Source organism: Planctomycetia bacterium (assembly GCA_021413845.1).
GTDB lineage: Bacteria > Planctomycetota > Planctomycetia > Pirellulales > PNKZ01 > PNKZ01.
Map to the genome: position 1 here is coordinate 1 of JAIOPP010000005.1, position 46299 is coordinate 46299.

A 46299-nucleotide genomic window follows, 5' to 3' on the forward strand; every position below is an offset into this window, starting at 1 on the left:
GCGGGGCGAGCGAACCCTCGGCCGTGCCGCTGCCGGATCTCGGCGACACCTATCTCGCTTTGTCGCGCCGCGAGTTCGTCGTACGCCGTCACGGCCTCTCGCACGCGCAATACGAATTGCTGACTTCGCTGGCGGCGGGCCGGTCGCTGGGCGCGGCCTTGGCTGCGCTCGCCGAGTCGAACTTGCTCGAACACGGCCGCGCCGACGGCATCTCCGCCGAACTCGTGGCCCGCTGGTTCACCGATTGGTCGCGGGCCGGATTCTTTCAAGGCTTATCGTCGTAGGCCTGCTGGCAATTCGCGCGGCGCGATGAAATAATGGCAGCCGCTCGTCGCACCACTTTGAGCTCTCTCTTCCGGAACCTGCCATGACTTCGCCTGCTTCGATTCCGCGTCGCGATCTACTGCTGCAATCCGCCGGAGCACTCGGCCTAGCCGCTTGGGGAGGAGTTGCCGTGACGGAACCATCGGCCCGCGCCGCGACCGCAGTCGAAAGCAAGCGACCGGCCGATGAGCCGTTCGGCTATTGCCTCAATACGAGCACGATCCGCGAGAAGAAGATCGGCATCGTCGCCGAATTGGAAATCGCCGCCAAGGTCGGCTACCACGCGGTCGAGCCGTGGATGAAGCAGTTGGAAGAATACGTGAGCGGCGGCGGCTCGCTGAAAGACCTCGGCAAGCGGATCGTCGACCTCGGGCTGACGATCGAAAGCGCGATCGGCTTCGCGCAGTGGATCGTCGACGACGATGCGGCCCGCGCCGCCGGCCTGGAAGCGGCGAAGCGCGATATGGCGATGCTCGTCGAGATCGGCGGCAAGCGTTTGGCCGCGCCGCCGGTCGGTGCGCAGAAGATCGCGAACATGAACTTGTTCGTCGTCGCCGAGCGTTATCGCAAGCTGCTCGAGCTCGGCGCGCAGATGGGAATCGTGCCGGAGCTGGAAGTGTGGGGCCACTCGCAAACGCTCGGCCGGCTCGGCGAAGCGGTGCTCGTAGCCATCGAAGCCGGGCACCCGCAAGCTTGCCTGCTGCCCGACATCTATCACATCTTCAAAGGCGGCAGCGAATTCACCGGCTTGAAGCTTCTCAGCGGTCAGGCAATCCACGTTTTCCACGTCAACGACTATCCCGCCTCTCCCTCGCGCGCCGAACAAACCGACGCCGACCGCGTGTATCCCGGCGACGGCGTGGCGCCGCTCAAGGAGATCTTCCGCACGCTGCATACGAACGGCTTCCGAGGTTATCTATCGCTGGAGTTGTTCAATCGGGAGTATTGGAAACAAGATCCGGAGCTCGTCGCGAAGACGGGCCTGGAAAAGACCCGCGCCGTAGTGCGAAGTGCGTTTGCATGAGTTTCGATTTCACTCTGTGGTCGGTCGGAATCCGCGGTTTGTGCGACGCGCTCGCCGCGCTCCGTCCGCAAGCGGAGGAGCTCGGCGTCGCGTCGCCGGAGCGCGAAGAGTGGCATCAACTCCTGCTGCATAAGCTCCGGCCGCAATCGTTCGGCACGCCGCCGCTGGTGGTCGCCGTGGTCGGCGGAACGAACATCGGCAAGTCGGCGATCTTCAATCAACTCGCCGGCGAAGACGCCAGTTCGGTGAGCCCGCTGGCGGCAGGCACGAAACATCCGGTCTGCTTGTGCCCGGCCGGCACTACCGACGACGGACTTCTGCGATCTCTTTTCGAGGAGTTCACGCTCAAGCCTTGGAGCGCCGCGGCCGATGCCCTAGCCTCGGCCGAAGAACACTTCTTATTCTGGCGTGCGAGCGCCGCGGTGCCGCAGAAACTCTTGTTGCTCGATACGCCCGATATCGATTCCGACGCGCAAGTGAATTGGCAACGGGCCGACGCCGTACGACAGACGGCCGATGTGCTGATCGCCGTGTTGACTCAGCAGAAATACAACGACGCGGCCGTGAAGAAATTCTTCACCCGCGCCGCCGAGGCCGATAAGGCGGTCATCATCGTCTTCAACCAAATCGATCTCGCGCTCGATCGCGACATCTGGCCGACCTGGGCCGAAGTCTTCTGCCGCGATACGGGCGTGAAGCCGGTGCGAATTTATGCCGTACCGTACGATCGCCGCGGCTCGCAAACCCGCGGCCTCACGTTCTACGACATCGGCGACGAAGGCCGCTCGCAGCTGCCCGCGCCGACCGATCTCGGCCGCGAACTCGCCGACCTGCGCTACGACGAGCTCAAAGCCCGGACGCTGCGCGGGGCTCTGAAGCGCGTGGTCGATCCTCGAATCGGCGTGGAGCGTTATCTCGCCGAAGTGCGCGAGACGAGCCGGCGTTTCGCGGCGGCGCGCGAGGCGTTGGCCGATGCCCATCGCGTGACGACGGCGTGGCCCGGCCTGCCGGCGAGCGTGCTGGTCGGCGAGATTCAACACTGGTGGGACGCGCGGCGCGGCGAATGGTCGCGCACCATTCACGGTTTCTATCGCAAGATCGGCAGCGCGGTCACGGCACCGGTGAAGCGGCTCTGGCGCGGGCCGAGCGATGCCGCTGGCGATCCGCTGGCCGAGTATCGTCGGCGCGAGCAGGCCGTGATTATCGAAGGGGTTTCGCGATTGCTCGACGAATTGGAGCGGTTGGCGAACGTCGGCAACGAGATTCTTCGTCCGCGGGTGACGAAGCTCCTCGGCGGCACGGCACGCGAAGAATACCTCCGTCGGATCAACGCAGCGTACGCGCAGCTGCCGGCCGTCGACGATGAGTTTCGCAATTGGGTGGGTCAAGAACTCGAAAAGTTCGAGCGCGATCATCCTCGGGCCGCGTCGTGGCTTCGTTCGTTCGACACGGCCGCGGCATTCGCGCGACCGGCGATCACGGTCTCGCTCGCCCTCACCGGCGTCTGGCTTCCGGCCGGCGATGTCCTTGGGCAGACGTTCGTACACGTCGCCGGGCAAACGGCCGGCGAGATTGCGACCACGGTCGTCGTCGCCGGAAGCGGCGAAGCGATGGTCGGCGCCGCCGGTACCGGCTTGAAGCATGCTGCGGGCCAGCTCTTCCGCCGGCTGCAAAGCGATCATGCCCGACGTCGCGCTCTGGCTCTCACCGCGATCTTCGAGCGCGAGTTGCTCGGCGAGCTCCTCGCGGAGTTGCAGCGCGGAGCCTCGGTCGGGAATGGAGCGGAGTGGCGAGCCGCGGCGGAAGCGGCGACGACGCTCCGCGCGTTGGCATCGTAGCTGCGATCGGATCAGGGTCCGCGAACCCGCAAGCTATGCCGCGGCACATCGGGCTACGGTCGCGTCGACCTGACTACGAGGTCTTCTCTTTGTGATATACCGCGCCGCTGACGAAGGTGACCGTCAGCAGTTCGTTGTGGTGGACCCAGGTCATTTGAATGGCCGGCGGGCCGCCCCCTTCGAGACGAAAGCCGGCGCGACGATTCGGCGCGCCGAGGAGCTTCACGACTTGCTTCTCGCTCATTCCGGTGTTGACTGCGGAGAAGCCGGCCACTTTCGGTTTCTTGCCCCAATTGCCCCAGAAGCTTGCATTGCATCCGCCGAACGAGGCGATTCCGATAGCACCCAAACAAGCGAGCATTTTGCGACGATTCATCGTGGTCTTCTCCGGAGATAAGCAGATCCGAACTTCTCGGACGTCTTATGTTTCCAGCGTAATTCGCGCCTCGAAGGTTGCTAGAAGCGAACCGCGCGTGAATCGTCGCACGAATCGCTACGACCGGAACGCCGGAGCCGTAAAAGTAGAAATACTCCGGGGAAAGCGGCGGGAAATAGGCTTCCTTATTGTGCGTGTTCCATTCCGCCTTCTGCATTTACCCGCTCCGTGGTAGAGTCTCGACGCGCCGGCTGCGGCGGCTTTCGAGTCGGCCGAGGAAGTGATTTTCCGTCGCACGTTCAAGGAGGAACGGTTCCGTGTCGTTGCTGTATCGCGTCGTATTCGCCGCCGCTTGCAAGAACACGCACCATCGACTCGTGCTCGATGCGCTGCGCCACGTGCGCGATCCGCGCGCCGACGTCTGGCGCGACCTGTTTCTCTTCTATTACGAAACGCTGCTCAAAGGGGCCAAGGCTCCCGACGACGAATTCAAAGACTTCGTCAACCATGTGCTGCACGTGCGCGACAACTATTGGGGCGGCGCCGTTAAGTCCGCTCAGCTGTGGTATAAGCTCGCGCTCGATGCCCTGCGCAATCAAGATTGGAAGGAAGCGGTCTACTCGGCCGGTGTGTTGAGCCACTACTTCACCGATCCGTTTATGCCGCTGCATACGGCCCAAAGCGAAAGCGAAGGGAAAGTGCATCGTCCGGCCGAATGGAGCGTAGCGCAGTCGTATGTCGAACTGCAAAACATTATCGAGCAAGATCTCGGCGGCTACCCCCACGTCGAAGTCCCCGCGACGACGACCTGGCTCGCCGACCTGATGCGTTACGGCGCGGAAGAAGCGACGAAGCACTACGAAACGATTCTCGAACACTACAACCTTTCCGCCGGCGTGAAAGACCCGCTCAAAGGGCTCGATCAAGAGCTCAAAGATCGGATCGCCGGACAGATCGCACTGGCCGCCGGCAGCTTCGCGAGCGTGCTCGATCGACTCTGGGCCGAAGCGAAAGTCGAGCCGCCGCAGAAGTCGCTCACCGTCGAAACCTTCGTCTCGACGGCGATCGTGCCGATCTTTTGGATCACGAAAAAGCTCACCGACGTTAAAGATAAAGCCGCCGTCATGGCGATCTACGACGAAGTGCAGCGAACCGGAAAAGTAGTGCAAACGCTGCCGGAAGACGAACGAGTCGTCCGTCGATTGCATGCCGAGCAAGTGCTTAAGAAGCCGATGAAGGAACTCGATGCCGAGAAGCCGAAGTCGACCGGCACGGAGTACGGCAAGGGAGCCTCACCCCGGACGCGCTCGAATCGAGCCCGCATCGTGAAGCTGCCGTCGTTGTTCGCGCTGCCGGCGATGCCGCGGATGCGCATGCCGACGGTTCGCGTCCCGTCGTTCGCTGCCATGAAGTCGGCTGCCGGCAAGATGCACATGCCGAAATTGAGCAAGCCGAGCATCGGTATGCCTTCCATGGCAGGTGCGACCTCCGGCGCGAAAGCGGCCTTGGCGAAGCTCGGCAAGTTGCCGAAATGGCGCAAAACCAAAACAGCGGAAGCCGAAGCCGGCGTGGCACCGGAAGCCGAAACGGCGAAGGTCAAGAAGCCGGCCGAATCGATCTTACGCAGAACGCCTCCGACGACCGATCTCGACGCCCCTCGTACGTCGACCCAAACTCCTTCGGCCACGATTCGCCGGACCGATCCGCCGGGCGAGACGCCGCCGAAGCCGAGCGACGCGCGCCGCGAAGGTACCGGCACGCAGCGTAAGTTTTATCTAGAGATCGGCTCGCGAATCGAAGACGCTCCGTCGATCGGGCCCAAGCTGGCGCGGCGTTTGGAAGCGATCGATATCCATACCGTGAGCGATTTGCTGGAATGCGATCCGCGCCAGACGGCCCCGCTCTTGAAGGCGTCGTTCATCGATGCCGCACTCGTCGCCCGCTGGCAAAAGGAAGCGGAGTTCGTTTGTCGCGTCCCTCGTTTGCGTGGTCACGACGCGCAGATTCTCGTCGGCTCCGGCGTCGACGATGTCGAAGACTTGCTCGGACGAAAAGCCGCGCCACTACTGGAAGAGATCGAAGAATTCCTCACCACGCAGGCGGGCGAAAAGATCTTGCGCGGCAACGCGCGACCGGACTTGGCCGAAGTCGAACAGTGGCTCGAACAAGCGCACGATGCCCGACCGTTGCTTACGGCGTAGCCCAGACAGTTGTGTAGCGCCGCAACTGTTGAAGCTACGCGGCTTCGCCGGTCGTCAAAGCTTGAGCGGCGGCTTCTAGGGCAATGATGGCGAGCCCGTTGCGATCGGCAAAGCGGCAGACCGCTTCTTGATCGATGACGATCGTCTTGCCGGCCTCGATCGCGAGGCAACTCGCCCCGGCACGCACCATTTGCTCGAGCGTGCCGATGCCGATCGTCGGCACGTCGAACCGCATGTCTTGCTGCGGCTTCGCCACCTTCACGACCGTGAACTTCCCGGCGCTACACAGCTCGCCGGCGCGAAGAATGCAGGCGTCGGTCCCTTCGATCGCTTCGATGGCGAGGGCGTTGCGTCCTTTCACGACGACGCTCTGGCCGATGTCGAGCCGGCCCATCTCCTTGGCGAGTTGCCAACCGAATTCGACGTCTTTGCGTTCGAGAGCCGTCGGCGGACGGCGCGAGAGTTGTCCGAATTTCACGAGTAGCTCCGGAGCGAAGTCGGTGGCGGGTGCGAAGTCGATTCCTACGCCGGCAAATTCCTTGACGATCGTGCCGAGCAGCGTGTCGTCGCGGCGATCGACCTGCGTGCGGATGAAGTTGTTATAAAACATCCGTATCGTGCGGAGGTCGGGCACGTAATGCAGCCACACCAACGGGCGATAAAGCCTTGTCTTGTGGATCTTGCCGGCCATCGTGGCTTGCACGATGCCGTGTTTTTGGAAATAGCGGATTGCTGCGCCGAAGCGCGCCACGCCGTTCCATTGGAAATGTTTGCAGAAGGGCCGGAGCGCTGCGGCATCGGCATGTTCCTTCACACCGAGACAGTAGACCTCGTAGCCTTGCGCGACGAGCGCCTCGGCCACGACGACCGGATAGCGCCCCCAGCCGGCGAAGAGGCCGATCCGTTTGCTTGGCATTATCGAAGAAGCGGAAGCGTGCGTCATGCTCAGGCCGCGGCTTGGTCGTCGGTACGCGGAGCCTGCACGGCCTGCGAGGCTAGTAACTGGGCGAGCGATTTTTCCAGCGCCTTGATCTGCTTGCGCATCTCGGGCAACTTTTGCACCGTCGCGAGGATGAGCATCTGATCGCGCTCGGGCGTCGCCGGAATTCCCAACATCACGGCTCCCGCGGCGACGTCGTTCATCACGCCCGACATCGCTCCGAGCACGGCCTTGTCGCCGATGTGGATATGATCGCGCAGGCCTGCTTGCCCGGCCATGACGACGTAATCGCCGGTCGACGTGCTGCCGGCGATGCCGACTTGCGAGCAGATCAGGTTATGCTTGCCGATCACGCAGTTGTGGCCGATCATCACTTGGTCGTCGAGCTTGGTCCCTTCGCCGATCCGCGTCGGGCCGTAGGTGCCCCGGTCGATCGTCATGTTCGCGCCGACTTCGACGTCGGACCCGAGCTCGACATGGCCGAGCTGCGAAGTAAGTTGATGCTTGCCGGCGACGAGCTTGTAGCCGAAGCCGTAAGCGCCGAGCACCGCGCCGGCGTGGATGATCGAGCGCGGGCCGACGATCGTGTTTTCATACAGCACGGCGTTCGGGAAGACGACCGTCCCTTCGCCGATCTTCGAGCCGGCCATGATCTGAGCGCCGCTATGAATCACGGCACCGGTTTCGATTTCCACCTCGGCACCGATGACCGCGCCGGGATGAATGTCGACGCCGGCCGCGACCCGCGCCGAAGGGCTGATCACGGCTTGCGGGCTGATGCCCACGGACGATGAGGCCCGTTGCGGACGAAACGCCGCAATAATTTTTGCGAACGCGCCATGCGCATCGGCGACTTCGATCGCGGCGACCGGCAGCGACGTGCCGCACGCTTCGATGACGGCCGGCGGCGCGAGGACGGCCGCGGCGCGCGAACCGGCCAGCTTCTTCAAGCGTTCGGGCTTATCGATCAGCGTGAGTTCCCCGGCCGCGGCGGTCATGATCGGCGAGGCGCCGGTGATCGGTTGATGCGGATCGCCGTGCACGATCCCGTCGACGAGGCGTGCGAGTTCTCCCAACGTATGGGCCATGGTGGAATCCTTTCCATCCCGGGGGCGGCGATAGTATGAGCGATGCGCGACCGAAAATGCGGGCGGACGGTGCGCAACATCGCAGGGGACGAAATCTATCCCTTCGGCGAAGTTGCGGCAAGATGAATGAACGCGCCAGAAATCCTTCGCCCGGCGAGAGAAGGTGGCCGAAGGCCGGATGAGGGGCGACCTGTCGAGCAGTCGCGACCTCGAATCAGCAGCGAAGCAGCCCCTCATCTGTCGGCTACTGCCGACATCTTCTCCCGCGGGGAGAAGGGTTTTAAGACATGCCGGCAGTGCTGAACTACGCAATCAATACCCCTCCGCTTCCTCGCGCGCTTCCGCGTCCGAATCGAGGTCGCCGGTGCGGATATTGCCTGCTTGATCCGCTTGCCAGTAGTTTCCTGTTTCTACATCGAGGCACGTTAGCCGGCCGTCGGGGAGGTAGATGCCGGTGTCGATGCAGATGGCGAAGCCGAGGTCGAGCGGCAGGCCCGAGGCTTGCACCGTGTGTCCGCAGACCATCGTCTTGCCGGAGAAGTGGGGCTGCGAACGGGGCGTGAGTTTCTGCCAGCGCAGCACTTCGGCCGGCTGCTGCGAAAGGCCGAGCGTCGGAATCACGCCCGCATGCACGAAGAAGAACTCGCCGGCTTCGAACCAATCGACGCAGGTGTGGTCGAGGAAGTTCCAATGCGCGCGGGGAACGTCGAGCAAGTCTCCTTCGCGATCCGGCTTCGTGCGATACGAGGCGAGCGTTTGCGTGCCGCCGTTGAGGAGCCAGTTGGGCAGCAGGCCGGGAGCGGCGCGCGAGTCCATCATCATCTGCTCGTGGTTGCCGCGCAGCGTGATGGCGCGGCGCGTCTTTTCGAGCTCCATCACGCGATCGATCGCGCCGCGCGAGTCGGGCCCGCGATCGACGTAGTCGCCGAGGAACACGAGCGAGTCTTCGGGCTTCGGAGCGACGGCCGCGAGCAGCGCATCGAGGGCCGTCACGTATCCGTGAATATCGCCGAAGGCCAAGATCCGCATTCCGCCAACCACCTTCAGAATGAAGCCCACACGCTCAACGAAACATCGCGACGCGCACCGATTCTCCCACCGGCCGCGGCGTTAGCGATCGAAGAACTTCTTGATCGTATGCACGGTCGCGGCGCGGCCGGCACGGCCGATCGAAGTCGTGAGCGGAATCAATTTCGGACAGACGGCGACGCAGTTCTGAGCGTTGCCGCAGACCTGAACCCCCCCTTCGTCGGTCAGGGCGTCGAGCCGTTCGCCGGCGTTCATCGCACCGGTCGGGTGGCCGTTGAAGAGCATCACTTGGCTGATGGCGTGCGCGCCGACGAAGTTCTTGTCGAACTCGGCCTTTTCGCGGGCGCGGAAGGCTTCCGTCGTTTCTCCTTCGCGCTGCTTCACTTCCACCTTCACGTATTGCGGACACGCTTCCAAGCAACAGCCGCAACTCATGCACTGGCTGAGCGGGTAGGCCTGCTCTTGGCCGGCGGGTGAGACGCGCGGCCCGGAGCCCATGTCGTAGTAGCCGTCGACCGGAATCCAAGCCTTTACTTTTTCCAAAGCGCGAAACAGCCGGCCGCGCGTCACGCAGAGATCGCGCAACACGGGAAACTTGCTCATCGGACGCAGCTCGATCTCTTCCGGATTGTCGACCAGCAGCTTATCGACCAACGCCGAACAGGCTTGCCGGGTCTGCCCGTTGACGAGCATCGTGCAAGCGCCGCAAACTTCTTCGAGGCAGTTGCAGTCCCAGGCGACGGGAGTCGTCTTCTCGCCGTCCGAGGTTTGCGCCTGCGCGGCGATGCGCTGCAGCACGCTGATGACGTTCATGTCGTTTTCGCGCACGACCGTGTGCCGCTCCCAATAGCTCGGCGCGTCGGGGGTGTCTTGGCGCAGAACCCGAACGGTGAACTTCGTCGGCGCGGCGTGGCCGTGATCGTGGTCCGAATGAGCGCTGGACGAATTATTCGACGCTGCGGCTTGAGTCATCGTGGGGCACTTTCCGTTAGTTTCGTCGCGAGGAGTCGTCTTCGCACGTACATGGTTCGGCATGGCAGGGGCCGACGCCGAAATCGAGTTTCCGGTTCGAGTTTCCGATTCGGGATGTTAGTGAGCGGCCTGGGGGGTCGCGGATCCGACGCCGCTTGAGCCGTTGGCGGTCGGGCCCGCGGCCTTCGCCGCTTCCTGTCGTTCCTTCCAGACTTGCTCGATCACTTCGGCGCCGACCAAGCCGTAGAGGCGCGGCTTCGGCTTGATGAGCGTCGTGTCGACCGCTTCGTAGGTAATCTTCGGCTCGCCGTCGGGTTGGAGTTCGGCGACCGTACTCTTGAGCCACTTCTCGGTGTTGAGATCAAACCGATCGATCCACTCGCCGGCCAACCGGCGGCGTTCGGCAGGCGAGGCCGTCGCGTCGATGCCCGGCGTCTCGAACTCCGGCTTGTAGTGCGCGCCGCGGCATTCGTCGCGCTGCAGCGCTCCCTTGAGGATCGTGCGGGCGATCGGAAACATGTCGACCAAGGCCTTCGTGAAGACGACGTTTTGGTTCGTCCAATTGCCGGAGTCGGAAAGAGAGCAACGAGCGGCCCGCTTCTGTAGTTCGCACACCGTCGAGTAGGCGGCGCGGAGTTCGGAATTGACTCGCACGACCGTCGCGGCCTTCGTCATCACGTTGCCGAGCTCTTGATGAATGAGGTACGGGTTCTCACCGCCGCTCGGTCGCTTCAGGAGTTTGTTGTGTGCTTCTTGGTGGCGTTTGCGTTCGCTCTCGTAGAGCGACGAAAGCTGATCTGCGGAAGAGCCCCCTTTGAGCGACTTCATCCACGATTGAATGCCCGGCGCCGTGATCAAGCCGCTGAAGATGCAACTTAAGAGGGAGTTGGCACCGAGACGATTCGCGCCGTGATACTGATAGTCGCACTCGCCGATCGCGTACAGGCCCGGGATGTTGGTGACTTGGTTCTTCGGCGAGCCGAGCTGCAAGCCGCCGGCCGCGGTGCGAGCATAGTCGACCCAGAGCCCGCCCATCGAGTAGTGGACGGCCGGGAAGATCTTCATCGGCACTTCGCGCGGGTCGACCCCTTGAAACTTTTCGTAGATCTCGAGGATGCCGCCGAGCTTATTGAGCGACGCCTTCGGCAAGTGCGTGAGGTCGAGATAAACGCAAAGCCGATCGGGCTCGACGCTCAAGCCGTCTTGCGTGCAGATGCTGAAAATCTCGCGCGTCGCGATGTCGCGCGGCACGAGGTTGCCGTACTTCGGATAGCGCTCTTCGAGGAAGTAGTAGCGCTCCGCTTCGGGAATCTGTTTCGGATTGCGCGGGTCTTGCGGCTTCCGCGGAACCCACACACGGCCCCCTTCTCCGCGGGCGCTTTCGCTCATGAGGCGAAGCTTATCGGCGCCGGGGATGGCCGTCGGGTGGACTTGGATGAACTCGCCGTTGCCGTACTTCGCGCCGGCGCCGAAACAGCGCGACACCGCACTGCCCGTACAGGCCATCGACATCGTCGAGCGACCGAAGATCAGGCCGCAACCACCGGTAGCCACGACGACCGCATCGGCCGGGAAAGACCGGATCTCCATCGAAACCATGTCTTGCGCGACGGCCCCGCGACAGGTGCCGTTTTCGTCGAGAATCGGGCCGAGGAAGTCCCAGAACTCATACTTCTTCACCGACCCGGCGACTTCCCAACGGCGCACTTGCTCGTCGAGCGCGTAGTGGAGTTGTTGCCCGGTCGTGGCGCCGGCGAACGACGTTCGTTTGAAAAGCGTGCCGCCGAAGCGACGATGATCGCGGTAACCTTCGGGCGTCCGGTTGAACGGCACGCCGAGCCGATCCATGAGGTTGATGATCTTCGGCCCCCAGTCGGTCATCTCTTTGACCGGGGGTTGATGTTGCAGGAAGTCGCCGCCGTAGACGGTGTCGAGCAAGTGCTCGTATTCGTTGTCCCCTTGCTGGCGCGTGAGATCGTTGACGCTGTTGATCCCGCCTTGCGCGCAGACGCTATGCGAGCGCTTCACCGGCGTGAGGCTCATCAGATCGACGCCGACCCCCTGCTCCGCCAATTGCATCGCCGCGGCCAATCCGGCCAGCCCACCACCGACGATCAAGACACGCTGCTCTGCCATAGCTGAAAGACCTTACGATTACGAACGAAACTGCGAACTGCGAATGGCGGACGGAACCGGAGCGGAATTCTTAGTGAGCGGGGAGCGCGGGCTTCTTCGCCCCATCGGCCGGCGGGCTCGACAACTCTTGGCGAACACGGAGCACTTCCGCCGCCCGCTGCTCGGCTTGCACCTTCTCGAAGGCCTGAGCCTTTTTGATGTCCGTCGTGGTGACGCCGACCAACGCCGACAGGCCGACGACGGTCATCACGACCCCCAGCGCGCCGCAAAGCCAATTCGCGCGATGTTGAGCTCGCGCCGAGGTCCACACACCCCACGTGATCCCCATCGTCCACAAGCCGTTGGCGAAGTGGAACACGCAAGAGACGACGCCGATGCCGTAGGCCAGCTTCTTCACCATCGTGCCGATCGCCAACGCCGCGGTCGACGAAGCGGCGTGGGGATCGAACTGGTGGCCGCCGAGCTTATCGGCAACGTGGTCGAGCCAATACTTATTGTGGAACCAGCCGTGCATGTGGAAGACGTGCCACATGATGAAGGCGAGCGCCAGCCAAGCCGTGACCCGTTGCAACCAGTAGCGAAGATTGCCGACGTAGTGGTAGCTGCTGAGGTTCGGGTCGCCGCTGCGAATGATGACGACGCCGACGATCGCATGGAACAACAGCGGCAAGAAGATGAACGTCCACTCGACGAGCGGCAGCGCCGGCCCGAGCGAGTGGATGAGATCGACGTTCTTTTGAAACATCTCCGGGCCGCCGAGCGTGCTGGCATTCGTCAGCAGATGGATGCACATATATGCGCCGACCGGCAGGAGCCCGGTGAGCGAGTGGAGTCGGCGGATCAGAAACTCATTTCGTCCGAAGATCGAACCGGCAGGGGCAACGGCGTTGGCTTCCACAGAGTTGATTCCTTCGACCCCCCAGAGCGGGGTCGCATTCGGGGCCGCTTCGCATGTCGAAGCGACCCGGTTCCAGCAGGAGAATGGGGCGAAGCTTCGGGCAAGAAGTGAAGCTCCTGCCGTAGTATAAAGAGCCCCCTGAGCGTGACAAGCGGCGAAGTCGAAAGCGGTTCGCGCGATTGTCTTTACGACATATCTTTGTGTTAATAATCGGGAGCTTGGCGCTGGGAATCGGTCTCAAGAGCAGACGCATTTCCTTTCGTGGCGTTCAAGGCGAATGCCTGCCGTTTCGGCACGTCTTTTCGCAAACGTAGCGAGCGCGGAAAATTCGGACGTCGCGGTTCGTCTTGTTCGCCGCGACCTAGAATGTTACAAGATGCCGCCTGTTAATAGGTTGCGAACGGGCCGGCAGCGCAGGCCGCCAGCGAGCGAGCAGGCGAAGCGGATTGCGGCACGAGCATTGCTATTGTTGATGGATGCCCGACCGCCGGCCGCCGTTTTGTCAAAACATTCCGGTTTTGCGGTTCGGGTCGCTTCTCTGGTGCGTTGAGTTTTTCCGTCTTTCGAGGTGAGCCGTGGTAGCCGATCTTCCGTCGCTGCTCATCACCGACGACGATTCCAACTTCCGCCAAACGCTGCAAGGCCTGTTCGAGCATCGAGGCTTCCGAACCTATACCGCCGGCGATGGCGAAGAGGCTTTGGAGATCGTACGCCACGAGACGGTGCATCTCGCTCTGTTCGACATGCACATGCCTCGGCTCACCGGCCTGGAAACGATCCGCCGGCTCAAAGAATTTCATATCCACTTCCCGTGCATCCTTCTGTCGGCCGAGGCCGACGACGAGCTCATCGCCGAGGCTCGCGAAGCGCAAGCCTTCGACGTACTCCGCAAACCGGTCTCGCGCGACCGTGTGCTGAACGTCGTGCAAATGGCAATGGAAGCCAGCTACGGCCGCGGCCTCTGGCCGCATGGGTTCGGATCGTAGTAGGCAGTGGTCGGTGGTCAGTGGCCGGTGGTCAGTTGAAAAAGCCCGACGCGTAACCGTCGCTCTAAAGCACCCTCGGGCCGTTCCCCCGCTTGCGATTTCGCGAACCCACAACACCGCGAACGCTCTCCAGCCGTCAAGCTTCATCATTCGTCATTGCACTGCCGGCACACTCGCTCACCGTCGCCGTCAACCGAGCTAGGCTAAAAACGCCGGTTTCACTAAACTACCGGCATCGTACCTAAAGTCGATGCTCGGCTCTTGCGGCTGCTAACGGATGGCACCGCGCCGAACGATCGAGGAATCGCGCGCATTTTCGAATGCGGCGCGCACGCTGGTTCGCAAGGAGGCGCTATGTCGCAACGGCCGTTCAAATTCGTTCACGCCGGCGACTTTCATTTAGAGTTGCCGGGCGAAGGTTCCGCCGACGTACCCGAGACGCTCGCAGACTTGCTGATCGAGTCCCCTTTTCGAGCGGCCGAGCAAGTCTTCGACACGGTCATCGCGGAAGAAGCCGACCTGCTGATCCTCTCGGGCAACTTGCTCGACGTCGATCTCACCGGTCCGCGCGGCATGTTGTTTCTGATTCAACAGTTCGAGCGGTTGCGCGAGCGCCGCATCAGCGTCTATTGGGCCGCCGGCGAAGTCGATGCGGCCGAACGACGAAGCACTTCGTTTCGCTTGCCGGAAAACGTGCGCATCTTTTCCAGTCTCAGACCGGAAGAGATCGCCGTCACACGCGACGGACTCAAGCTCGTACAACTCACCGGTTGGAGCCGACCGCAAGGAGAACGGATTCGCACGGGCGACTTCCGACCCGACCCCGGCGGCTTGTTCTCGATCGCGGTCGTCGCCGGCGACGTGCCGACCGATGAGCCGGTCGGTCGCGGCATTCACTATTGGGCGCTCGGCGGCGAAATGCAACGCCGCACCATCTCGCTCTTCGGCGCTACGGCCCATTGGCCCGGCAGCCCGCAGGGGCGCGGCTTCAACACCATCGGCCCGCACGGCTGCACGGTCGTGCAAGTCGACACGTTCGGCACGGCCCGCGATCGGTTCGTGCCGTGCGATGCGGTGCGGTGGCACAATCAAACCTTGCCGATCGACTCGTCGACGTCGCTCGAACAAGTCCGCACGATGCTCGATGAAGCGATTCGCACGGCGAGCGTCACCAACGGCGGCGTCGAAGTGCTGACCCGTTGGCGAGCCGCCACGGCCGGTCGCGTTTCCCCTTCGCTTCGGCGAGCGGGCGTGATCTCCGACTTGCTGCGGAGTTGTCGACACGCGTATCGCCCCAACATGAAAGTGTGGACCGAGCAAGTCGCAGTCGAGACGGAACACTCGATCGACCTGCCGGACCCGAGCCGCGAAAGCGTGCTCGCCGATTATTTGCGCATCGCCGAGCGGTTCGACAGCGCCCCGACCAGCGATGAGGCGGAGAAGATGTTCGATTTCCATGCCGCTTCCGCTCTGCTCGGCGAGGCGGGCCGATGGTCCGACGTGCTCGACCTCGTCGAGGTTCACGAGCGACGAAGTTTGCTGCGCGAGGCGGCCGTCTTGGCCCATGATCTGCTGGCGGAGGAGACGGAATTATGATCATCAAAGATCTACGCATCGAAGGCTTCGGAGTTTGGAGCGACCTCGAGCTCAACGATCTCGACGGCGGGCTCACGCTCCTCTACGGCGAGAACGAGACCGGCAAGACCACCTTGCTCGAGTTCATGCGCTCGGTCCTCTACGGCTACAACGACGAGCGCCGCGCGAAGTATTTGCCTCCGGTCCACGGCGGCATCGGCGGCGGCATGCTCAGCTTGGAAGCGCATGCCGGGAAGTTCAAAGTGCGCCGGCGCGCGGAAGGGGATCCGCACGTCGGACGCCTCGACCTCACGAACCTGCAAGGGACCGCACAAGACTCGCGGCTCTTGAAGAAAATCCTCGCCGACTTGGACGAGCCGACGTTTAAGAACGTCTTTGCGCTCGGCCTCGGCGAAATCCAAGAACTCAGCTCGCTCAGCGGTTCCGGCGCGGCCGAGTATCTCTACGATCTCGCCGTCGGCTCCGGCGGCGTATCCCTCACGGAAGTCCACAAGGAACTCGAAAACTCGCGCAACCGGCTCTTCTCGAGCGAGCGCAATTCGATGGTCGGCCAACTGCTCGACCGGCGCTCGGGCTTGAAGTCGGACATCGAACAACTCCGCCAACACGGCCGCGGCTACGCCCTGCTCGCCGATGAGCGCGAACGCTTGGCCGGCGACGTCGAACGGTGCGAAGTCGAGGCCGACGAACTGCGCCGCAACGCCGGTTTGCTCGAAGCGGCGATCGCCGTGTACGACCGTTGGCATCGTCGCAACAAGGTCGAGGCCGAACTCACGAAGATCGGCGAGCTCAAGCCGATCGCAGCCGAAACATGGACGAAACTCGCGCAACTGAAAGACCGCTATCGCGAACAGTTGCCCCTGATCGCGAAGCTGAAAAAAGAACGGGCCGACGTCAAGAAGCAAGCCCTCACGATCCGCGTCAACAAGACGATCTGGCAACAGGGCCCGCGCATCGAAGTGCTCGCGGCGCAAGAAGGCTGGATCGAGACGCTCGAAACCGAAATCAAGAAACTCGAAAGCGAAGCCACGGCCGCGAAGCCGATCGTCGCAACGAGCCTCCACGATTCCGGTCGTCATGGCGCGAGCCATCATAGTTCGAGCCACGCTTCGGTGCCGATGGGTGCGAGCGTGCGCCGCGAATCGCTTTCGGCCGAATGGGTGAAGCTCGGCCTCACCCCCTCGACGGCCGAAAAGCTCGGCGATCGCAAGGTCTTGCGCACGCTGCACCGGGCGTTCCGCGACGTGCAAGCCTCGGACAAGCGCGTGGCCGCGGCGGCGGAAGCCGAAGCGCGACGACGCGAAGTGATCGCCGCGACGGCCGAAGAAGCGAAGCCCGCGAGCCAGCGCCGCGAGTCCGGTGCGACGCTCGAAGACAAGTCGCAACTCGTCGGCAATTTGCGCAAGCGCGTTCAACTCGATCAGAAGATCGATCAACTGACGGGCCATCGCGAAGAGGCGCAGCGCCAACTGCGCGAGAAGCTGGCGATGAACACCGTGCCGGCCGACGCGATCTTCAACCCCGGCTTGTTCTTCATCGTCGGCGTGTGCGCCTTCCTCTCGGGCGTGCTCTTGCCCAACGCCGTGGTCGGCGACGGCTTGCTGCACTACTTCCTCGTCTTCGCAGGAGGCCTTACGGCGCTCTTCGCCGGCGCATTTAAGATCATGCGCGACACGACCAACAACGAAGAGCTCGACACGCTCCGGCGGCAATCGCGCAGCATCGAAACCCAGCTGCACGACCTCACGAGCGAACGAGACCAAATCGACCCGCTGCTCCCTCCCGGCGGCGGCCCGATGCTCGCCCGCCTCCAAGCGGCCGAGAAGGATCTTTCGACGCACGAAGAAGCGGCCGCCGGCGAAACCCGCCGCACTGCCGGTCGAACGGCCGGGCGCGAAGAGCTCGAAACCACGCGGGTCGAGCTGCGCGTAGCCGAAGAAGAAGGGGCGAAAGCTCATAAGCGATTGCGCCAAGAGTTCGATCGAATCGGCCTGCCCGAACGGATGACATGGGAACAGATTCGGGGCGTCGCGCGCGGGCGGACGAAGCACGAAGCGCATCGTCGACGCGAAGAGCGACGTTTGAAATATCTTAATCAACGCCGTAGCGAACTCGCTTTGATCGCCGATCGCATCTCGCAGCTCTTCACCGAAGCGCAGCTGGAACCCAAGGGAGATCGCCTCGTCGATCACCTTCGCCAACTCAACGGCGAGTGGAAGCGCAACGAAGACTTACTCGAACGTCGCAAGGGCTCGCGCGCACAGTACCGTTCGCTCGATCGACGATTGAAGACGGCCCGACAAGAAACCGCCACGCTCCGCCGCCGACGCAAAGCGTTCTTCCGCTCGCTCGGCGTGAGCAACGAAAAGCAATTGCAACGCCGCCGCGAGCACCTCAAGCGCCGCGACGAGCTCCTCGCCGAACGAGACGGCATCTCGCGTGAAATCGTCGCCGCGCTCGGCCAGCGCGGGAGCGAAGACGATCTGCACGGCCGACTCGAGCAGTACCAACTGCCGCAACTCGAACAACGTTGGACCGAACTTTGCGATCGCCTCGCCGCGATCGACAAACGGCTCAGGGAACTTTACGAAGAGCAAGGCCGGCTGCGGCTCAAGCTCGAACAAATCGCGGCCGATAAGTCGCTGCCGCGAAAGATCTACGAGCTCAATAACGTCGAACGCCAAATCGGTCAAACGCTCGAAGAATGGCAAGAGCTCACCGTCGCTCAACGGCTGCTCGAAGCGGTGCGCAAGAAATACGAAGCCGAACGGCAACCGGAAACGCTGCGTGAAGCCTCGCGCTATTTCGAGCGGCTTACCGAAGGAAAATACAAGCGCGTCTGGACGCCGCTCGAAGCGGGCGTCCTCTTCGTCGACACCGCCGGCGGCGAAAAGCTGTCCGTCGAAGTCCTCAGCCGAGGCACACGCGAACAGTTGTTCCTCGCGCTCCGGCTGGCGCTCGTCGACCTTTATGCACGCCGCGGCAAAGTGATGCCGCTCGTGCTCGACGACGTGCTCGTCAACTTCGATACCCGCCGCACGCGCATCGCCGCGGAACTGCTGCGCGATTTCGCCGGCGATCGACGCCAAGTGCTGCTGTTCACCTGCCACGAACATATCTATCGGATGTTCAAAACTCTCCGAACCGAAGTCCGCCTGCTGCCGGGACAATCGATCATGGAAGAAGACGAAGGTCCGGTTCGCTATGTCGATCGAGTGGTCGAGAAAGTCGTGGAAAAGGTCGTGAAGGTGAAGGAGCCGGTCTACTTGCAATCGCCCGCTCCGGAACCGCCGCCTTCGCTGCCGCTGCCCCGGTTCGATGGAACCGGCGTGTTCCATCTCGCACCCCGCCCTGCTCCGATCGTCGTCCGCGAAGCGCCGAAGCCGGCACCGGTGAAGCCGGTCGTCGTCGAGACTCCGCCGCCGAAGGAGCCCGAGTACGAAGACATCGTCGAAGAGACGCTCGTCGAAGCCCCGGCACGCACGATCTTGCATACGAAGCGCGTCGGCTACCCGATCGTGCCGATGTGGAGCCCAACGACTCCGTTCGCCGAGGCCACATGGCAAGACTCGATCGAAGACGATGAGACCGAGCACGCGGCGACGAACGGGAAGCGGAAGTAGTGGTCAGTGGTCGGTGGTCGGTGATCAGCTAAAAGACTTCGAGTGCCCTTATCATTAGTCATTAGTCATTAGTCCTTCCCCCATGCGTCTCTACATCATTCGTCATGCTTGGGCGGAAGAACCGGGCGATGCGCGCTGGCCGAACGACGCCGATCGGCCGTTGACGGAGTCGGGCAAGAAACGCTTTAAGAAGGTCGTCGAGATCCTCGCGACGCGCGGCTTCGCGCCGGAACTGATCGTCACGAGCCCGTATGTGCGCACTCGGCAGACGACCGAAATCTTGCACGACCATCTGAGCAAGAAGCCGGCCCTCGTCGAATCGGCCGCACTCGCGCCGGGCTCGCGTTTGGCCGACTTGGTCGAATGGACGAACGAACGAAAAGAGTCCGAAATCGCCTGGGTCGGACACATGCCCGACGTCGCTCTGATGACCGCGGCACTGATCGGCGACAGACATACCCTGATCGACTTCGGCAAGGGTGCCGTCGCCGCGATCGACTTCGACGCCGCGCCGGCTGCCGGAAACGGCACGTTGCGTTGGTTCGTCAGTCCGAAGCTCCTGGGCTGCTAAGCACGCGCGTTTTTCGCGCACTGTCCGGCGCGGATCGCGACGTGAATCGCCCGTTTCCACCGGTGCATCTCACCCGCGGTGGGTTGTCCGCGCACCCTCGCCCCCCTAAAATCGGCAATAAGCATTCCCTTCGGCATATTGCCTTTCGCGATTAGTTTTTCCTCATGCCTTTCGATCGACCCGACGAAGACGAACTCTACCAAGAGCACATCCTCGACCACTACGAAGATCCGTATCATCGCGGCCATTGCGCGCATACGACTCACACGCACGAAGACGACAATCCGCTCTGCGGCGACGTCGTGCGGATCGAGCTCGACGTCGACCCGGCCGGCGACAAGGTGCGCGAAGCGTTCTTCAACGGCGACGGCTGCTGCATCAGCCAAGCCTCGGCGTCGATGCTCGTCGAGCAACTCGAAGGAAAAACCATCGACGAGATCAAGCGATTCACTGCCGACGACATGCTCAAACTGTTCGGCGCGAAGCTGACGCCGAACCGTCAGAAGTGCTGCTTGTTGTCCTGGCGCGTCGTGCAACAAGCGATTTATTCTCCCACGACGGAGTCGAATGCGACCGACGGAAAGTCCTCTTAGCCATGACCACGGCGGCCCCCATTCAACCTAAATTCGATCCGGAAACCTTCCGCGCCGACTTTCCGATCCTGCACACGCGCATCCACGCCGACCTCGCGGCATCGCCGCCGAAGATCGGCGTGCCGCTCGTCTATCTCGACAACGCGGCCACGACGCAACGTCCGCGGCAAGTGATCCAGTCGATCGTCGACGTTTACGAGAAGCAATACGCCAACGTCCATCGCGGCATTCACTGGTTGAGCGATCAAAGCACGGATCTCTACGAAGAGTCGCGCGAAACCGTACGGGCCTTCATCAACGCGCCGACGAAGGAAGAAGTCATCTTCACCTACGGCACCACCGAAGGCATCAACCTCGTCGCCCGCAGTTGGGGAGATGCGAACGTCCGAGCCGGCGACGAGATCCTCCTCACCGAGATGGAACACCATGCCAACTTGGTTCCTTGGCAACAACTCGCCGCGCGAACGGGCTGCAAACTCAAGCACATCCCGATCACCGACGACGGCTTGTTGCGGATGGATCTACTGCCGTCGTTGCTCTCGGAGCGCGTGAAGCTCGTCGGGGTCGCGGCGGTGTCGAACGTCCTCGGCACGATCAACCCCGTCGCCGAGATCGTCCGCCAAGCGCACGCCGTCGGCGCGCTCGTGCTCGTCGATGCCGCTCAGAGCGCGCCGCACATGACGACCGACGTTCAAGCCCTCGATTGCGACTTTCTCGTCTTCAGCGGCCATAAGATGCTCGGCCCTTCGGGCGTCGGCATTCTCTACGGCAAGCGCGCGCTGCTCGAAGCGATGCCTCCGTTTCTCGGCGGCGGCAGTATGATTCGCCGCGTGAAGCTCGACAGCTTCGAGCCTGCCGACTTGCCCGCGAAGTTCGAGGCCGGCACTCCGCCGATCGTGCCCGCGATCGGCCTCGGCGCGGCGATTCGCTACTTGTCCGACGTCGGACTCGAAGCCGTACACGATCACGAACGGCTCCTCGCCGCCCGAGCGCATGAAGTGCTCGAAGCGATCGGCGGCGTCCGCTTTCTCGGACCTGCGCCGGCGCAAAAGGCCGGCATCGTCAGCTTCACGATGGCGGCGATGCATGCCCATGATATCGCGCAGCTGCTCGATCGGGCCGGAGTCGCCGTTCGTGCGGGGCACCACTGCACGATGCCTCTGCATAAGCGGCTCGGCATCGCGGCCAGCGCACGCGCGAGCTTCTACTTCTACAACACGCTCGCCGAGGTCGAAACCTTCGGCCGCGCACTGGCCGACGCGCTGCGCATCTTCAAACGAAAATAAAGGGGAGCCGCTATGCTCCAAGTGCGAAGCGAAACCTCACGACGATTGCTTCGCCGTCTCGTCGCCGCTCTCGCCTTGCTCGTTTGCCTGCTCCGTTCGTCGTCGCCGGCGCTGGCCGGAGGTGGCCCGGAAAACGTGCTGCTCGTCGTCAACGAGCGCAGCTGGTCGTCGCTCACGATCGCGAACCACTACATTCGGAATCGCAAGATCCCGCCGCAAAACGTCTTCTATCTGAATTGGACGGACGACAACGAGCGGATCGACGCCGCCACGATGCGCGCGAAACTACTCGGGCCGATCCTCGCCGAGATCGAGCGCCGCCGCCTTACCGACCACATCGACTACGTCGTCTACTCCAGCGACTTCCCGACCCTCATCGATTGCTCCGCCGATGTCGCGCCGGGCACGAAGGTTCCGCCGGTGCTTACGCCGCAAGCCTCGCTCACGGGCGTGACGTTTCTGCATCAGAAGTTCATGGCGCAAAAGCCGGAGTATTTGCTGTTCACGTCGAACGGATATTTTCGCCCGGCGACTGCGACCGACGCCCCCGCCACGCACGGCTTCCGTTCGTGGTACGGCTGGGACGCCGGACACCGACTGCTCGAAGCCGGTGGCGAGCACTACTTACTTGCGGCGATGCTCGGCGTTACCGCCGGTCGCGGCAATTCGACGGACGAAGTGGTACAGATGCTCGCCCGCAGCGCCGAGGCCGACTATTCGCGACCGACCGGCACGATCTACTTCGCCGAGAATTCCGATATCCGCTCGAAGACGCGGCTCCCGCTGTTTGCGAAAGCCGGCGCGGAGATTCGTCGCGAAGGGGTCGCAGCGGAAATCTTTTCAGGCATCGCGCCGACGAACAAAGCCGACGTAGCCGGCGCGATGCTCGGCAGCCCCGACTTTTCCTTGCGCGAGACACGGAGCAAACTCCTACCCGGCGCGATCGGCGAACACCTCACTAGTCACGGCGGCATGCTGAACGAAGGAGCGGGACAGACGCCGATCTCCGAATGGGTCCGCGCCGGCTCGGCTCTCACTTCCGGCGCGGTATGGGAACCGTATGCCGTGCCGCAGAAATTCCCTTCGGCATACATGCATCTGCACTACGTGCGCGGCTGCTCGGCCGGCGAGGCCTATTATCAATCGATCTCCGGCCCTTACCAAATGCTCGTCCTCGGCGATCCGCTTTGTCGACCTTGGGCGCGCCGCGCAACGATCGAAGTCGCGGGCCTGGATTCGACCAAGCCGGCGAGCGGACAGGTCACGCTCGTACCGACAGCGAAGTTCGACGATGGGGACGAAGCCTCGGCATTCGAGCTTTACATCGACGGCATGCTGTTCGGTGCGACTCGGCCGGGAGGAACCTTCACGTTCGACTCGCGCACGCTCGCCGATGGTCGGCATGAGCTGCGGATCATGGCGATCGGCTCCGAGACGATCGAAACGCGGAGCGGCATCGTCGTGCCGCTGGACGTCGTCAACCACGACGGCAAGCTCGCGTTGAAGCGTGTCGGCATCGGCACGGTTCGGTGGGGAGAACGACTCGAAATCGAAATCGAAAACAGCGGATTCGTCGCTCCCGCGAGCATCGTCGTCGCGCAAGGAAGCCGGCTGATCGCGCAATTCATCGACGCGACGTCGCGCAGAATCCGTCTCGATCCGCGGCTGCTCGGCTCAGGGCCCGTCACGTTGCAGGCGTACGCCGTTTCGCAAGCCGGGCCCATCGCGAGCTTCGTTTCTCCGCCGCTTGAGTTGGAGATCGAAGGCAATGAGCCGTTGCCGAAGTTTCCCTTCTCGGGCGAAGAAAAGCTGGAGTCGGGAGCGGCGCTCACGCGCGGCGAGAAGCCCGCGACCGTGATCACGTCGGCGACGTTCGACGATTGCTTGCGCGAAGCGGGAGTCGATCCGGGAGAGAAATTCACGATCGATGGGTTCTTCGAGGTCGAAGAAGACGGAACTTATCAATTCCACGTTCGCCACGGCATGCGCCTCAGCCTGGCGGTCGACGATCGCCCGCTGTACGGAACGGACGCCAAGCACGCGACGCTCGACAATGTTCCGGTCGCGCTTAAAGCGGGCCGACACAAGCTGCAACTGCGCGGCACCGCCGGCGGCGACTTACGGTTGGATATCCGCTTCGGGCTGCGCGGCGTGCAGCGCATGCAGCCGAGCGCGCTGAAACACGCCGCTTCTTAGGCGATCCATTCAGGAATCACATGGCCGCCGACTCCGGTGAGCCGCGCGTCGAGCCCTTGGTTGCGAACCGTGAGCTTGAGATGATCCATGCCGAACAGCGCCAGGAGCGTGGCATGGAAATCGTTGACGTGCACCGGCTTCTCCGTGATCGACCAACCGAGCTCGTCGGTCGCTCCGTAGGTCAGCCCCCCCTTCACGCCTCCGCCGGCCATCCACAAGCTATAGGCCGACGGATGATGATCGCGCCCGGTGATGCCACCCGAGGCGACGCGATTCTCGCCGAGCGGAGTTCGCCCGAACTCGCCGGCGAAGACGACGAGCGTGTCGTCGAGGAGCCCTCGCTGCTTCAAGTCTTTCAACAGCGCGGCGACCGGTTGATCGGCCATGCCGCAGTTGTGGCCGAGCTCGGCATCGAGGTTCGAGTGGTGGTCCCAAGAGGCGTGGAACAAGCTGACGAAGCGGACGCCCCGCTCGATCAAGCGCCGCGCGAGCAAACAGTTGGTGGAGAATTGCTTGTACTGACCGGGCCCTCCGCCGCGGCTGGCTTTCAGTTCCGGCTCGTTGCGATCGATGCCGTAGGCGTCGAGCGTGGCTTGCGTCTCGTCGGAAAGATCGATCAATTCCGGCGCCGCAGATTGCATCCGGAATGCGAGCTCGTAGCTGGCGATGCGGCTCGCGATTTCCGGATCGTGGATCTCGCGAAACCGCTCGGCGTTGAGGTCGCGCATCACGTCGAGCCCTTGCCGCTGCAATGCAGGGGGCAAGCCGGCGGGATTCGTCAGGTTTAAGACCGGCTCCCCTTGATTGCGGAACAGCACGCCCGCATACATCGAGGGAAGAAACCCGCTGGCCCAGAGCGAGGCGCCGCCGCTCGTGCCGCGACCGGCCGAGAGGACGACGTAGCCGGGAAGATTCTGCGACTCGCTACCGAGACCGTAAGTCATCCACGAGCCGATCGTCGGCAAACCGAAAAACGGCCGGCCGGCCAACAGCGACAACTGCGCCGGATGATGGTTGAACTGATCGGTGTGCATCGAGCGGACCATCAGAATGTCGTCGGCGCAGGTGGCGATGTGCGGCATGAAGTCGCTGAACTCCATGCCCGACGCACCATGCTTGGTAAACTTCCGATTCGACCCGAGCAGCACGGCCGATTCTTTTTTGATGAACGCGAAGCGGACGTTCTTCGTCAACGACTCGGGCAACGCCTTGCCGTTGAGCTCGTTGAGCTTCGGCTTCGGATCGTAAAGATCGATCTGGCTCGGAGCCCCTTCGAGAAAGATGAAGATGCACTGCTTCGCCTTCGCGGGAAAATGCGACGTCTTCGGCGCAAGCGGGTCGGGCGGAGCGCCGGCGTTTCCTTTTTCCGGCGATTTCGCGAGGCTCTTGCCCGCGGTGAAACCGTCGCCTGCCATCAGGCCGGCGAGCGCCGCCATGCCCAGGCCGTAGCCGGACTGACCGAGAAACCGCCGCCGCGATTCCCCTTGCACGTGGGCGCGCAGCAGGTCGCCGTCGAGCGATCGATCTGCGCGCGGCGCACCCGCGCGCAAACGCGCAAAGAACTCACGGTCTTCCGGGCACTCATGCATGGGACTATTCCCGAGTAATGAATTCGTCGAGGTTCAGGAGCACGCGGACGGTCGCGGTCCAGGCCGCCGCTTCCGTCGCCGAAATCTTCGCATCGGCGAAACGCCCGTTCATCTTCACCGCTTCTTGCGGGGCGGCTTGATAATACGAGCGGGCATCATCGAGCAGGCCTTGCAAGCGATCGAGCTCGTCGGCTTCGGGGGGGCGCGCCAAGCAGAGCCGCATCGCTTGTGCGAGTCGCGCACGATCGTCGACCTTAGCCGCAGCCGACTTCCCTTTCGAAGCGTCGGCTGCCGGGCCGGCGTCGTTCGCCAGCAGCCGCTTCGCCATCGCTTGCGATGCTTCGACGAAGCTATCGTTGTTCAACAGCGCGAGCGCTTGCAGGGGCGTATTCGAGACCGTTCGATTGACGCAGGTCGTGTTCGCGTCCGGGCAGTCGAAGGTCATCAACGTCGGGTGCGGGACCGTCCGTTTGAAGAACGTATACATGCCGCGGCGATAGCGATCGTCGCCGGTGCTGTCGGTCCAACTGAAACTATTGGCGTAACTCAGCTTCGCCAAATCGGCGGGCATCGGCGGAAACACGCTCGGTCCGCCGATCTTCGCGTTCAGCAATCCGCCGGCGCTCAGCGCCAAATCGCGCACGATCTCACCTTCGACACGGAGCCGATTTTGTCGCGACAACAGCGTGTTTTGCGGATCGGTGTCGACCAGCTCGGGCCGGTGCGTCGAGGCTTGCCGGTACGTGGCCGACATGAGAATCACCTTCAAGAAACTCTTCAACGACCACGGCTTCGCGGAACGATTCACCATCCCGGCGCCGCTGCCCGAGCGAAGCTCCACGGCGAGCCAATCGAGTAGTTCCGGATGCGACGGCACATCGCCCCGCACGCCGAAGTCGTTTACCGTGCGAACGATGCCGACGCCGAACAGCCGAGCCCAAATCTGATTGGCGACGACGCGCGGCGTGAGATGATTTTCGTTGCTCACCAGCCAGCGGGCGAGATCGAGTCGGGAGTAAGGCTTGCCGTCGGCTTTCGGCTTCGGCAACACATGCAACAGGTTCGAGCGCACCTCTTCGGTCGGCGAAAGGAAGTCTCCCCGCTCGAAGCGAAACGTCTTGCGATCGTGCAGCGGGGTCGCGATCGTGCGTACCGGCAGCATCTCCACCTTCGACTCCGTCAGCACCGCTTCGATCTGCGCTTGCAGAGTGCGGACCTTCTCATCTTGATCCGCATAGTGATCGAACAGCGTTTCCTTCATCTTCGCGACGCGCTTCTCGGGATACATCTTCAGCGCCGTAGCGACATCGAACGGGATGTGCAGTTCCGCGGCATCGCCCGTCAGCGCTTGCAACCGGAAGCGGCCGAGCGTGCGACTTTCGCCGTACGACTGTTCGAGCTCGATCGCGACCCGCTCGCCGGCGGCCAGCGTCAGGGGAGCCATGAACCGCACCTGGAGGTAGTGCGTGTTTTTGAACTTCGGCCCGAGATGCCAGCCTTTCTTCTTATCCTTGTCCGCTTGCTTAGCCTTGTCCGTTTTCTTAACGGCAGTCGTGCCGAGTACGTCGGCCGCGAAGAAGCCTGCGTCGATCGCGTCGGCCGTGGCCCGTTGCAGCGTCAGCGGGCGGAGTTTCTTTCCTGACGCATCAATGATCTCGGCCCGAACGCCGGTGACGACGAAGCCGCCGTCGACCGAGAGGCCGGCTCCCTTGGCCGGCAGTTCCGGGTCGGGAATCGCATCCAAGCGCAGGCCGGTAAGCCCCGCGAGTTTCGACTCGAAAGTGAGCGTGTAGCTGTCGGTCGACGGCGCTGCGGTCTTAGGCAACTCGGCGCGATACGATCCGTCTTTCTGTTTGGCAAACTTCAAGCCGCTCGTTGCTTTTACGTTCGCGACCTCCAGCGGCTCGACCTTGAGCGGCGTATTCGGCAGCGCCATGATAAGCTTGCGTTGCTCGTCTTCCCACTTCAGCTCCGCCGGCGCGATCTCTCGCTTCCGCGCTGCGAGCGATTCTTCCAACGGGATCAACTTTCGCTCGAGCGCCGCGAGATCGCTGCGTTGCATCGGGAGCTTCGTGAGCGCTTCGTCGGCGCCGTTGAAGAACGCGAACATCTGATAGTATTCGGTTTGCGAGATTTCGTCGTACTTGTGGTTATGGCACTTCGCGCAGCCGAGCGTGAGCCCGAGCCAAACGGTGCCCAGCGTGTCGGTTCGATCGAACACGGCGTTAATGCGATACTCTTCTTGGTCGACGCCCCCTTCTTCGTTGGTGAGCGTTTGGCGATTGAACGCCGTGGCGATCTTTTGGCTCGTCGTGGCTTTCGGCAGCAAGTCGCCGGCAAGTTGTTCGATCGTGAACCGGTCGAACGGCACGTCGTCGTTCATCGCGCGAATGACCCAATCGCGATAGACATACGCGTCGGGCCGAGCGCGGTCTTTCTCGTAGCCGTCGCTATCGGCATAACGGGCCATGTCGAGCCAATGCCTACCCCAACGCTCGCCGAAGTGAGGCGACGCGAGCAGCCGGTCGACGAGCCCCTCATAAGCCGCCGACGATTTATCCGCCACGAACGCCTCGACCTCTTCCGGCTTCGGCAGGAGTCCTAACAAGTCGAAGTAGAGCCGTTTGATCTGGACCGTGCGCTCGGCTTCGGGCGACGGACGGATCCCCTTCGCTGCGAGCTTCGCCGCAACGAACGCATCGAGCGGACTGCGAATCGCCGCCGCTGCGGCGACCTGCGGCACGGCCGGCGCAACCAGCGGTCGATAGGCCCAATGCGTTTGATATTCGGCCCCTTCGGCGATCCAGCGCCGGAGCTTGGCGATCTCCGTTGCCGAAAGCGATTTGCCTTCCGGCGGCATGCGCACGTCTTGGTCGTGGCTGGCGACGCGCCGCAGGAGTTCGCCGGCCTCGGGCTTCCCGGCGACGATGCTTACCGCACCGCTTGCGAGTTTGTCGAGCGCCGATTTACGGTCGGTCAGGTTCAAGCCGGCCTCGGCCTTATCGGGTCCGTGGCAGCGAATGCAATGCTCGGCCAACAGCGGCTTGATGTCGCGCGAGAACTCGACGGGCGGTTCGCTCGGCTTCGCTTTTTCCTGGGAGCGACTTACGGCTAGCTCGACGGCCGAGGAGCGCGAGAGCAGCAATGCCGCATCTTGTTCGACGACGAGCGCCACGCTCGCAGCGCAGCCGACCACGATCCATGCGCCGACGACGATACGCAGCCGATAAGGCATCTGCGGAACTCCTAAGGAGGCGGGAATACCGGAGGGTCAGCCACCGCCGAAAAGGAAGGCGGGAACGAAGGTCGATCGTGGCGGTGCAGGAGTGCTAGGCCGGTGAATTCATTTTGCGGTCGACGAGCCCGAACGTCAAGCAGAGATTGCCGTGCCGATTTCCCTCGGCGGCTCACTCCGCTCCGGGAAATTTGTGATATAAAGCCCGCTTCGGAGCCGTTTTTCGCGCCCACAGGAATACGCCATGTCCGACTCGCTTCGCACGCGCATTTTCGACGCCCTCGATTCGCTCACGATCGTCGATCCCCATACGCACATCAATGCCCACTCGCCGGCTTCGACGACGCTCGTCGATATTCTCGGCTACCACTACTACACCGAGCTCGCGCACTCGGCCGGCATGCCGAAAGCAGCGATCGAAGAGCCGGGCCTCGACCCGAAGGAGAAGACGCGAAGAATCATCGAGAACCTCGCGCCGCTCGACAACACGATTCAATACAGTTGGTTCATCGAGATCGCGCAGAAATTCTTCGGGTTCGCCGACGACCGCGTGACGCCGGACAACTGGGAGCAGCTATACGACACGGCCGCCAAGAAGATGCAAGCCGGCGATTGGTCGCAACAGGTGCTGAAGCAAAGCAAGCTCGAAGCGGTATTTCTAACGAACGACTTCGACGACCCGCTCGCAGGGTTCGACACGCAGACCTATGTGCCGTGCCTGCGAACCGATGATTTGGTATTTCATCTCGGCAAGCCGGAGGTGCGCGCGCGGCTTGAGAAGGCGACCCAAAGTGCGATCGGCTCGGCGGCGCAGCTTCGTGCGGCGATCGGCTTGTTGTTCCGACATTTCAAAGCGCGCGGCGCGCGGGCCTGCGCGATTTCGCTTCCTCCGGACTTCGCGCCGACGAAAGTCGCAGCGGCGACCGCCGATCTCGCCTTGCAGGCAGTTCTCAAAGACGGCGTGAATGCCGATGCCGCGCGACGGCGCGACCTGTCGAACTTCGTCTTTTGGACGCTGGCCGAATACTGCGTCGAGTTCAAGCTGCCGTTCGATCTGATGATCGGTGTGAATCGGGCCGTGTATCCCGGCGGCGTGTTTCAGGGGATGGACTTGTACGACAGTCGGGTTTCGCTGATTCAATACAAAGAGCTGTTCAATGCCTTCCCGGCGGTGATGTTTCCGATCTCGGTGTTGGCGAGCGTCACGAATCAAGAACTGGTCAGCTACGCTTGGATTTTTCCGAACGTCGCGATCAACGGCCACTGGTGGTACTCGAACACGCCGACCTACATCGAGCACGACGCCGCGGCGCGGCTCGAAGCGGTGCCGCGCACGAAGAACGTCGGCTACTACAGCGACATGTATAAGCTGGAATTCGCGCTGCCGAAGTTCGCGATGTATAAGCGGATCTTGGCGAAGATCTTGGCCGAGCGCTACGTGGTCGATCGAAATTGGAGCGAAGAGCGCGCGATCGCGCTCGGCACGGAAGTGCTGCGAGACAATACGCGGCGGATCTTTTATCGCGACTAAGTGCGATTCGATTCGCTGCCGCGCGCATTAACGTAGCAGGCACGTTCCACGTGCCGTAGCCACATGCGCCATTCGAGCGCGACGCACGATCGCGACACGTTCAGCTCCGTTCAATAGCCCCGAATGCATATCCGGGGCCGCAGCGTGATGATCGTTCCGTATCGTTCGTGGCGGACGGCACGTGGAACGTGCCTGCTACGTTGAAGACTTGGCCCAATTCTTCGCGTTGAATCTCACCGCGTGTCGTGCGATGTTGAGTCGTGTGAGGAGACGCGACTCCGACCTCCGGTAGGTTTCGACGCGTTGCAATAAAATGCGACGACGAATCGCGATGGGGAATTTTTAGCTTCGGCTGCGCCGCTTGTCGCCGCCGGGGCTGGAACGAATCGAGCGCTAAACTCGGTCCCTTGCGACGATGGTCGATCGCGCGATTGCCGAAAACGAACGTTCGATGTCTTCTTCCGGCTTGCGGTGCGTAAGAAATTATGCCTCGCGATCCTCGGTCGTCGTGCGTTCAGGCGAGACGCACGACGACAACCAACGAGGATCGAAACTTGCACGATGGTCTTTGCGAGGTTGCAACATCGCAGAGAACGCTTCGTCGCTATGGGCGTCGTCCGGTGCGTCGTCGCCTGAGCCAGTCTTGCTTCAAATGAAGCAAGCCGGTTCGGGCGGAATGCTCTGCGCAGAGAATCGTTTGACAAGATGCCCCAGCCCGCTCGGGCGACGACGCACGAATGTTTTTCAAGTCGCAAGCCGGCGCGATTATGGCTGTGCTTTGTTTAAGTAGCAGGCACGTTCCACGTGCCGTCCGCCACAGTTGATACGGAACGATCGTTGCGGTGCGGCCCCGGATATACATCCGGGGCTATTGAACGGAGACTGCGTGCGTCGCGATGCTGCAATTAGCTTTAGCGATGCACGTGGCTACGGCACGTGGAACGTGCCTGCTACTTTAGCGAGCTAAGACGCCGTTGCGGCCGAAGCGGTAGGTCATGCCGAGGCCGACCCAATAGCTTTGCACTTTCACCGAGGTGTACTGCCCCGTCGAGCCCGACTCGGGGAGCATGCCGCCGGCGAAGAGGTCGAGATCGAGGCCCGGCTTCAGGTCGACGATGCCGATGCCGCCCGAGATGCGGTTCTGATTGATCAACGCGAATTGCGATTGCACATACTCGACCGCCGCGATGCCTTGAGCCAGAGTGCCCGGAGGAACGACGCCGCCGACGGCGGCGCCTGTGATCGGCTTCACGGGATTTTGCGCGTAGACGTAGCCGGCTCGGAGCCGCAGCCGGTTGTAACTATACTGCGAGCCGAATTGAAAGACCCATTGATCGCGATAGACCGAGCTGAAGAGGTCGGCCCGTTCCCAATTTTTGTACAAGATATCCATCGCGAGCAGCAGCCTGCCGTCCAGGAGTCGCGTGTTGGCGATGCCGAAACCGACGTTCGACGGGAGCTCCATTTGTACGTTGCGCGTAGTCTGGAAAGTGCCGTCGAACGCTTCAAAGCTGATCGCATTGCGAAAGTTGAAATGCTGCTTCGTTTGCCAATACACGCCGAGCGACGTGGCATCGGTGAGAGCGTAGTTCGCGCCCAAGCCGCCGCGGATGCCGTAGGCTTGCGCCATCGCGCTGTTGCCGACGAACGGCCCGTCGAAGTAACCGGTGCCGAGCGAGAAGTTCGTGCCGAGCGAAAGGCGATCGGTCAGCTTCACGCCGAAGGCCGACGTCATTTCCAAGACCAAGATGCTCGAGCTCGCGCGATTGCTCGCCGGGATGCCACGAAAGTCGACCCCCGCGCCGGCGTTGGAGATGAGCCCGAAACCCATCGTGGCATCGGCGCCGAGCACTTCGAGTTGCCGGCTCAAGCCGATGTTGGCGACGGCGACGCCGGGCGTTTGCGACTTTCCGGAGAACGGCTCGACGTTCGGAACCCGCAGGCTTCCGGTCTGATAGAGATCGTAGGTCGCTTCGGCCCAGCCGCCGCCGAACTGGAATTGCGAGCCTTGGAATTGGGTCAGCGTCGCGGGATTGGCATTCAGGCCGGCGAGCAATTCTTGCGGCCGAGTATTGCCGACGCCTCCCATGCCGCCCGATGCCGGCAGCAGGTTGTTGTGGAGTTCGACGCCGAACGGCTGCGCCTGCGCCGCGCTCGCGACTATGAAGAGCCCGACGACGGCCAAGACGATGCTTCTGAGAGGGTGACGCATGGTGCTTCTCGGTTATGCGGTCGAGCGCCGTCGGGCGCGGGCGCGCTGCGGCGGCGCTGCGACCTGGCCGGCGATACTGCATGCCGCGATCGTGCCGTCGGTACGGTTTTTTCTAGGGACGCCGATTATGAGAATCGACATCGCCGGCCGAAGACGAAAAAAATACCGCGGCGCGGGAACCTTCGGCAGGACCGGAACAGATTAACACCGGTGAGCCGTGAACGACGAAGGCCTTAAGCTTATGCACTCATCAAATCTTCGGCACGGTAAACGGCCGAACCGGCACGCCGCCGCCGGTACTCGGAGGCGGGTTCGGGTTGTAATACGTCGGCACCAGGTCGACGCCGAAGCCCCGTTTCAATTCGAAGTCGGCCCGAGTCGCCCAGGGAGTTCCCGCGTATTCGACCATGATCGCTTTGAGCATCGCGGTCGATTCCTCGACGAGCGGCTTCGTGGTCTTGTCCGCTACGGTCTTGCCCCGTTCGTTCATTTGCCAGCCGCCGTGCGCCTTGCTCGGCGTGGCCGGATCGACGGCCTTCGGGTTCGTTCGAAACAGCGTGAGGTACGCCCCATACTCGAAGACGCGCGCCTTATAGGCGATGAGTTGCGCGAGGATCAAATCGTAGTGGGCTCGCCACCGGGGCGACTTTTCCCGATCGCGAAACTTCCGCGCGTCGCGCAGCGCCTTTTCGGCGATATTCAGATACTCGACGTAGCGTTGGGCCTTGGCGAGTTCCACGTCGACTTCTCTGGCGAATGCCGCGCGATCGGCGCTGAAGCCTTGCCGGAGGTTGATGTGCTGCGCGATCTCCGGACGATACGGATTCAAGTCGTTGATGACGCGCCAGATGATGGCGTGGACCGGCGCATACTCGCGATCCTTCGCATAGGCATCGCGGCTGCGGAGGTCGGGCAAGTAAGGGCGCATCTGCTCGAAGTCGAAGACCGTGGTGTCGCGACGAAACACGGCCGCTTCCGGCGTAGGAAGCATCATGAACATGCCTCCGGTTTCTCGCGCCATGCGCACTTGCTCGTACGGCCCGAAGCCGCTCGGATGGGCATCGGTACGTTTGTTGAAACCTTCGGTTTGCAGCATCTCGACGAACGGCGTTTCCGGGCCTCGTTCGACCGGCACGACGAAGTTGCGCGTGATGGATCCGCCGCCGACCGCGGGAATGGTGACGGGCCAGTTCATGTGGGCGTAGGGATAACCGAACACCGCTTCGCGTCCGAGCACGTAGACCGAGGCTTTGGCATCCTTACAGACCGCGATCGCCGGTTCGAGCGTGCTGATATTGTCGTTTTGGTTTCCGCTTTCGTCGGTCACGAGCACGACCATCATCTGCCGACCACCGCCGACATTCGCAAACTGACGGAACCCGGCGACGGCCCTGCCGATCGCGGTGCAGGTGAACTCTTCGCCCGATTCATCGACCGGCACGGCATCGATCGCCTTGCGAATGTCTTCCATCAGGTTCGTCGGGCGTTGGGTATGGACGGCGAAATCCTTCCCGAAACTGACGACGCCGGTCAAGAGCGAGTCCCCTTTTACGGTCGAAGACAGTCCGAGCTCGGTGTACACCTTCTCCAGGCGTTCGCGGATATCCTTTTGATCGTCTTTCATCGAGAGAGATTGGTCGAAGACCCACACGACGAGGACCTTGCTGCGCGCCAAGCGATTGAGAATTTCTTGCGTGAGCAGGTCCATCGCTTCGCCGTATCCTTCGACCGTAGTGAGCGCTTCGCCGAGCGTACCTTGCGGCACCGCGGAGGCGAAGCTCGCACCGGTCGTCGTGAACACGTTCGCGGCTCCGACATCGACCTTCACCGACGTCATCCGATCGACCACCTTGGTATTCAACTTCGGCGGCGCGATGGCGGTCGCGAGGGTCACGCCTTGAATACCACCGCCGGCGGTCGCAGGCGAGGAAGCGGCATTAAGTTGGGTCGCCGGCTTGAGATCGGTTTGCAGACGCTGAACCACTTCCTCGATCGGCCGCTCGTTCACCGTGGCTTCGATGATCTTGATTTCCGGACGATTGATTCCCGGCGTCATCATCAGGCCGAGGAAAATGAGCAGGAGCAAGTGAAACACGGTCGACGATGCCGCGGCCGCGAAGCCGTGCAGCAACGTCCGGCTCACTTGTGCTCCCGGCGCTTCGCGAGCCGCGTCGTCGGCCGGAGCTTGCTCTTGCGCGGCGGCCTCGGCTTGCGCCGGAGCAGCAGGCTGCTGCGCGGGGGCCAGTTGCGGGGCAGTTTGTTGCGGTGCGGCTTGTTGCGCGGGTGCTTGACGCGCCGCTACATGCGGCGGCATAGGAGGGAGCGGCGGCGGAAGCGGCGCGGACTCTTCGACGACGTCGGCCGTGTACAAAGTCGGCGTGTAGATCTCGTCGCTCGGGGAGGACGGAGTTTGGCCGCCGGCGGCAGGCTGAGCCGTGCCGACGATCTCGGCCTTGAGCGTCGAACCGCTCCAGGTTTCAAGAGGCATCGAATCGCTACTCACGATTAGTCCCTCATCGCAGTGCGAACTTGCAGCGCCGTTCGCGATAGATTTCGATCGTTTGGTTCCGGTCAAACGACAGCGAATTACTATAATCGAAAATTAAGAGTAACACCTATGCCGGCGACAAAAAATGCGTTCCGGACCGGAACGCCGGCGACAGGTAAACGGCCTCGGACGGGCAACGGTCCGGCCGGGCGAGAGGCCCCGATTCGGGCCGAAAATGCGGTGCCTATGGCCGAAACCTCGCTAACTCTCGGCCTGCCGGGCATGAAAGCCTACGGAAGCGGCCGAGCGTTTACGCGACCGGCCCGAGAGACCTTCGGCGATTAGCGAAAGTCGATCTCGGCAGCATCGAGCGGGCTCTTTGCTTTCTTCGCGACGACGACTTTCTCCCGGTTCGGCGCTTGCGCGCCCGCCAGGATCGTCTCGCGAATCAGGCGCGGATGCGCATCCGGAGTCAGCGGCTCGAAGTTCCAGACGTAGTACGTGTGTCGATCGGAACTATACACGCCGACCGTGACGGGATACTGGGTTTCATCGGTGAAGCGATAGTGTCGCGTCATCGATTCCTTCCAAACTTCCAACGCTTTCTGAGCCAACGGTACGGTATAACTCCCGAAGGCTACCATCCGGAGCGGAGTGCCGGGCCGAATCGCGTCCAAGCGATTCTCCACGGCCGATTCTCCGATCGAGGTGTAATCGAACCGCTTATCGTAGATGGCCCGCAAGCAGTCGAAGGTAAAGGTGTGATTGTCGCCGGCCAGATCGACTCCGAGATCTTCGATGGCGACGAGCGGACCTCCCGCGTTGGCTTCGCTCCAAAACCATTCGGCAAACGAGCGGTGTAAATAGTCTTCACGAAATTTGAAGGGGTGGACGATGCTGAACACCCCCTGCCCGACTCCCAATACCGCAAGCGCGACCAGCACGCCGGTCGCGTTGCGCATACGATGCTTCTCGCTCCGAATCGCAGCGATCGAAACCGCGATCCCTTGCCCGAACAACACACACACGAAGGGAGCCCAGTATTGCTGCAACCGTTCGCCGGCGGCATAGGGATAACGATGCAAGACTGCGGCGATGAAGCCCAATGCCATGGTCCCCAGAGCGATGCCGACGAAGAGGCGGCCGACTTTCGTTTCGTCGTTGCGGCGCCAAAGCGAGACGCCGCCGATCGTGCAGAGCACGGCTTGCACGATCGAGCCTCCGTCTTGTCCGCCGAGCGGATAAGCGAGCGCCTCGCCCGTATGCGTACGGACGAGCCACACGAAGAATTGCCAAGGTTGCGTCCACGACGGAGGAAAGCCCTCCGCCCAAAAAAACTGCATACTTTCGCCGACTCCGTTTCCCGTCGCCGACGAGATTCCGATGAACAGGCCGAACGCCGCGAGCAGCGCCACGTTGTATGCGATAAACGCCGTGACGATCTCGCGGTCGCGACGACGCCACACCTCCGAAACCAAGGCCAAACTGATTCCGCCGGCGACGAACACCGCAGTGAAGGACAGCGCCTGCGCCACGACGACGCACGGAGCCAGGAACCACAACAGGCGCGCACGTTGCGAATCGTTCCACCAACTCAAGGCGGGATACAACAGCAACGCGGCCGCGAGCAAATCCGAAGCATAAGGCTTCACTTCGGCGGAGTGGCGAATCGGAAAGTGAGACACGGCCAACACGGCGACCGCGAAGACCAAAGCCCATCCCTGCACGACGCGGCCGGCAACGTAGCGAAACAAGACGAGGCCGCCGATCCCCGCGACGAGCGAAAAGGCTCGCAACGAGTATTCAGAAACCCCGAAGAGTTGGATCGCGGCCCGTTCGATCCAGAGATACGAGAGAGGTGCGACTTGCGTGAGCCCGAGCGGCCGCATCAAGTCGAGATAGCCGCGCTGAATGAGATTAGACGTTAATAAAGCTTCGTCTCCCCAGAGCGGAAACGGAACTAAGAACTTGAGCAAACGAAGCCCGATGCCGAGCGCGAGAAAGCAAAGCAACAGTCGCCGGAGCGTAACCCAGGAGCGAGGTTCGTCATGAACCGGCAACTCGAAACTCGCATTGCGAACCAGGCCTTGGTGGGCGATCGAATTCATGGCGCAGCGGTCCGAAGAATCAAGGAAGTTGCTCGTAGCCGGCGAGCACGCAACCTGGGGGCATGCCGGCACCTTGAGGGCGGCAGACTATATCGCCGAATCGAGGCCGCAAAAAGATCAATCGCAGTCGATCTCGAAGCCTCTCGAAGCGGCTCGAAGCCTTTCAACGGCGAAGCGCGCGATGACAGCACGCCCAGCGGCGCGCCATCGAAGAAGCGGAAGCGCATTGCGAGAACAAACCGATTGCCGGCAGCGCAACGCATCGTGGCCGCACGTGAATCAGCGAGAGCCGAGTTGCCGGCTACGCGTTACTTCTTCTTGGCTTTCGTTTTCTTCGCCGGCTTCTCGTCGGCAGCGGGAGCCGCGTTGGAAACGGGGCCCAACAGCCGAACTTGGGTCTGCGAAGCGCCCCACCAATCTTGCGGCCTTCCCTTCGGAAACTTTTCCAAAAGATAGGAGAACCGACATTGGTTGTGCGGGTCGACGAACGCGCTCCGCGCTACCAGCAGCACATCTTGCGGGTGCGGCAAGAAGCAATTATGCGCCCACTCCGAACGAGCCGTGAGGAACTCGAATCGGTCGCCGTTCTTCAGCGACTCGATCGTCACGACTTGATTCACCATTCGCATAGCGCATGTCCTTAATCTGCTAAGACCGTTGAACTCGAACGGAGTGCTGCCCTCAGCACAGCCGCTGGGAAACGGCGCCGCTTCGTCACTGATGGGGAGCAGGAAGCGGTCCTGGCGCAGTCCCTTTCGCCGGATCGCTTCCCTCCATCTTACACGCACGGAGCACCTTTTACAGCGCTTGCGATTTCACGAATATCGCTACTGCGGTTCTCGAAGCACATCGAAAGAGTATTCAAGAAGCATTGCGCTACAGCGAGCGCCGACCATAAACCAACGAGGAAGCACTGCTCAAACTCTATTTAATTGCCAAGCGCAGACCGGTCTGATATCGATAATAGCCGATCGGTGTTCCGCCTTGTTGATCGCCTTTCCCGCCTCCGCGTCTCCGCTCGCTCGTTCCTGCCGTAGAAGTCGCAGCCCTTGGTTTCTTATTGAGGGACGTTCCCATGACGATGTTGCGCATGCTCGGTAGTCCGCGCCGTTGTTGCGACGGCGTCACACGGCGCGAAACTTTGGCCGCCGGCGCGCTGACGTTCTTAGGCGGTTCCTTCAACCTGCCGAGCTTGCTGGCCGCCGAACGATCCGGCGCGCTGCGCGCTCCGAAAGCCAAAAACGTCATCGTGCTCTATCTGCTCGGCGGGGCCGCCACGCAGGACATGTACGACCTGAAGCTCAACGCACCGTCGGAAGTGAAAAGCGAGTTTCAACCGATCGCCACCGACGTGCCGGGAATTCAAATCTGCGAACACCTGCCGCGCACGGCGAAGTGGATGCATCGCACCGCGCTCATCCGGTCGCTCAACCACAACGGCGGTTGCCACAACTGCCTGCCGAGCTACACGGGCCACGAAGCGACGATGCCCGACCAAAACCCGCGGGCCAGCGATCCGCCGAGCATGGGTTCCGTTTGCGAATTTCTCGACGGCCGCACCGACCCCAACGGAGTGCCGTCGTATGTCTACATGCCGAACTGGCTCGGCTGGGGTCAGAACTTTCGCCGCGCCGGCCCTTACGGCGGCTTCCTCGGCAAGCGCTACGACGCCTTCACGACCGAATGCGAACCGAAGATCGATGCCGGCGAGAGTCCGCTTCCCGGCAAACCTTCGATGGTGCGGGGCGTGCCGATGTTGCCCAACAGCGCGCTGCCGACCGAAATCACGATCGATCGCTTCAACCTTCGCAAAGACCTGCTGCGCCAAATCGACGAAGAACACCGACGGCTCGAGAAGTCGGGTGAGGCCGAGCGCTATAGCCAAATACAAAAACAAGCGTTCGGCGTACTCGGAGCGTCGAAGTTGTCCGACGCGTTTAATCTCGCGAAGGAGCCGCCGATGCTCGTCGAGCGCTACGGCAACACGCTCTTCGGCAACAGCGCGCTTGTGGCTCGGCGGTTGATCGAGCGCGGCGCACGGTTCGTAAACGTGACGTTCGATCTCTACCACACCACGCCCGGTATGCTCGACTACGATGCCTGGGACACACATCGCAAAAACTTCCCGATTCTGAAAGACAACAAGCTGCCGATCTTCGATCAAGTCTATTCCGCGCTCTTAGAAGACCTGGAGTCGCGCGGGCTGCTCGACGAAACGCTGATCCTCGTCACCAGCGAGATGGGCCGCACGCCGAAGATCAACAACTCCGGCGGGCGCGACCATTGGACCCACTGCTACGGCTCGATGTTCGCCGGCGCGGGCATCAAGGGCGGTACGGTCGTCGGAGCCTCGGACGCAACGGCGGCGTTCGTCAAAGACCGGCCCGTCAGCACTACCGAAGTTTGCGCGACGGTCTACGAGTTGCTCGGAATCGGGCCCGAGACGCGCGTGCCGGATCGCTCCGGCCGGCCGCACTTCGTGACGATGGGTGCGAAACCGATTCACGAGCTCATGGAGTGAACCAGGTTCGAGGTACGATGGAACGCATGCGCGAGAACCTGCGACCACTCACGATCGACGACTTGGACGCCGTCGAACGCATTCAGCGGGAAGCCTATCCTCACTACCATCTGGAAGCGATCGCGGTCTTCGCCGACAAACTGGCACGCTATCCCGCAGGCTGCTGGGCCTACGAGACCGAGGGAAGCGTCAGCGGTTATCTATTCTCGCATCCCGCCTTACTCTCGAACCCACCGAAGCTCGATCGCCTCTTGGAGCCCCAGGTCGAGATACCGGATTGCTACTTCATTCACGACAAAGCGGTGCGGCCGAGCCATCAGGGCCAAGGTGCGGGACGCAAGCTCATCACGACCGCGTTCGCACATGCGGCATCGCTCGGCCACGCGACTCTTGCGTTGGTAGCCGTTCAAAACTCTCGCCCCTACTGGGAGCGCTACGGCTTCAGCGCCGTCTCCGACCTCGAACCGGCCGTAAGCGCAGTCCGAGAATCCTACGGCCCGGCGGCTCACTACTTGGTTCGCCGAAGCTAAATAGAATCTGGCCCGTAGATTTGCTGCGGGCGAGTTCTATTTAGTTCAGATTCTTGTTAACTGAAATCTCAATCGTGTCGAGACGCGGAGAGACGAGAAGCGATTCTAAGACATGAGGGTCCGGCGGTTTCGTGATGTGGTAGTCGAAGCCTGCTTCTTGCGACTTTTTGCGATCGGACTCCTGGCCGTAGCCGGTCAACGCCGCGATGACGATGCCGCTTGAGAGAGGATCGGCCTTAATCGCCCTGGCGACCTCGTAGCCGCTCATGCCCGGCAAACCGATATCGAGGATGATGATTTCGGGTCGAAAGCTTTTCACGACCTCGAGCGCACTCGGTCCGTTAAATACCGTTTGGACGTCATGATCCCACGCCTTGAGCAACGAACTGATCGTGCCCGCCGCGTCGACGTTGTCGTCGACGACTAAGATCTTGCGCTTGGTCGTGCGGGCCTGCTGCAACGAAAGAGACGACTTCGATACCGGGACGGATGTTTGCGAGATCGGCATGTGAACGATGAATTCGCTTCCTTTCCCGATACCTTCGCTCGTCGCGACGACTCTGCCGCCGTGCATTTCCACGATTCGTTTCACGACGGTGAGACCGATGCCCAAGCCTCCCTGCGAACGAGCCAAAGAGGTATCCGCTTGCACGAACAGACTGAAGATCCTGGGGAGCACCTCCGGAGCGATTCCCAGTCCGGTATCTTTGACGCGAATCAAAGCTTCGTCTCCCTGACGCTCGACCGAGAGCCAAACTCGGCTGGGCTTGTCGGTGTATTTCGCGGCATTGACCAGCAGGTTACTCACCACCTGCGCGAGACGAACCGCATCGGCATCGACGACGATCGGTCTCGCCGGCAGGGATAACATCAGCTCGTGCCCGCGCGCATCGATGGCCGGCTGCGTCTCTTCGACGGCCCGCGCGATCACCATCGCCAGCTCCACCGGCTCCTTTTGAAAACTCATCTTTCCGGTCACGATGCGGCTCACGTCCATCAGGTCGTCTACGAGTCGCACCAAGTGAGAAAGCTGCCGTTCCATCAAGGCGGTCGTTTGTTGCAGAGCCGCATCGTTGCTTCCCTGCAACTTCAATAGCTGTAGGCCGTTGCTGATCGGAGCCAACGGGTTTCGCAGTTCGTGAGCCAACATCGCCAAGAATTCGTTCTTTTGACGATCGGCGACTTCCAACGCCGTAACCTTTCGCTTCTCCGTGAGATCGCGGGTGAGCTTCGCGAAGCCGATATGGCGTTGCCGATCGTCGAAGATCGCGGTAATGACGACATTCGCCCAGAACAACGAGCGATCTTTTTTTACGCGCCAGCCCTCATCTTCGACGCTGCCGAATTCCAATGCTTCCTTCAATTCGCCGGCGGGCTTGCCCGCCGCGACGTCTTCGGACGAATAGAAGCACGAGAAATGTCGGCCGATGATCTCGCTCGCCGTGTACCCCTTAATACGATGCGCGCCGGCATTCCAACTCGCGACTTTCCCCTCGCTGTCCAACATGAAGATCGCATAGTCTTTGACTCCATCGACGAGCAAGCGAAAACGCTCTTCGCTCAGCCGTAATTCCTCCTCGGCTTTCTTGCGCTCGGTGAGGTCGCGCGTGATTTTCAAGAATCCGCGAACCGTTCCGTCGGGATCGAGCAGCGCGGAAATCACGACATTCGCCCAAAACCGCGTGCCGTCTTTCCGCAAGCGCCAACCTTCGTCCTCGAAGCGCCCATCGCGAACCGCACGCCTCAGCTCTTCTTCAGGCCAGCGGGTAGCGATCGCCTCGGGCACATAGAACCGAGAAAAATGCGAACCGACGATTTCCTTTTCCTCGTAGCCTTTGATTCGAGCCGCACCGGCATTCCAACTCCTGACGATTCCGCCGGGACTGAGAAGGAAAATCGCATAGTCGCGCACACCTGCTACTAATTGCGCAAAATGCTCTTCCATGTCGCGTAGTTGACCACCGTTCCCGCCTTCGCTTCCGTTCGCCATGGAGTCGCTCCGAGCTGGATGTAAGCTCTAAGCGTAGATGCGCAGCGCGACCGCGTCAAAGAACGGCTCTCGCGCGTGATCGATGATCGCGCAGCAAGAACGATTATCTCTCAGTTCCAAGATCTAGATCTCTTCCCCAAGAACAGGAAGCCGCCACGGATCGACCCACACATGGCGAGAGTCGACATCAAGCGCGACAAGATCTACGCCGGCAGATCGGAAGAAGACCAGGTGATCGCCGACTTCACCGAGGCGATCCTCTCACCTAGTCCGAACGGATCGCGCTAGAGACTTCGTAAGATCGCTCTAAGGTGCCACGATCTCGAAGTGGTAGGAGACGGAGTTCGGGCCGGGAGGCATGCTTCCGCCGGAGATGGAGTTGTTTTCGCCGTAGTGGCGGAACTCGAACACGAGACGATACTTTCCCGGAACGAGGCCGGCGATCGTCTGTTGCGAGACCGTGTTAGTGTCGAACTTTCCGGGGGTGATCTGCTGGCGACCGTTGATCTGGTAGCTCGAAACGCTATAGAGATTGCCGTTTCGCGTTCCGTTCTGCGAAAGGCTGGGGATCGTTTTCGGGCCGTCCAAGCGTTCGATCCACCGGCTGACGAAACCGATGATCGGAAAACGGAACGTCGCATTGGGATCGTTATTCGGCGGCACCATAAATGGTTCCGAATTGAAGTTCACGAGCTCGACTTGGAACGGAAAGCCTCGTCCTTCCGGAATTCTCACCGGCTGATTCGCCGCGGGCTGCACGCCGAGGCACATTTTCATCGCGCTGAAAAGATTGTATCCGGAAACCGTGATCGTCACTTTTTGCTCTTTGCGATCCTTCCCGCGCGTGAGGATGAAATCGACTTCGTAAGGGCCTGCCGAGGTCCCTTCGGGGGCCATGATCGGCACGAACAATTGTCCGTTGTCGGCGCGGATGCCGGTCGGCAAGGCGCGAATGGTTTTCGGCAAGGTTCGGATGACGAGTCGCGTGCCGGTCGGCAAGCCGGTCATGGGGACCGTGCCGATGGAAACGGGCATCGCCAGGCCCGACATGAAAGTGAGTTCCGGATTCAATTGAATCTTCGCCAACGATCCTTCCTCGGAAGGCGGAGCAGGCGAGGCCGCGCTACTCGCAGAAGACGGCAGCGATTGCGGAGTCGTCATCGCAACCGAGGTGCCGGACGTTGGGCTCGGAAATGTGGAAGGCGACGTCGTCGTGGTCGGCGTTGTGGTCGGCATGGTACTCGTCGACGTTTGCGCGACGAGATTCGGCGCGACATCGAGCTCGCGAACGGCGCGAAAGCCGAAGCTTGTCGTGCGGAGAGTGCGGGTCGAGCTGCCGCGCGCGGTGCTGCGACATTGGTAAAGGGGTCCGATGCTCGCGCCCCCTCGCACCACGACCACCGTGCCGGTCGTTGAGGCGACCGGGTTATTGAGCGAAGCCCTGGCGTAGAAGGTTTCGTCGTAGTTGTCTTGGCACCACTCTTGGACGTTGCCGTGCATATCGTAAAGACCGAACGTGTTCGGGTGCTTGATGCCGACCGGTTGCGAGCGAAAGCCCGACGTTCTTCCGTTCCAAACGAAATGATCCATCAAGGCATCGTCGTCACCGAACGAATAGAAGGTCGACGTTCCGGCCCGACAGGCGTATTCCCATTCGGCTTCGGTCGGTAGGCGATAGGTGGTTCGCTCCTGAGTCGAGAGCCAACGGCAATAAGCCAGGGCATCGTTCCAAGTGACTTGCGTGACCGGATGCTCCTCGGTGATCGGAAAGCCCGGGGTCCGCCAATTCTTGCCACGGTTGTTTTCGATGGCTCGTTCGGGATTCGTTTGGCCGGAACTGTTGCCGTAGCCGTCTTGTTCGGCTTCGGTCAGGTAGCGGGTCGCGTCGGCGAAGCGGCGGAACTGACCGACCGTAACTTCGGTGGCTCCCATCGCAATCGGCTTCGCAAATACGACCCGATGCCGAGGCCTTTCCCCCTTCTCGATGCGGGTCAGCGCCGCCGGCGTTGCAGAGGTCATGCTGAGTTGCCGCACGATTTCCGCAACTTGCTCGTCGGTGCTTCCCATGATGAACTCGCCGGGAGGGATGAGCACCATCTTCGCGCCGACGGAGTTCGTCGTCGTAATGCCGACACCAAGGCGCCGCGCCCAGTCTTCTTGCAAGACACGAGCTTGCGACGAGCCGGGGGGCGCGACGTAGGAACTCGGCAACGAACTCCGATCGTAGGGGAAAGCATTCGACGAGCTCGACACGGAAGGCACCGAGGTCGCGACGCCGCTCGGCGAGTTGCTTCCTCCGTTCATTGCCGATGATGTCGAATTAGAGCCGTTCGAAGAGGAAGCAGTCGCGAATTGCGACACTGCGGGCTTCGGTGCGACCACGGCCTTCGTCGTGGGAACGACCGGCACCGCAGCAGGAATTACCGGAGCGGCCGATTGCGGCACCACCGGCACGGGCGCGACGCCCGCTTGGGCTCCGCTCGCGTGTACGATCTCGTTGCCCCCCTTGTCGCGAAGCAGTGCCCACGTTCCGCCGATCAACAAAAGCAGCAAGCCCGCGACTCCGCCGGCGATCAGCGCAAGGGGTTGCTTGCTCACCAGACTTCGGGCGGCCGAAGGGGCATTGGTTGCGGACGTGCGCCCGCGCGGCGCCATGCCGAGGCGCGGATCGGTCTCGACCTCCGCACGAATTTGGCCGACGGTTGGTTCGCGCCCGTTCGATGGCGAATCCGACACGATGACCGGAAAGCCGGAATTCGAGCCCACATCCGACGTCGAACGAACCGAGCTTTGGAAATCGTGTGAAGAGTTTTGGCGTGTCGCCATTCCGGCGACGGCATAGGAGGCCGCGCCTCCGGAACCGCGCAGCGATTCCAACGCGGCGACCAACTCGCCCGCATTTTGAAAGCGATCGGCCGGCTTCTTCGCGACCATCCGCTCGAAGATGTACTGCAAGTCGGCAGGGACGTCGGGACGACGAGCCGAGAGCGACGGAATCGGCGCGGTCATGTGCGCGAGAATCTTCTTCACGACCGAATCGGCGTGATACACATTGTCCTTCGTCAGCAGCCGATAGAGCGAGCAACCGAGACTATAGATGTCGCTCCGGGCATCGGCATCGTGCGTGCTGGCGGCTTGTTCCGGGGCCATGTAGTCGACCGTTCCCATTACTTGGCCGGCGTTCGTGAGTTGATGGTCGGCCGCGTCTCCCGAGTCGTCGAAGCGAGCCAAGCCCATATCGAGAATCTTGACGATCCCCTTCTTATCCAGCAGCAGATTGGCAGGCTTGATGTCGCGATGTACGACTCCTTCACCATGCGCATAAGCCAAGCCGCGCGCCGCTTGCAAGATGCAATCGACCGCTTGATTGATCGGCAGCGGCCCATGCTCTTTGACGATCGCCGAAAGATCGCGACCGTCGACATACTCCATCACCAAATACCAACTGCCTCGCTGCACGCTCGCATCGTGCGATTGAACGATGTTCGGGTGCGCAAGCTTCGCGGCGGCTTTCACCTCGCGTTGAAAACGCTTGATCGCGTTCTCATCTTTGGTGAGCGCCGCGGGCAAGAGCTTGATCGCGACGAGGCGCTCCATGTGCCGATGCTGGCCCTGGAAGACTTGGCCCATGCCTCCGGCGCCGATCTTCGAGAGGAGCACGTAGTCGCCGAGGACGAGCGGCGTGTCGCGACCTGCGAAGATCTCGCCGGCCTGAAACTCGGTGAGCTTTTTGAGCGCAATGAGGCGCTTCGCAAAAGCTTCGCCGTCGTAAGGGCGATCTTGCGGGGCGAACGTCGCCCACACGGCTTTCACTTCTTCCGGCGTCATGACGCCGGACGCAACAACCGCTTTGCCGAATTGCTCGACTGTGATGGCCATGGGCTGGCTCCTAAAGACTAAGGCAGGAGCCGCAGTGTAACCACTCGCAAGAAGGGGTGCCAGTCTTTTTGAAGAGTGGGTGCCTTTTGAAATGGCATCCCGGCGGATGGCATTTCGCGGCAGATTCGTCCAGCAGCGATACCACGATCAGGCGAACCTACGAGCGCGGTTCAAGAGAATCATTAAGCGAGCTGAATTGCAGCCCTGCTGAGCAAGAAGGCCGGCTATCGCTTAGGAGCACCATCTCCGGATCTAAGACGGCGACTATGTCAGAGCCGCGAACGGAGACCGATCGAAAAAACGATACACGAATCGGTACATCGGAATGCCGATGCAAGACGCTGCATCAAGCGCCCCGAATCCGCGAGAAACTCGCGGGAATCGTGCAACACTCACGAACCTAGAGCGCATCCCAAATTGCCGTAGCGCGATCGGCGGGAGTTGAGTAGGCTAGGCGATCACCGGAGGTGATCGATGATTTACTCGAAGGAATTCCGTCGTCAGATTTTGGCGGCGTGCGACTGCGGACAGGGGACGCA

29 protein-coding genes are annotated in these 46299 nt (G+C 61.9%); 14 read left to right on the top strand and 15 right to left on the bottom strand.

From position 1 onward, the window contains the following. The 3 genes from K8U03_00460 to K8U03_00470 form a co-directional block, all read left to right on the top strand. Positions 1-284 (top strand): hypothetical protein (locus K8U03_00460; protein MCE9603355.1); only part of this gene is annotated, 284 nt, incomplete at its 5' end. 83 nt (positions 285-367) lie between these two features. Continuing rightward, complete coding sequence (locus K8U03_00465) at positions 368-1348, top strand: sugar phosphate isomerase/epimerase (protein MCE9603356.1); 981 nt, start codon at positions 368-370, stop codon at positions 1346-1348. Continuing rightward, on the top strand, positions 1345-3186 hold the full coding sequence (locus K8U03_00470) for a GTPase domain-containing protein (GenBank protein ID MCE9603357.1): 1842 nt from the start codon (positions 1345-1347) through the stop codon (positions 3184-3186). Before K8U03_00465 ends, K8U03_00470 begins: the two co-directional genes overlap by 4 nt. A 73-nt stretch (positions 3187-3259) precedes the next feature. On the opposite strand, the gene K8U03_00475 is transcribed toward K8U03_00470, so the two are convergent. Next, positions 3260-3562, bottom strand: coding sequence for a hypothetical protein (locus K8U03_00475; GenBank protein ID MCE9603358.1), 303 nt, complete (start codon positions 3560-3562; stop codon positions 3260-3262). Between the two features lie 317 nt (positions 3563-3879). On the opposite strand from K8U03_00475, the gene K8U03_00480 reads away from it, so the two are divergent. Beyond that, positions 3880-5763, top strand: a complete 1884-nt coding sequence (locus K8U03_00480; protein ID MCE9603359.1) for a DUF4332 domain-containing protein — start codon at positions 3880-3882, stop codon at positions 5761-5763. Positions 5764-5797: 34 nt separating this feature from the next. Here the strand turns inward: K8U03_00480 and lpxI are convergent, their stop codons facing one another. The 6 genes from lpxI to K8U03_00510 form a co-directional block, all read right to left on the bottom strand. After that, a complete protein-coding gene (lpxI, locus tag K8U03_00485) occupies positions 5798-6706 on the bottom strand; it encodes a UDP-2,3-diacylglucosamine diphosphatase LpxI (protein MCE9603360.1) in 909 nt (302 codons plus the stop codon). Positions 6707-6708: 2 nt separating this feature from the next. Continuing rightward, the gene (gene lpxD, locus K8U03_00490) at positions 6709-7791 is read right to left on the bottom strand and encodes a UDP-3-O-(3-hydroxymyristoyl)glucosamine N-acyltransferase (GenBank protein ID MCE9603361.1); all 1083 of its coding nucleotides are present in this window, start codon (positions 7789-7791) and stop codon (positions 6709-6711) included. A gap of 312 nt (positions 7792-8103) precedes the next feature. Next, entirely contained in the window at positions 8104-8820 is a 717-nt protein-coding gene (locus K8U03_00495) for a serine/threonine protein phosphatase (protein ID MCE9603362.1), read from the bottom strand. Between the two features lie 81 nt (positions 8821-8901). Further along, positions 8902-9792: a succinate dehydrogenase iron-sulfur subunit gene (gene sdhB / locus K8U03_00500; protein MCE9603363.1), complete on the bottom strand. Its 891-nt coding sequence runs from the start codon at positions 9790-9792 to the stop codon at positions 8902-8904. A gap of 117 nt (positions 9793-9909) precedes the next feature. After that, positions 9910-11928, bottom strand: a complete 2019-nt coding sequence (gene sdhA / locus K8U03_00505) for a succinate dehydrogenase flavoprotein subunit (protein ID MCE9603364.1) — start codon at positions 11926-11928, stop codon at positions 9910-9912. 70 nt (positions 11929-11998) lie between these two features. Continuing rightward, positions 11999-12826 carry a succinate dehydrogenase cytochrome b558 subunit gene (locus tag K8U03_00510; protein ID MCE9603365.1) on the bottom strand — a complete coding sequence of 276 codons (828 nt, stop codon included), beginning with the start codon at positions 12824-12826 and terminating at the stop codon, positions 11999-12001. Positions 12827-13401: 575 nt separating this feature from the next. Between K8U03_00510 and K8U03_00515 the strand changes: the two genes are divergently transcribed. The 7 genes from K8U03_00515 (at position 13402) to K8U03_00545 (ending at position 23677) form a co-directional block, all read left to right on the top strand. Next, positions 13402-13812 carry a response regulator gene (locus K8U03_00515; GenBank protein MCE9603366.1) on the top strand — a complete coding sequence of 137 codons (411 nt, stop codon included), beginning with the start codon at positions 13402-13404 and terminating at the stop codon, positions 13810-13812. 354 nt (positions 13813-14166) lie between these two features. Then, positions 14167-15408 (top strand): DNA repair exonuclease, encoded by a 1242-nt coding sequence (locus K8U03_00520; protein ID MCE9603367.1) that lies wholly within the window; start codon positions 14167-14169, stop codon positions 15406-15408. Next, a complete protein-coding gene (locus tag K8U03_00525; GenBank protein MCE9603368.1) occupies positions 15405-19031 on the top strand; it encodes an AAA family ATPase in 3627 nt (1208 codons plus the stop codon). Before K8U03_00520 ends, K8U03_00525 begins: the two co-directional genes overlap by 4 nt. A gap of 82 nt (positions 19032-19113) precedes the next feature. Next, entirely contained in the window at positions 19114-19602 is a 489-nt protein-coding gene (gene sixA, locus K8U03_00530; GenBank protein ID MCE9603369.1) for a phosphohistidine phosphatase SixA, read from the top strand. A gap of 164 nt (positions 19603-19766) precedes the next feature. Further along, the gene (locus K8U03_00535) at positions 19767-20195 is read left to right on the top strand and encodes an iron-sulfur cluster assembly scaffold protein (GenBank protein ID MCE9603370.1); all 429 of its coding nucleotides are present in this window, start codon (positions 19767-19769) and stop codon (positions 20193-20195) included. A gap of 2 nt (positions 20196-20197) precedes the next feature. Next, the gene (locus K8U03_00540) at positions 20198-21481 is read left to right on the top strand and encodes a cysteine desulfurase (protein ID MCE9603371.1); all 1284 of its coding nucleotides are present in this window, start codon (positions 20198-20200) and stop codon (positions 21479-21481) included. 12 nt (positions 21482-21493) lie between these two features. After that, positions 21494-23677: a hypothetical protein gene (locus tag K8U03_00545; GenBank protein MCE9603372.1), complete on the top strand. Its 2184-nt coding sequence runs from the start codon at positions 21494-21496 to the stop codon at positions 23675-23677. Here K8U03_00545 and K8U03_00550 read toward each other — a convergent pair. Both K8U03_00550 and K8U03_00555 read right to left on the bottom strand, forming a co-directional pair. Then, on the bottom strand, positions 23674-25266 hold the full coding sequence (locus tag K8U03_00550; protein MCE9603373.1) for a DUF1501 domain-containing protein: 1593 nt from the start codon (positions 25264-25266) through the stop codon (positions 23674-23676). The genes K8U03_00545 and K8U03_00550 overlap by 4 nt on opposite strands. Before the next feature lie 4 nt (positions 25267-25270). Beyond that, the gene (locus K8U03_00555; protein ID MCE9603374.1) at positions 25271-28501 is read right to left on the bottom strand and encodes a PSD1 and planctomycete cytochrome C domain-containing protein; all 3231 of its coding nucleotides are present in this window, start codon (positions 28499-28501) and stop codon (positions 25271-25273) included. A 244-nt stretch (positions 28502-28745) separates the two neighbouring features. On the opposite strand from K8U03_00555, the gene K8U03_00560 reads away from it, so the two are divergent. Beyond that, a complete protein-coding gene (locus K8U03_00560) occupies positions 28746-30032 on the top strand; it encodes a glucuronate isomerase (GenBank protein MCE9603375.1) in 1287 nt (428 codons plus the stop codon). A gap of 955 nt (positions 30033-30987) precedes the next feature. On the opposite strand, the gene K8U03_00565 is transcribed toward K8U03_00560, so the two are convergent. From K8U03_00565 to K8U03_00580, 4 genes are all read right to left on the bottom strand, one after another. Then, on the bottom strand, positions 30988-32244 hold the full coding sequence (locus K8U03_00565) for a hypothetical protein (protein MCE9603376.1): 1257 nt from the start codon (positions 32242-32244) through the stop codon (positions 30988-30990). Between the two features lie 250 nt (positions 32245-32494). Next, the gene (locus tag K8U03_00570) at positions 32495-34732 is read right to left on the bottom strand and encodes a VWA domain-containing protein (GenBank protein ID MCE9603377.1); all 2238 of its coding nucleotides are present in this window, start codon (positions 34730-34732) and stop codon (positions 32495-32497) included. A 341-nt stretch (positions 34733-35073) separates the two neighbouring features. Continuing rightward, positions 35074-36840, bottom strand: a complete 1767-nt coding sequence (locus K8U03_00575) for a glycosyltransferase family 39 protein (GenBank protein MCE9603378.1) — start codon at positions 36838-36840, stop codon at positions 35074-35076. 308 nt (positions 36841-37148) lie between these two features. Then, the gene (locus tag K8U03_00580) at positions 37149-37469 is read right to left on the bottom strand and encodes a hypothetical protein (GenBank protein ID MCE9603379.1); all 321 of its coding nucleotides are present in this window, start codon (positions 37467-37469) and stop codon (positions 37149-37151) included. 446 nt (positions 37470-37915) lie between these two features. On the opposite strand from K8U03_00580, the gene K8U03_00585 reads away from it, so the two are divergent. After that, positions 37916-39361, top strand: coding sequence for a DUF1501 domain-containing protein (locus K8U03_00585; protein ID MCE9603380.1), 1446 nt, complete (start codon positions 37916-37918; stop codon positions 39359-39361). A gap of 17 nt (positions 39362-39378) precedes the next feature. Continuing rightward, positions 39379-39891 (top strand): GNAT family N-acetyltransferase, encoded by a 513-nt coding sequence (locus tag K8U03_00590; protein MCE9603381.1) that lies wholly within the window; start codon positions 39379-39381, stop codon positions 39889-39891. Positions 39892-39931: 40 nt separating this feature from the next. On the opposite strand, the gene K8U03_00595 is transcribed toward K8U03_00590, so the two are convergent. Beyond that, on the bottom strand, positions 39932-41836 hold the full coding sequence (locus K8U03_00595) for a PAS domain S-box protein (protein MCE9603382.1): 1905 nt from the start codon (positions 41834-41836) through the stop codon (positions 39932-39934). A gap of 351 nt (positions 41837-42187) precedes the next feature. Beyond that, a complete protein-coding gene (locus K8U03_00600) occupies positions 42188-45760 on the bottom strand; it encodes an SUMF1/EgtB/PvdO family nonheme iron enzyme (protein MCE9603383.1) in 3573 nt (1190 codons plus the stop codon). Positions 45761-46299 lie beyond the last annotated feature (539 nt).

Coding starts and splice junctions, on each gene's coding strand:
- K8U03_00465 (MCE9603356.1), top strand. CDS start 368: ATGACTTCGCCTGCTTCGATTCCGCGTCGCGATCTACTGCTGCAATCC.
- K8U03_00550 (MCE9603373.1), bottom strand. CDS start 25,266: ATGCATGAGTGCCCGGAAGACCGTGAGTTCTTTGCGCGTTTGCGCGCG.
- K8U03_00590 (MCE9603381.1), top strand. CDS start 39,379: ATGGAACGCATGCGCGAGAACCTGCGACCACTCACGATCGACGACTTG.
- sdhA (MCE9603364.1), bottom strand. CDS start 11,928: ATGGCAGAGCAGCGTGTCTTGATCGTCGGTGGTGGGCTGGCCGGATTG.
- K8U03_00470 (MCE9603357.1), top strand. CDS start 1,345: ATGAGTTTCGATTTCACTCTGTGGTCGGTCGGAATCCGCGGTTTGTGC.
- sixA (MCE9603369.1), top strand. CDS start 19,114: ATGCGTCTCTACATCATTCGTCATGCTTGGGCGGAAGAACCGGGCGAT.
- K8U03_00525 (MCE9603368.1), top strand. CDS start 15,405: ATGATCATCAAAGATCTACGCATCGAAGGCTTCGGAGTTTGGAGCGAC.
- K8U03_00540 (MCE9603371.1), top strand. CDS start 20,198: ATGACCACGGCGGCCCCCATTCAACCTAAATTCGATCCGGAAACCTTC.
- K8U03_00560 (MCE9603375.1), top strand. CDS start 28,746: ATGTCCGACTCGCTTCGCACGCGCATTTTCGACGCCCTCGATTCGCTC.
- K8U03_00495 (MCE9603362.1), bottom strand. CDS start 8,820: ATGCGGATCTTGGCCTTCGGCGATATTCACGGATACGTGACGGCCCTC.
- sdhB (MCE9603363.1), bottom strand. CDS start 9,792: ATGACTCAAGCCGCAGCGTCGAATAATTCGTCCAGCGCTCATTCGGAC.
- K8U03_00570 (MCE9603377.1), bottom strand. CDS start 34,732: ATGCCTCTTGAAACCTGGAGCGGTTCGACGCTCAAGGCCGAGATCGTC.
- K8U03_00565 (MCE9603376.1), bottom strand. CDS start 32,244: ATGCGTCACCCTCTCAGAAGCATCGTCTTGGCCGTCGTCGGGCTCTTC.
- K8U03_00475 (MCE9603358.1), bottom strand. CDS start 3,562: ATGAATCGTCGCAAAATGCTCGCTTGTTTGGGTGCTATCGGAATCGCC.
- K8U03_00585 (MCE9603380.1), top strand. CDS start 37,916: ATGACGATGTTGCGCATGCTCGGTAGTCCGCGCCGTTGTTGCGACGGC.
- K8U03_00600 (MCE9603383.1), bottom strand. CDS start 45,760: ATGGCCATCACAGTCGAGCAATTCGGCAAAGCGGTTGTTGCGTCCGGC.
- K8U03_00545 (MCE9603372.1), top strand. CDS start 21,494: ATGCTCCAAGTGCGAAGCGAAACCTCACGACGATTGCTTCGCCGTCTC.
- K8U03_00580 (MCE9603379.1), bottom strand. CDS start 37,469: ATGCGAATGGTGAATCAAGTCGTGACGATCGAGTCGCTGAAGAACGGC.
- lpxD (MCE9603361.1), bottom strand. CDS start 7,791: ATGGCCCATACGTTGGGAGAACTCGCACGCCTCGTCGACGGGATCGTG.
- K8U03_00595 (MCE9603382.1), bottom strand. CDS start 41,836: ATGGAAGAGCATTTTGCGCAATTAGTAGCAGGTGTGCGCGACTATGCG.
- K8U03_00555 (MCE9603374.1), bottom strand. CDS start 28,501: ATGCCTTATCGGCTGCGTATCGTCGTCGGCGCATGGATCGTGGTCGGC.
- K8U03_00575 (MCE9603378.1), bottom strand. CDS start 36,840: ATGAATTCGATCGCCCACCAAGGCCTGGTTCGCAATGCGAGTTTCGAG.
- lpxI (MCE9603360.1), bottom strand. CDS start 6,706: ATGACGCACGCTTCCGCTTCTTCGATAATGCCAAGCAAACGGATCGGC.
- K8U03_00535 (MCE9603370.1), top strand. CDS start 19,767: ATGCCTTTCGATCGACCCGACGAAGACGAACTCTACCAAGAGCACATC.
- K8U03_00520 (MCE9603367.1), top strand. CDS start 14,167: ATGTCGCAACGGCCGTTCAAATTCGTTCACGCCGGCGACTTTCATTTA.